Here is a 57391-nt window from a genome sequence, read left to right as displayed (position 1 = left end):
CCGCAAAAGCAGCAACAGGCGATCCTCGCGGTATCGCTCGATCAGGCAAAGCTCGAAGCGATGCCGGTCAATGAATATGTCGATCTGTACGTGATCTAGTCGTAACCAGCAAAGGGCGCACGGCGTGCGCCCTTTTCAAACGCTCAACGCCGCACCCAGTCCGTCCACAGGACGACCAGAATCGTCATCAGCGCGGGCCCGATGAAAAGCCCGAGTAGCCCGAACGTCTCCGCCCCGCCGAGGATCCCGAACAGCACGAGCAAAAACGGCAACCGCGCCGATCCGCCGATCAGCACCGGCCGCACGAAGTGCTCGGCGACGAACACCACGACCAGCCCGAACGCCGCGACGCAGATCGCCGCCACCATCGAGCCTTGCGCCAGCAGCCACAACGCCGAGCCGAGGAACACGATCGGCGCGCAGAACGGCAACATCGCGGCGATCGCGGTCAGCATGCCGAGCAGGGTCGCATGCGGCACGCCAGCGATCGCGTACGCGACGCCGAGCAGCGCGCCTTCGCCCAGCCCCACCACGACGAGTCCCACCACCGTGCTGCGAACCGAATCGGCCATGCGCCGCGCGACCATCGCGCCCTCGCCGCCGAACGCGCGCCGCGACGCCGCGAACAACTGCTCGCCCAGCCGCGAGCCCGCCTGGAAGATGAAGAACAGCGCGACGAGCATAAAGCCGAAGATGATCAGGGCATGCGCGACGCGCCCGCCGAAGTGACGCGTCATCGCGACCAGGTTGGCGCCGTGCAGCTTCTGCACCGCCGGCGACGACCGGAGCGGCATCGCGAGATTGTCCGTCCACCACTTCGCGATCTGCCGCGCACCGGCGGGCAACTGGTTGACCCAGTCGGGCATCGGAATGCCGGTGCGCAGCACTTCCTGGAACCAGTGCAGCACGTCGCCGGCTTCGCGACCGGCCTCCGTCGCAACGGCCACGAAGGGCAACACGAACAGAAGGCCGATCGCGGCCGTCAGTACGAACGCGAGCACCGTGTGGTGCTTGCCGAGCCACGGACGCCGCTCGAGCCAGCCGAACGCGGGCCACAGCGCGATGGCGATCACCGCGGCCCAGACGACGGCCGGGATGAACGTGCGCACCGTCCACAAGGCGACGGCAACCAGCACCGCATAAAGCACCGCCGTTGACGCCCGTTGCAGCCGCTTTTTGCGGGCGTCTTCTTCGTCTTCGGAGGGAATCGATTCGTGCTGGATCATTGGAATAGGGTAAGGGATGGCTCGTGCATTGTATGTCGGGGCCGTTTCGACAGCCTTTCGCCCGGAATATCGTTCTTTACAATTCGATCGGTCGCGTTCCTTATAATCGAACGACCTTCTCTCTGGCATCCGCTCTACGAATTGCAGTGAAAGTCATCCAATCGATTTACAGCGTCTGCGCCATCGCCCTTCTCGTCACCGGCTGCTCGTCGGGGCTCGATCGATCGCGGGAAGAAGCGGACAACGCCCGGGCCGGCGTCGTCGTGAGCGTGGCCAAAAGCGGCGTCGAGATGCGCATGCTCGAAGCAACGCTCTTCGATAGCGACGAAACCGCCGTGCGCCCCGACAGCGTCGCCATCCTCGATCGCACCGCGGTGCTGCTCAAGCGCAGCACACGGCCGATCCTGATCGAAGGCCACACCGACAACGAAGGAACGCGCGTCTACAACGACGCGCTCTCGCTGATGCGCGCCGAGGCGATCGCCAATGCGCTTATCGCACGCGGCGTGCCTGCCGCGCGCATCCGGACGAAGGGAATGGCGTATCTGCAGCCCATCGCGAGCAACAATACGCCTGAGGGACGCGCGCAGAACCGGCGCGTGGAGATTTTCGTGAGGTCCGAGAGCGCCGATACGCTGCTCGGACCGAAACCGCTCAGGCTCGACTGGCTTCCATGGTGAGCAACTGCGCACCGTCGGCGACCTGATCGCCGACGCTGAACAGGATTTCGCCGACCGTGCCGGTCGTCGGAGCCACGATCGTGTGCTCCATTTTCATCGCCTCCATTACGAGCAGAGGTGCGCCCTTCTCCACCGATGCCCCCGTTTCCACCAGCACCGCGATGATCTTGCCGGGCATCGGCGCGGTGAGGCGCCCTTCGTGCTCGGCGTCGGCTGCGTGCGCCATCAGGTTCTGCCACTCGAACGCAAGCGATGCGCCCTGGTAGAACACGTGGAAAACGTCGCCGTCGATAAAGACGCGGCCCTTGATGAGCGTCTCGTCGAGCAGCACCGAGAACGTATGCGGTTCGTCCGCATGCGACCAGTCAAAGCGCACCGTTTCTCCGAGCAACTCGAGGCGTTTGCCGTGCGCGTTGCCCTGTGTCGAATCGCGCGTGAAGACGGCCTGCAGGGTTTCGTCCGTATCGATTGCGTGCCAGTTCAGGTCCTGCGCGTAACCGCCCGCCATGCGCCAGTGCGAGAGCGCATCCCACGGCGAATTGCCGTGCGCCTCGCCGCCTTCGCGCGTGAGGAGCGCGGCGCAAGCGAGAGCCAGCGCCTGCTTTTGCGGCACGGACGAGGGGGCGAAAAGCGTGTCGTGATGACGCTCGATCAGGCCGGTGTCGAGATCGCCCTGCGAAAACGGCTCGCTCGCAACTATCCGCTGCAAAAACTCGACGTTCGTATGCGGCCCGACCACTTCGCATTCGCGCAAAGCACGCGCCATGCGCGAAAGCGCATCGGCGCGATCGCGGCCATGGACGATCAGCTTCGCGATCATCGGATCGTAGAACGGCGTGATGGTATCGCCTTCGCGCACGCCGCTGTCGATGCGCACGTTACCTTCGATCGTGAACTCCACCGCCTGCGGCATGCGCAGATGCTTGAGCGTGCCGGTCGAAGGCAAAAACCCGCGCGACGGATTTTCCGCGTAGATGCGCGCTTCGATCGCGTGGCCTTCGACCTTGAGCTCCTGCTGAGTCAGAGGCAGCGGTTCGCCCGCTGCAACCTTGAGCTGCCATTCGACCAGATCGAGGCGCGTGACCATCTCCGTCACCGGGTGCTCGACTTGCAGGCGTGTGTTCATCTCCATGAAGTAGAACTGGCCGTCGTGCGTCATGATGAACTCGACGGTGCCCGCGCCCACGTAATTCACCGCGCGCGCGGCCGCGACCGCCGCTTCGCCCATCGCGCGACGCACTTCAGCGGTCAAGCCCGGCGCGGGCGCTTCTTCGAGCACCTTCTGATGCCGACGCTGTACCGAGCAATCGCGATCGAAGAGATAGACAGCGCCGCCGTGCTTGTCGGCGAAGACTTGCACTTCGACGTGGCGCGGACGGAGTAGATACTTTTCGATCAACACGCGATCGTTGCCGAAACTCGACGCCGCTTCACGTTTGCACGAGACGAGCGCAGCCGCGAAGTCCGCGCTCTTCTCGACGACGCGCATTCCCTTGCCGCCGCCGCCCGCGCTTGCTTTCAGCAGCACCGGATAGCCGATGCGGTCCGCTTCCTTCTGCAACAGCGCGGGGTCTTGATCGTCGCCGTGATAGCCGGGGACCAATGGCACCGAGGCCGATTGCATCAACGCCTTGGCGGCCGCCTTCGAACCCATCGCGGAGATCGCCTCGACGGGCGGTCCGATGAACGCGAGCCCCGCTCTATCGCAAGCGCGCGCGAAGTCTTCGTTTTCCGACAGGAAGCCGTAGCCCGGGTGAATCGCCTGCGCGCCCGTTTTCAGCGCGGCATCGATGATGCGTTCGATGCGTAGATAGCTCTCCCCCGCCGCCGACCCGCCGACGTGCACCGCTTCATCGCATACGGCGACGTGCTTCGCCTTCGCATCGGCATCGGAGTAGACGGCGACGCTGCCGACGCCCAGGCGCCTTGCCGTCGCGGCCACACGACACGCGATCTCGCCGCGGTTCGCAATTAGTATTTTGTTGAACATGGCAATTACATCCTGAACACGCCGAAGCGCGTGTCTTCAATGGGCGCGTTCATCGACGCGGCGAGTCCAAGGCCAAGCACGTCGCGCGTCTGCGCGGGGTCGATCACGCCGTCGTCCCAGAGGCGCGCGCTTGCGTAGTACGGATGGCCCTGGACCTCGTACTGCTCGCGGATCGGCGCCTTGAACGCCTCCTCGTCCTCCTTCGACCAGCTTCCGCCCTTGCCTTCGATGCCGTCACGCCGCACCGTCGCCAAGACCGAGGCCGCCTGCTCGCCGCCCATCACCGAGATGCGCGCGTTCGGCCACATCCACAGGAAGCGCGGCGAGTACGCGCGGCCGCACATGCCATAGTTGCCCGCGCCGAACGAGCCGCCGATGATCACCGTGAACTTCGGCACTTTCGCCGTCGCGACTGCCGTGACCATCTTCGCGCCGTTCCTCGCGATGCCTTCGTTCTCGTACTTGCGCCCGACCATGAAGCCCGTGATGTTCTGCAGGAACACGAGCGGAATCTTGCGCTGGCAGCACAGTTCGATGAAATGCGCGCCCTTCAGCGCCGATTCGGAAAACAGGATGCCGTTGTTCGCGATGATCCCGACCGGATGCCCCCAGATATGCGCAAATCCGCAGACGAGCGTCGTGCCGTAGCGGGCCTTGAACTCGTCGAAGGCGGAATCGTCGACGATGCGCGCGATTACTTCGCGCACGTCGAAGGGCTTCCTCGTATCGACGGGAATCACGCCGTAGACGCTCTGCGGGTCGTAACGCGGCGGCAACGGTTCTTTCAGCGCGAGCGGCGTTTCCTTCACGCGATTCAGATTGCCGACGATACTGCGCGCAATACCCAGCGCATGCGCATCGTTCTGCGCCAGATGATCGACGACGCCCGACAGACGCGTATGCACGTCGCCACCACCCAGGTCTTCGGCGCTGACTTCCTCGCCCGTCGCGGCTTTCACCAGCGGCGGGCCGCCGAGAAAAATCGTGCCCTGATTCTTCACGATGATCGACTCGTCGCTCATCGCCGGGACATAGGCGCCGCCTGCCGTACACGATCCCATCACGACCGCGATCTGCGCGATGCCCTGCGCGGACATGTTCGCCTGGTTGTAGAAAATGCGCCCGAAGTGATCGCGATCGGGGAACACGTCGTCCTGATTCGGCAGGTTCGCACCGCCCGAGTCGACGAGATACACGCACGGCAGCCGGTTCTGTTCGGCGATTTCCTGCGCGCGAAGATGCTTCTTGACCGTGATCGGATAGTACGTGCCGCCCTTGACCGTCGCATCGTTGCAGACGATCACGCATTCCTGCCCCGCGATCCGCCCGATGCCCGTGATGACGCCCGAGCCAGGCGCGTCGTCGTTGTACATGCCGTAGGCCGCGAGTTGCGACAGTTCGAGAAACGGCGTGCCCGGATCGAGCAGTTGCGCGATGCGGTCGCGCGGGAGCAGCTTGTTGCGCGAGACGTGCTTGTCACGCGCGGCCTGTCCGCCGCCGAGTGCGAGCTTCGCGACCTTCTCTTTCAAATCCGCGACGACCGCTTCCAGCGCCGCCGCATTCGTGCGGAATTCTTCGCCGCGCGGGTTCAGTTTCGTTTCGATGATCGGCATGGCGCGCCCTTTATGCCGTTTCAGCGAACAGTTCGCGACCAATCAGCATGCGGCGGATTTCGCTCGTGCCCGCGCCGATTTCGTAGAGCTTCGCGTCACGCCAAAGACGCCCGACCGGGTACTCGTTGATATAACCGTTGCCGCCGAGGATCTGGATGGCTTCGCCGGCCATCCAGGTCGCTTTTTCGGCGGTGTAGAGGATCACGCCCGCGCAGTCCTTGCGCACCTGGCGCACGTGGCCGGAGCCGATCGTGTCGAGCTGGCGCCCGACCGCGTACAGATACGCGCGGCACGCCTGCAGCGTCGTATAAAGATCGGCGACCTTGCCCTGAATCAACTGAAACTCGCCGATCGCCTGCCCGAACTGCTTGCGATCGTGGATATACGGCACGACCGCGTCCATGCACGCGAGCATGATGCCGGTCGGCCCGCCCGCGAGCACTGCGCGTTCATAATCGAGGCCGCTCATGAGCACCTTAGCGCCGCCGTTCAATTGTCCGAGGATGTTCTCCTTCGGTACCTCGACGTTCTCGAATACGAGTTCGCCCGTATGCGAACCGCGCATGCCGAGCTTGTCGAGCTTCTGCGCGACCGAGAAGCCCTTCATCCCCTTCTCGACGATGAACGCCGTGATGCCGCGCGCGCCCGCTTCGATATCGGTTTTCGCGTAGACGACGAGCGTGTCGCAATCGGGGCCGTTGGTGATCCACATCTTCGTGCCGTTGAGCACGTAGTGGTCGCCCTTTTCATCGGCGCGCAGCTTCATGCTGACCACGTCCGATCCCGCGTTCGGCTCGCTCATCGCCAGCGCGCCCACGTGCTCGCCCGATACCAGCTTCGGCAGATACGTGCGCTTCTGCGCCTCGGTGCCGTTGCGATGGATCTGGTTCACGCACAGGTTCGAATGCGCGCCATACGACAATCCCACCGACGCTGACGCCCGCGAAATCTCCTCCATCGCGACCATGTGCGCGGTGTAGCCCATGTTCGCGCCGCCGTATTCCTCGGAGACCGTCATGCCGAGCACGCCCAGATCGCCGAATTTCTTCCACAGGTCCATCGGGAACTGATCGGTGCGATCGATTTCGGCCGCACGCGGGGCGATTTCCTTCGCGCAGAAATTCGCGAGCGAATCGCGCAGCATGTCGATGTCTTCGCCCAGCGCGAAGTTCAGGCCCGGAACGTCAGTCATGGTGTCTCCTCCAGATTCCAATGTTTTCGGCGCACCCTGAAAATGAGTTCGACTCACACAAGGCGCAGCTCGATCGAATGGGGCAATTTCACGCTCAAATTGTCTGGCCGTCAATACATTTTTGAGCTACGCTCACATTATTCCCGAGCATCCTCGCGCCATGTCCGCCACCACTTCCGTTTCGAGCCGCCGTACGCCGGCGGGTGTCAAATCGCAGCAGCGCGTGAAGGACATTCTTCAGGCGGGCCGCGACGTGTTCGCCGAAAAAGGCTATGACGCCGCCACCAGCGCCGAGATCGCGCAGCGCGCGGGCATCTCGGAGGCCACTGTCTTCAGCTATTTCAGCGGCAAACGAGAACTGTGCGCGCGCGTGATCGCGGATTGGTACGACGAAATCATCGATGCGTTCGAGAGCGGCCTGCCGCGAGACGGCTCGGTGCGCCAGCAGTTCGCGTTCATCGTAAGGACGCATTTGCGGCTGATGCTGGTGAACGGCACGGGGCTGTGCTCGCTGGTGCTGTCGGAAGGACGTACGAAGCGGCACGATCTCAGCGACACACTCACCGAACTGCAACGCCGCTACACCGCGCCGTTGATGAACGTGCTCGCGCGCGGGCAGGAACTCGGCCACGTGCGCGCGGATATCCCGTTGCGGCTGATGCGCTCGCTCGTCTTCGGGCCGATGGAACACGTGCTGTGGGACGCGACGCTCGCGAAGCGCCGCCTGAGTCAGGCTCAGATCGACACGACGGCGAACGAACTCGTCGATGTCTTATGGGCCGCGCTTCAGCCGCCGGACGCGAACGCGGCGGCGCTCGCGCAGTTCCGGCAGGACGTGGAAGAGGCGTCGCGCCGGTTCCAGGAAAAGCGCGCTGGAGCGGCGTAAGCGCCGCCGCACGGTTCTTTGGTGCAGCGCGCCACCGCGACAACTTGTTTCAGACATGCCAATCGAAGCCCGGTAAAGTCGCTCCGCGACGCGGTGGCCCCTCTCGCGGCCGTCGTATTTACCCTGATTCACCGGCCGATCCGCATGATCATCCTCCGCGAAGGCAGAGTTGCCTTCCTCGAATTCCTGCGCAATCTTTCATCCCAGGTGATGATCCTGACCGTCGCGCTGTTCATCGGCACGAGCATCGAAGCGCGGCTCGGCGGCTGGTCGACGGCGTGGCGCGCCGCGCTGTGTGCAAGCGTGCTCTTGTTGTTCTTCGCGGCAGCGCTTGCGAACGTGACGGTCTTCGTCGAAACCTGCCTGGACGCGCTCGGCCGCGACGGCGAAGCGCCCGCGCGACGCGGCAAGCGCGAGCGTATCGTGTTCCGCTGGACGGCCGAGTCGCTGCGGGCCGCCTGGAAGCGTCATGCGTGGTCGATCGTCGCGCTAGCCGTGCTGCTGGAGTGCGGCTTTATCGCAGTCTTCGTGACCGCTTCGTTTGCGGCGGCGAAGCTCATGCGCTGAAGCCGGACAAACCCGTCTATTTGACAAGTTGCCGCGGGCGGTGCGAACCACCGGCGACATCTCCGCACATCTCACCGCGCGCGGTACCCGTTACGCCCTCTGCAACTGCTCGAACGTCACGATCTTCCCCGCCAGCGCGCTCGCCGCAACCGTATACGGGCTCGCGAGCCACACGCTGCCCGGCCCCGAGCGCCCCGGAAAATTGCGGTTGATCGCGCTGATCGTGACATCGGCGGACGAGGTCGACTGGCCCGGCCCGCAGTTCGCGCACGACCCGCAGCCCGGCATCACGAGCGTGGCGCCCGCTTGGTCGAACGTCGGCAGATAGCCCTTTTCCTCGCAATAGCGGCGCACTTCCATCGTGCCGAATTGCAGGAAGAGCCGCGTGCCGCTCGCCACGCTCATGCCGTGCTCGACGCCCCAGCGCAGCACCTCGTGGTAGTAGTCGAAGTCCTCGCGCTTGCCCGCCGTGCACGAACCGCCATAGGCGATGGTCACCGCGACGTCTCCGCCCAGTGCCGACGCCGCCACGCCGTTGCCCGGATCGCCGGGGCGCGCGAGCATCGGCTCGATCGCGTTCGCGTCGATGTGGATCACGTCGGCGTAGCTTGCGCCCGCGTCGCTCCGCATCCAGCTTTCGAGCGTGAAATCGACGCCGCGCCGCTCCTTCAGGAACGCGACCGTCTTTTCGTCCGGCGCGACGATACCCGTGAAGCCGCCCAGCTCGGCGACCATGTTGGTGAGCGTCGCGCGCTCGTCGATCGACATCGCGCGCACCGCCGACCCCGCGTACTCGAACACGAGCCCGATCGCGCCACCCGCGCGGATCGACTCGCTCGCGAGCAGCACGAGCACGACGTCCTTCGCCGTGACGCCTGGCCGGAGCGTCCCCTCGACCTCGACGCGCAGCGTCTGCGGCACCTTGCAGCGCACGTAGCCGGTGACCCAGCTATTGGCGACCTCCGTTGCACCCGCGCCGAACGCGAGGCAGCCGAGCGCGCCGGAATGCGGTGTGTGCGAATCCGTCCCCGCGACGATCTGGCCGGGCAGCGCGTAGCGCTCGGCCATCACGGCGTGGCAGATGCCGTCGGAGCCGGGCACGCCGTCCGGCAGCGCGCCGTGCGAGCGCACGGGGTAACTGCGCGAAAACGTCGTGTGCCCTTCCATCAGGTTCGCGACGCCCGGCAGCAGGCCGCCCGTCACGTGCGGCACGCTTTGCGGCGCGAGAATCAGATGATCCTGAAACGCGATGATGTGATCCGGCGCGTGCAGCACCGCCGGCTTGCCGAACGCGCGATGCATCAGATGCGCGCACATGCCGGTGAAGTAGTCGTGCGAGAAGCGCCAGTCGGCGGCGACGAACACGCCGTCGCCGCGCTCGGCGCGCGCGGTGCCCGGATGCAGATGACGCTCGATGATCTTCTCCACGAGCGTCTGCGCCCGACCGTCGCTCGGGGCGGCATCGCGCGCTCGTGGCGCGGGCCAGTCGGCGAGCTTGCTGTACGCGAGCAGGCCGCCGCTGCGGATGATCTGCTGCGTGAGCGCGTCGCGGTCTTTCAGGAATTCGTCGATCGGCACGGCCTCGCCCGCGAGAATGCGCTCGAGCACGGAGAAATCGGTCGTCGTGAGAATGCCGATGTTGTCGCAATTCTGCTGATAGATGCGCTCGAAACTCTCCGCGACGATCAGCCGGATCCCAGCCGACAACTCCGCCAGCGGACTCGACTCGCGCGACGATCCCTTGCCGTAGCGCTTGCCCGCGGCCGTGATCTGGAAGCCGCCGTTCTTCACGTCGAAGTCGCCGATCGGCTTCTCGCCGCCCGCTTCGAAGCCGACGTACGGATACTGGCCGAGGCGCTCGTCGTACGTCAGCATGACGGTGACGGGCGTGATTTCGTCGGTCGAGACGTTGTCGCGCAGCGGGCCGGCCTGCTGGCGCGTCGTCGGCTCGCCAGCGAGCTGCGCGCGGACGATGCCGGGATCGTTCGACAGATAAAGCGCACGGCCGCTCAGACGAATCAGGTCATCCATGAGACTTCTCCTAGTGACGCGCCACTATAGCGACGGCCCGACGCCGTGCGTCAGCAGCGCGACCGCGTGCCGTGCGATCTGCTCGCTCGTCACCTTGCGCTCGTCTTCGCGCCATTTCGAGGTAGCGAGCGGCAACACCGTCAGCCCGAACAGCGACATGAACACGAGCGACGGCTCCAGTTCCGGATTCAGCTTGCCCTCCTGCTGCCACGTCCGGATGCGCTCGATCGTCGCCATCTTTTGCGCGTCGCCGAAACGCTCGGCGATGCGCTGCCGCAGCAGCCCGCCCTCGCTGATCACCTCGCGCACCCAGAGCGCCGCGAACCACGGATGTTTGTCGACCGTCGCGACGAGCGCTTCGGCGAACGCGCGCAGGGCGTCGGCGGGCTCGGCGCCGGGACGCGTGAAGACCTCGCCGAGCTCGGTACGAAGCGGCAGGAAACGCTCGTCGATCAGCACGTCGAGCAACTGGTCGCGGGTCTTGAAGTAGTAGTGGACCATCGCCGGCGTGACGCCCGCCTCGCGCGCGATCGCACCGAGCGTCGTTTCGACGATTCCCTGCCGCGCGAACATCCCGAGCGCGACGTCGAGCATCTGCTCGCGCGCCTCGGCGCCATGCGCGCCCGTCGGACGGCCGGGACGGCGGCCCGGTCGCTTCGCCGGGACTGCATCGATAGTTTCGGTAACAACTTTTGTCATGGATGCGATTGACCGGTTCGGACACATGTCCTATATTAACTTCCGTGTTAATTAATTTCAACCGAGTTCCTGCATGTCATCTTTGCACCAAACCGTTACGGACGCGCACCCTGCCGAGCGGCCGCCGATCGCTCTGCTCTTTACGGCGCTCCTGCTCGTCATGCTGCTGGGCGCGCTCGACCAGACGATCGTCTCGACGGCGTTGCCGACGATCGTCGGCGAACTTGGCGGGCTGGAAAATTTGTCGTGGGTGGTGACTTCGTACTTGCTGACGTCGACGATTGTCGTGCCGCTTTACGGCAAGTTCGGCGACCTGTTCGGGCGCAAGGTCGTGCTGCAGGCGTCGATCCTGATCTTTCTCGTCGGCTCAATCCTGTGCGGCGTCGCACAGGACATGACGCAGTTGATCGTGCTGCGCGCGCTGCAGGGCCTGGGCGGCGGCGGACTGATGGTCATCACGATGGCCGCCATCGCCGACGTCATCCCGCCCGCCGAGCGTGGCCGGTTCCAGGGCTTGTTCGGCGGCGTGTATGGCCTGGCGACGGTGGTCGGGCCACTGCTCGGCGGATTTATCGTCGAGCATCTGTCGTGGCGCTGGATTTTTTACATCAACGTGCCGCTGGGCATCATCGCGCTGGTGGTGATCGGGCTCGTGTTCAAACCGCACACGGCGCACGTGAAACACAAGATCGACTACATGGGCGCCGCGTTTCTCGCGTCCGCTCTCACCTGCATCATCCTGTTCACGAGCGAAGGCGGCACGCTGCTTCCGTGGAGTTCGCCGCAGTTGTGGTTCACGCTGGCGCTCGGGCTGATTTCGATCGGCGGTTTTGTCTACGAGGAGCGCCTCGCCGTCGAGCCGATCATGCCGCTTTCGCTTTTCAAGGACCGCACCTTCGTGCTGAGCGGGCTGATCGGCTTTATCGTCGGCTTCTCGCTGTTCGGCGCGGTGACGTTTCTGCCGCTCTACCTGCAGGTGGTGAAGGGCTCGACGCCATCGCAGGCCGGCCTTCAGATCACGCCGATGATGGCGGGCGTGCTGCTGTCCTCGATCATCAGCGGCCGGTTGATCAGCCGGATCGGCAAGTACCGGATGTTCCCGATCGCCGGGACCGGTCTCGTCGCCTGCGCGATGCTGCTGCTCTCGACGCTGCGGCTCGGCACGCCGTTGCACGTCATGTACGGCTACATGGCGCTGCTGGGCTTAGGCCTCGGCATGGTGATGCAGGTGCTCGTGCTCGCAGTGCAGAACGCGGTGGACTTTCGCTTCATTGGCGTGGCGACGTCCGGCGCGACGCTGTTTCGTTCGATCGGCGGCTCGGTGGGCGTCGCGGCATTCGGCGCGATCTTTTCGAACGGACTGCGCTCGCGCCTCGAAGCGGCGATTCCGGCGGGTGTCGAATTGCCGCGCTCGCTCGGGCCGCAAGCCATTCAGCATCTGCCCGCTGCGCTTCACGACGACTATCTGAACGCCTTCGCCGGCTCGATGCATACGGTGTATCTGGTGGCGGCCGGCGTGGTCACGATTGCGTTCGTGCTCGCGTGGTTCATGAAGGATAAGCCGTTGCGCGGGCGATGAATCCGCGATCCGGTGCACCATCGGTTAATCTTGCGGCCCCGAACTTAGGATAATTCTCATGCAATTGGCAAAAAGGCTGATCGTCCCGGCGTGCTGTGTGTTCGCGATGCTTTCCACCGCGGCTCGCGCCGAAACGTATCACTTCGGGGAAGGCGAATCGTCGATGCCCGCGCACACTAAACACCCGCAGCCCAAACATAAGAGCCACGCGCGGCACCGCGCCTCATCGCAAAGCAGCGAGACGCCCTACAGCCATCCGTGACCGAAACGGCCGCTGGCGTCAGCCCACGGCCAGCACGAGGTGGCCGGTTTCGGCTTCGGCACGTTTCACCGTGATTTCGATGTCGTAACCGAGGCGCGTGAGGCAATCCATCAGCTTGCGCTCGGAGAAATTGGCGAAGTCGCCGCGCATGAGGCCCGACACCTTCGGCTGCGGGATGCCCATTCGCCGGGCCGCCTGCTCCTGAGTCAGTCCGAGGCGGCGAATGGCTTCGTCGATCTCGAAGACGAGTCCGGACTTGATCTTGAGCTTTTCGGCATCGGGCAGGCCGAGGTCGGCGAAAACGTTGCCTGAGCCGATCTCGAATCCGACGCCATCAATGATACGTTTTTTCATTTTGTAGCTCCTTCGCTAGGTTTTCCGCCACTTTCAGCCGTGCCCGGACGATGTCCATCTCCTCGCCCGGTGTAGCGATGCCGCACTTGCTCTTCTTCTGGAAGCAGTGAAGCACGAACACCGCTTCGCGGCAGCGCACCGTGTAGACCGCGCGATACGTGCCGCCTGCCACGTCCTCCACGATTTCCAGCACGCCCGCGCCGTTGAAGCCGCGCAGTGCCTTCGCCGCCCGATGATGACTGCCCCGCTGCGCGACATCGAGCGCATGGCCGAAGAACCGGCGCAGGTCCTCCGGAAGCGCGCACAGATCCTTTTTGCTGCTGCCGACCCAGATGAGCGGCTTTGCGTCTGGTTCCATCAATTTATACTCGAACAGGTATATGAACGCAAGTCGCTTTTTGTAGCACCTTGTGGAAAGCACCGTGGACGCATTGCGATTGCAAGTGGTCACAGCGCCTGTTCGAGCATCTCCTGGCGGCGTTCGCCGGACAATTCAGCCTGATGGCATAGGCTCAAATAGCAAAAAGGGCCTTGAGGCGCGAGCCGCAAGGCCTTTCGGCAAAACTGAAGAGGTTGAGAAACTCAGGTCGCGAGCGGCACGCGCTCCGGTTCATCGGCTTCGAACCAGTCGGGATTGCGCTCGGCGATCGGATGCAGCGAGATCAGGATCTCGCGCAAATGGGCGCGCATCGCCTCCTCCGCGAGCGCCGGATCGTGCGCCTTCAACGCGCTGACGATCCGCGCATGCTGCCGGATCAGCAAATCGAGCGGCGACACTTCGGGCAAGCTCAAATACCGCACGCGATCCATCTGCGCCTTGATGTCCTGGATCGTGTTCCACGCGGCGACGCAATCGATCGATTGCGCGATCAGGAAGTGAAACTGCTCGTCGAGTGCGAGGAACGCGGCGGTATCGTTCAGTTTCGATGCCGCCTTCTGCTCGCGCAGGTTCGCGGCGAGTTCGTCCAGTTGCGCATCGGTGATCGCGACGGCCGCCTTGCGCGCCACCGCTGTTTCGATCGCCTCGCGGATGAAGCGCCCTTCGCGTACCTGCCGCGGCGAGATCTTCTTCACGAACGTGCCCCGTTGCGGCAACACCTGCAGCACGCCCGCCTCGACGAGCTTGATGAACGCCTCGCGCACCGGCTGCCGCGACACGTGGAACATGTCCGACACTTCCTTCTCCGACAACGGCGTGCCCGGCGCCATCTCGCCCGCAAAAATCGCCTGGCGCAGCGCGCGGAAAATCTGCTTGCCGATCGGCTCGTGCGAATCGAGCGACACCTTCTCGGTCAGGTCGGGCAGCGGCGTCTTCGGCGACGTCACGCCCACCGGCCGGCCGCGGCCGCGCACGACCGCCCCGCCGGAAGCGCCGGATTCGATACCGTCGGACGGCTTGGAGGAGAGTGCGCTTTTCATGACCGGACGTGCAGGGATCGCTGCGTTTTCAAGATACGTCACGATACTATCACGCGCCCCTGAGCCGATTTCTGCGTGCGCGGCTCGCGGATGAACACGAGCGCACAGAGCGCGCCGAGCACCGCGATCGCCCCGGCGAGCACGAACGCGCTGCCGTAGTGGCCGTGCGTCGCCTGGACGATGAAGCCTGTCACCGCCGGTCCGATCACGCCCGCAAGGTTGGCGAGCAGGTGGACGAAGCCGCCCACGCCGCCAACGTTCTCGCGCCGCACCGTGTCCTGGATCACTGCCCAGTAGACCGAGCCGGTGACGTACAGGAAGAAGATCGACACCGACATCAGCGCGACCGCGCCCTGCATGCTCGCAACGCGCCCCGCAAACCCGACGCACACCGCCGCGATGCCGAGGCACACGGACAGCACGATGCGTCGCGACATCAAAGGCTTGCCGGTCAGGCGCAGGATGAAATCGGTGATGAAGCCGCCCGCCGCGAGACCGATGCTGCCGAGCACCCAGGGAATGACCGTCGCGATGCTCATGTCGCGCAGGGAAAGGTGGTGCGCTTCGGTGAGATAGGTCGGGAACCACGAGAGGAAGAAGAACAGCACATAGTTGTAGGCGAAGAACGCGAACGCAGTGGCAAGGATGATCGGCTGCTTCAGGTAGAACCCGAGACCGGCTTTCTGTCCGCCCGACGCATGTTCCATCGACGACGCCTGCTGCTGGCCCGCGACGATCAGATCGAGCTCATCGGCTTTCACGCGCTTGTTCTGCTGCGGGTGTTCGGTGGTGGTGAGCGTCCACAGCACGAGCCACGCGAGCCCGAACAGCATGATCACGACGAACGCCCAGCGCCAGCCGAACTGGATCGCCATATAGCCGACAACCGGTCCCGCCAGCGCCCCGCCGAGCGGCGTGCCCGAGCTGATGACGCCGATCGCGCTCGCCACCTCGCGGCGCGGGAACCAGTTGTTCACCATCTTGCTGTTCGACGAACTGAACGGCCCTTCGCCCATGCCGAACAGGACGCGCAGCACGATCAGCGAGGCCAGGCCACCCGCGAGCGCCGTCGCGCCGCAAAAGAGCGACCAGATGCCCATCGCCGCGCCGAATACTTTCTTCGCGCCGAATTTGTCAGACGCCACCCCGCCAATAAAGTTGAACAGCGCATAGCCGACGAAAAAGCTGCTGAACACGATGCCCATCTGCGCATGCGAGAAGTTCAGGTCCTTCTGGATCAGCGGCGCGGCGATCGAAAGCGCCGCGCGGTCGAGATAATTGATGACGCCCGCGAGGAAAAGCAGGCCGACGACGAACCATCGCTGGCTCTTGATCATGGTGAGTCTCCGGTTGCGCCGCCTCTTTCCGGGCGGTTCGTGCAGGATGGTTAGTCGAAATGCAGATGGACTTTCATCGACTGGCTGCGGTCTTGCGCCACTTCGAACGCGCGGTTCGCTTCCTCGAGCGGGAACGCGTGCGTCATGAGCGGCCGCAGGTCGATCTTGTGCGCGCCGAGTTCTTCTGCGGCGACGGCGTATTCGTCGGTGAAACGGAACGAGCCGCGATAACACAGCTCCTTCGACATCACGAGATTCGCCGCCACCGGCGACTGCCCCGCTGGCAAGTTGCCGACCTGGATCACCGTGCCGCCCGCCCGCACCGCGCGCAATGCGGTGTCGAGGCCGGCCGGGCTGCCCGACACTTCGAGCACGACGTCGAACGTGCCGCGCTGCTGCGCCCATCGGTCGATGCGCGCCTGATCGTTGGCGAGCGCGGTTTCGTCGGCGCCGAGTGTCGCCGCCATCTGGAGGGCTTTCTCCGCGAGATCGAGCGCGACGATCCGGTGTGCGCCCGCGCGCTTCGCCACCGCCAGCAAAATGCAACCGATCGGCCCGCAACCCACCAGCAGCACCTTCGCGCCGACGAGCGATCCGGCCTGGCGCAGCGCATGCAACGCGACGGCGAGCGGCTCGGCCATCGACGCCTGCGCGAAGTCGAGGCCATCGGGCACCGGCACGCATTGATGCGCGCTCACCGCGATGAACTGGCGGAACATGCCCTGCATGTGCGGAAACGTCGATGCGCTGCCCATGAAGCGCATGTTCAGGCAATGGTTCGGCATGCCCTTCACGCAATATCGGCAGATGCCGCAGTTCAGGCCTGGATTGACCGCGACGCGTTGTCCGACGGCGAGACCCGTCACGCCCTCGCCGAGCGCCGCGACTTCGCCCGCGACTTCGTGACCGAGCACGAACGGTTCGCGCACGGCGAAGTCACCGCTCTTGCCCTTGAAGTAATACGACAGATCCGATCCGCAGATGCCGCCCGCGCGCACGCGAATCTGCACTTGGCCGGGTTGCGGTTGCGGGGCATCGAGTTCATCGATGAGGAGTTTTTTGGGTTCGTGAAGTACGGCTGCAAACATCGTGATGCTCCTAGACTTATATGCGTTGGGCGAGGGGCTTACCAGTTCCAGAGCGTGCCGTCTTCGAGACGCGCGACCGGCAGATACGCCGGGTCGTACGGATAGCGCGCGGCCGCTTCCTCATCGATATCGACGCCATGTCCCGGCGCCTCGCCCGGATGCATCATCCCGCGATCGAACGACCACGCATGCGGGAACACGTCGAGCGCTTCCTTCGGGAAGCCCATGTATTCCTGCACGCCGAAGTTCGGCACCCACAAGTCGAAATGCAGCGCCGCGCCCATGCACACCGGCGACAGGTCCGACGGCCCGTGACAGCCCGTGCGCACCTGATAGAGCGAAGCGAAATCGGCGATGCGCTTCAGATGCGTGATGCCGCCCGCGTGCGTAAGCGTCGCGCGGATGTAATCGATCAACTGCTCTTCGATCAGCTGCTTGCAGTCCCAGATGCTGTTGAACACTTCGCCGACCGCGATCGGCGTCACCGTGTGTTCGCGGATCAGGCGGAAGCCGGCCTGGTTTTCGGCGGGCGTCGGGTCTTCCATCCAGAAGAGGCGATACGGCTCGATCGATTTGCCGAGGCGCGCGGCTTCGATCGGCGTCAGGCGGTGATGCACGTCGTGCAGCATGTGCGAGTCGAAACCGAACTTGTCGCGCACGGCTTCGAAGAGCTTCGGCACGAAGTCGAGATACTTTTCCGACGACCAGCTTTGCTCTTCCACCGCGCCTTTCGTCGCGGGCTCGTACATGCCGCTGCCCTTCGAGACGCCGTACACCGAGCGCATGTTCGGCACGCCGCACTGGATGCGGATTGCCTTGTAACCTTGTTCGAGGTGCTCTTCGTAGCGGTCGAGCGCCTCGGGAATATCGCGGCCGGTCGCGTGGCCGTAGACCATCACGCCTTCGCGCGATGCCCCACCCAGCAGCCGGTACAGCGGCAGATTCGCCACCTTGCCGAGAATGTCCCAGAGGGCCATGTCGACGGCGGCGATCGCGCTCATCGTCACCGGGCCGCGGCGCCAGTACGCGCCCTTGTAGAGGAACTGCCATATGTCCTCGATGCGTCCCGGATCGCGCCCGATCAACAGCGGACACACGTGATCCTTCAGGTACGAAGCGACCGCGAGTTCGCGGCCGTTGAGCGTGGCATCGCCGATTCCGTAGACGCCCTCGTCCGTCACCACTTTCAGCGTGACGAAGTTGCGGCCCGGACAGGTGACGATCACATCGGCGCGGACGATTTTCATGGGGATTTCCTTGAGTGGCATTCGTTGGATCGGATGCTACCATACAAGTATATTCAATCGTCAACAGCGGGTTTTCCCGCCCCCCCCCGGACAAACAAATGAACGCTAAATCAACGCTTTGCCGTGAGACGCTCGGTTCCATCGAGTCGCATCTGCTAATGCCCGAATGGCGCGAACCGCGCATCGGGATCGTGCATTTGGGGATCGGCAACTTTCATCGTGCGCACGAAGCGGTCTATACCGAGGAGGCGATGCTGGCGGCGGGCGGCGACTGGGGCATTTGCGGCGTGACGCTGCAGGGGGACGTGACGAAACGCGACGCGCTGATGGCGCAGGATGGCTTGTACAGCGTGGTCGAACGCGGACCGGACGGCGTGCGCGTGACGGTGATCCGCGCGCTGAAGGAAGTCCTCGCGATGCCGCACGACCGCGCGCGCCTTTTCGCGCTGCTCGCCGATGAAAACGTGCGCATCGTCTCGCTGACGGTGACCGAAAAGGGCTATTGCCGCGATACGAAGACCGGCGACGTCGACCTTCGGCACGAAGGCATCGCTCGGGATCTGGCGAATCCGGATGCACCCTCGACCGTACCCGGCATCCTGACTGCCGCGCTTCGGCAGCGACGCGACGCCGGCACGCCGCCCTTCACCGTGCTCTCCTGCGACAACCTTTCGCACAACGGCGCGGCGCTGAAGCAAGCGGTCGTATCGTTCGCGCGTGCGGTCGATGGCGTGCTCGCCGGCTGGATCGATACCCACGTCGCGTTTCCGTCGACGATGGTGGATCGCATCGTTCCCTCCACCACCGATGCCGACCGCGAAGCCGCACTCGACGCCTTGCGCATGAAAGACGCCGCGCCGGTCCCATGCGAGCCGTTCCGCCAATGGGTGATCGAAGACCGCTTCCCGACAGGCCGCCCCGCGTGGGAAAAAGTCGGCGCGCAACTCGTCGACGACGTGATGCCGTTTGAGCTCGCCAAGCTGCGCATGCTGAACGGCACGCATTCGACGCTCGCCTATCTCTCGATGCTCGCGGGCTTCGCGACGATCGACGAAGCCATCTCCCACGCGCCGCTCAAAAAGCTGATCCACGCGATGATGACGCACGAAATCGCGCCGACACTCAACGTGCCGCCCTCGTTCGACGTCCTCGCCTACCGCGACGCCCTGCTCGCCCGCTACGCGAACGCGGCGCTGAAACATCGCACGGCGCAGATCGCGATGGACGGCAGCCAGAAGATCCCGCCGCGCCTCCTCGCGACGATCGAAGCGCGCCTGAACGCGGGTCAATCGATCGAACGGCTTGCGCTGGCCGTCGCGGCGTGGCTCTTGTTCCTGCGCGGCCGCGCCGACGACGGCACGCGCTACGACATCAGCGATCCTATTGCCGCGCGCCTGACCGCGAACGTGCCCGCCGACCCGCAGCAACTCATCGAAACGATGCTCGCGATCAAGGAAGTCTTCCCGCCGGAGCTCGCCCGGCGCGACGATTTCCGCACTCCGTTGAAAGCCGCCGTAACCTGTCTGCAAGCTGGCGCGCGCGCAGCAGTCGACCACTACGCCGCTCTGGAGTGAATCCCCGCGAGGATTGACTCTAAACACGCACCATCCGGGCTTTCACTAACTCCGCAACTATTTTGGGATGTTAATCTGCTGCGGATTCTGACAGGACACGATCCTCGGAATACAAAGCCGCGTGGCGCGACTCGCGCTGCCGCCCCGGAAACGAGACCTGTCCGGGATGTACTGACCACCCTCTGGAGTTAAAACAGTGAAAAAACTGCTCGCCGCCCTGTCGATGTCCCTTATCGCAGTCACGTCGCTCACCGCCGTCACCGCCGCGCAGGCCAAGGACTATTCGACGATCCGCTTCGGTGTCGACGCAAGCTATCCCCCGTTCGAGTCGAAGGGTCCGGACGGCAAGCTGGTCGGCTTCGACGTCGATCTCGGCAACGAAATCTGCGCGCGCCTGAAGGCGAAGTGCGTGTGGGTCGAGAACGATTTCGACGGCATGATCCCGGCGCTCAAGGCGAAGAAATTCGACGGCGTGCTCTCGTCGATGTCGATGACCCCGCAACGCGCCGAACAGATCGCGTTCTCGAGCAAGCTGTTCAACACGCCGACGCGCCTCGTCACGAAGAAGGGCAGCGGTCTCCTGCCGACGCCTGAAAGCCTCGCCGGCAAGAACATCGGCGTGGAGCAAGGCACCATCCAGGAAACCTACGCCAAGACCCTTTGGGCCCCGAAGGGCGCGAAGGTCACGCCGTACCAGAACCAGGACCAGGTCTACGCCGACCTGATCTCGGGCCGTCTCGACGGCGCGCTGCAAGACGCCGTTCAAGCCGAAATCGGCTTCCTGAAGACGCCGCGCGGCGCGGGCTTCGACTTCGCCGGCAAGGATATCGTCGATCCGAAGATCCTCGGCAACGGCGCCGGCATTGGCCTGCGCAAGGAAGACACCGACCTGAAGACGAAGATCGACAAGGCGATCGCCGACATCATCAAGGACGGCACGTACAAGAAGATCGAGAAGAAGTATTTCGACTTCGACGTGTACGGCGGCTGAAGCACGCCGTAACTGAACCGTGCCGCTCTCCGCGGCGCGCACGACGGGCTCCGCGTTTCCTCGCGGAGCCCGTTTTTATTTGGGCAGTGGCCCGTTCGCGGGCTCGTTCGGGCGGTTTTCGGCTAAGATCGAACGTCTGAAGCACGCGCGAGCGGCCCTAAAAAACCGTCATTCGCGCGCTCAATCCTCTTTGCAACCATCCCAAGCGCGACCAGACGCAATCGTCGTGCGCTCGAAGACCATGCAGACCAAAAGCCAGAACCTGATTTCGCCGACGCTCGGCACCGCCCGCACCATCACGAGTTTTCACTATGGCCCCGGCGACGGGCAGAAGATCTACATCCAGTCGTCGTTGCATGCGGACGAACTGCCCGGCATGCTCGTCGCGTGGCGCCTGCGCCGTCATCTTGCCGAATTCGAGGCGGCGGGCAAGCTGCGCGGCGAAGTCGTGATCGTGCCGGTGCCGAATCCGATCGGCCTGAACCAGTTGCTGCACGGTCAGCTCCTCGGCCGTTTCGAGGCGAACAGCGGCCACAACTTCAACCGCAATTTCCACGATCTCGCCGCGCTCGTCGCGCCGCGCATCGAAGCGCGTCTCACCGGCGACGTCGACGCGAACAAGCGCGCCGTGCGCACCGCGATGCGCGAAGCGCTCGACGAACAGACGCCGCATACGGAGCTCGAATCGCAACGCCTCGCGCTGCAAAAGCTCTCCCACGACGCCGACGTCGTGCTCGACCTGCATTGCGACCTCGACGCCGCGCTGCATCTCTACACGAATCCGGACATCTGGGAAGAAGTCGAGCCGCTCGCGCGCTATCTCGACTCGAAGGCGTCGCTGCTCGCGCTGAATTCGGTCGGCAATCCGTTCGACGAAATCCACAGCTTCTGCTGGTCCGATCTGCGCTCGCGCTTCGGCGAACGCTTCCCGATTCCGAACGGCGGCATCTCGGTGACGGTCGAATTGCGCAGCCAGCACGACGTGTCGTACGAATTTGCCGAAGCGGATGCGCAAGGCATCGTCAATTACCTGATCCATCGCGGCGTGATCGATGCACCCGCCGCGCCCCTGCCGCCGCTGCCGTTCCCCGCGACGCCGCTCGCGGGCGCCGAGCCGATCGTCGCGCCGGTATCGGGCGTGCTGGTGTTTCGCGCAAAGGTCGGCGCGTTCATCGAGGCGGGCGAAGCGATCGCCGATGTCGTCGATCCGCTCACCGATACCGTCACCACGCTCAAGTGCACGACCTCCGGTGTGATGTACGCGCGGCACATCACGCGCTTTGCCACTGCGGGGCTCGAAGTGGCGCGCATCGCGGGCGCGAAGGCGTTCCGCACGGGGTCGCTGCTGTCGGCGTAAATGAAGCGCCCTACGCGTTAATTGCATAGCGAAGACGCTCCGGCATAGCATGGGCCGATCGAGGCCCGCCGCGTGTGAGGAGCGTCCAATTGACACCGTCCGACTATGACGTCGCCATCGTCGGCGGAGGGCTTGCAGGTGCGACGCTCGCGCGCTCACTTGCAGGAAGCGGCCTGCGCGCGCTCGTGATAGAGCGCGTGATCGCCTTCAAGGATCGCGTGCGCGGTGAAGGCATGCTGCCGTGGGGCCGCGCGGAAGCGACGGCGCTCGGCATCGATGATCTTCTCGATACCGCCGGCGCGATCGAAATCCGCTATTGGAAGCGCTATATCGGCGGTGCGCCGCGCGATTGCCGCGATCTCATCGAAACAACGCCCGGCCGTCAAGGCTGTCTCGACTTCTACCACCCCGCGATGCAGCGCCAGATTCTCGATGCCGCCGAAGCCGCGGGCGCGCACGTGCGGCGCGGCGTCGAATTCACGGCGGTGGAATGCGGTAGTCCGGCGACGTTACGCATGCGCGGCGCCCATGGCGAGGAACGCGTGACGGCGAGGCTCGTCGTCGGCGCCGACGGGCGGTGCTCGAAAGTGCGCACGTCAGCGGGTTTCACGGTGAAGCGCGACGAGCACTCGCTAATGATTGCGGGCGTTCTGCACGAAGGGCTGAAACTCCCCGGCGACACCGTTCAATACGTCCAGAATCCCGCCGAAGGACGCGCGGCGCTCGTCTTTCCGCTCGGCAAGGAGCGCTTTCGCTCGTACTTCGTGTATTCGTCGAAGAATGCGCCGCGCACGATGAGCGGCAACGGCCATGCCGGCGATTTCGTGACCTCGTGCATCGAAACCGGCGCGCCCGCCGAGTGGTATGAAAACGCCGAAGCGGCGGGGCCGCTTGCTGCGTACCCGGGCGCTGATACGTGGGTCGCACATCCGTACCGCGACGGCGTGGTCTTGATCGGCGATGCGGCCGCGGCCAGCAATCCCGCGTGGGGCTGCGGCCTGGCGCTGACGCTGCGCGACGTGCGCGTGCTGCGTGACCACTTGCTCGCCCACGATCAATGGGATCAAGCCGCCCGCGCCTACGCGAGAGAACACGACGCGTACTACGCCGCGCTGCATCGCGTGCATAGCTGGTTCACGCTGCTGATGTACGAGACAGGCCCTGCCGCCGACGCGCGCCGCGCACACGTCTTTCCGAATCTCGCGAAGGACCCGGCCCGCGCGCCCGACATGCTCGCGCTGGGCCCCGAAACGCCCAGCGACGAAGCGGCACGGCGCCGCTTCTTTGCCGAGGATCTGGTTTAAAACGGCACGAGACTGCACTGCGCGGCGACGATCCGCCAGCCGCTCGCCGTCTCGCACCACGTACGCGTGTAGCGAAGGCTGCCCGCGAACGGCGCGCCGCCGAACGTGCCGCGCAACGCGACCTTTGTCACAGTGATCGCGCACTTCTCATACACGCGGATCGTCTGCTCCTGCACGTCGAGCTGCTCGATCCGCTGCACGCCGTAGCGATGCCCGTTCAGATCGTCCGCCTTGTTCCAGACCTTGCCCGTCGCATCGACGAAGGTGAGATCCTCGGCGAGGAGCGCGTCCAGCGCGTTCACGTCGGATGCCTGCATCGCCTTCGCCAGGCGCGTTTCAAGATCGCGGATACCGTTCTCATCCATGGGACTAAGCTCGCAGTGGTAGAACCGCGAGCATAACCTGATCAGAACGCCGGGATGATCGCACCCTTGAACTGTGTGTCGATGTACTGCTTCACTTCCGGCGATTCGTACGCCGCCACGAGCTTCTTCACCCACGGCTTGCTGCGATCCTGCTCGCGCACGGCGATCAGGTTCGCATACGGCCCCTTCAGGTCTTCAATGGCAATCGCGTCCTTCACCGGCGACAAACCCGCCTTCACCGCGTAGTCAGTATTGATGGAAGCGGCATCGAGATCGGAGAGCGTGCGCGGCAATTGCGCGGCATCGAGTTCGACGAGCTTGATCTTCTTCGGATTCTCCGCGATGTCGAGCGGCGTGGCGTTGCTGCCGTTCGTGCCGGCGCCCGCCTTGAGCTTGATCACGCCGTACTTCTGCAGCAGCAGCAACGCGCGGTTACCGTTCGACGGATCGTTCTGGATGCCGACCTTAGCGCCCTGCGGCAAGTCCTTGAGCGACTTCAGCTTCTTCGAATAGAAGCCCATCGGCGAGACGTAGGTCAGGCCGACGTTGACGATCTTGTAGCCGCGTTGCTTGATCTGGCTGTCGAGAAACGGCTGGTGCTGAAAGCCGTTCGCATCGAGATCACCGGCGTCGAGCGCAGCGTTCGGCTGCACGTAATCGTTGAATTCGATGACCTTGAGCTTGAGGCCGTCGCGTGCAGCGACCTTCGTCACTTCGGTCCAGATCTGCGCATCGGGGCCGCTCATCGTGCCGATCTTGAGAACGGCGTCGTCCGCGTGAGCGTTGATGACGAGCGCGCCGAAAGCGACAGCGGCGATACGGGCAAGGAGTGTTCTTCTGAGCATGAAAGTCAAATCAAGTTGAGCGTGGACGCGCATCGTAGCGCGCGCGCTGGCTCGCGCTAACCAATCAATTTTCATGTGCTTATGGGCGACCGCGATGTATGGAATAGCGAACTTTGAAAGCGCTGTCACATTTGTTTCTTGAGCGTCCGCTACATTCCGCCCGTCGCCGCCGCTACGGGCCGAAGAGCCTCGGGTCGCCGGCGACATCAACCACATCGCTCATCGGAGAACGTTTTGAACAAGAATTTGCTGGCAACCGCTGCGCTCGCCGCCTTTGCCGCTTTCGCATCGACCACGGCGCAGGCGCAAAGCAGCGTCACGCTGTACGGCATCATCGATGCGGGTATCAGCTACGTGAACAACAGCGCGACGCGCACGGGCAGCGACCATCTCTTCAAGTACGACGACGGCGTCGCGCAAGGCAGCCGCTGGGGCCTGCGCGGCTCGGAAGACCTGGGCCAGGGGTTGAAGGCGATCTTCGTGCTGGAGAACGGTTTTAACAGCGGCAACGGCACGCTCGGCCAGGGCGGCGCTATGTTCGGACGTCAGGCGTACGTAGGCTTGGCGAAGAACGACGTCGGCTCGCTGACGTTCGGCCGCCAGTACTCGTTCTCGACCGACTACCTCGGCAGCAACTACTCGATCGGTGGCCAGACCGTCGCGGGCAACTACGCGTACCACATCAACGACGTCGATCAACTGACGTCGAGCCGCATCAACAACGCGGTGAAGTTCAGCAGCGCGACGTTCTACGGCGTGACGTTCGGCGGCCTGTACGGCTTCTCGAACCAGGCGGGCGCGTTCGCCGGCACCCCGACGACGACCACCGCCGGCGTCACGACGCAAGGCTCTTCGCGTGCGTACAGCTTCGGCCTGAACTACAAGCTCGGCACGTTCGGCATCGGCGCGGCGTACACCGACATCCGCTTCCCCGGCGCTGCGACGCCCGCGTTCAGCACGACTATTGCGAACGTCTCGAGCGGTGGCACGAAGGACCTGCGCACGTTCGGTGTCGGCGCGAACTACGCGTTCGGCGGCGCGACGGTGTTCGGCCTGTGGACCAACACGCGCTTCGAATCGCTCACCGGCGCGACCTCGAAGTTCAACGCGTACGAACTGGGCGGCAAGTACGCGTTCACGCAGGCGCTGACCGGCGGCCTCGGCTACACCTACATGAAGCTGACGGACGCGGCACAAGGCAAGTGGCAACAGGTCGATGCAAGCGTCGACTACGCGCTCAGCAAGCGTACCGACGTGTACCTGCTCGGCATCTATCAGCACGCGTCGGGTTCGAACAACGGCGTCGATACGCAGGCGCAGATCGGTTCGAGCACGAGCTACTTCGGTACGTCGGGTACGGGGTCGAACAATCAGGTGGCTGTGCGCATCGGCATGCGTCACAAGTTCTGATCGCGTTGGCATGATCGCGGGCGGGTCGCTTCGGCGGCCCGCTTTGCTTTTGCGGCTAGCGCGCGCTCGCGATCGGGATCAGGAATTCGGAGAAGCCGGTCAGCATGATCTGCACGCCCACGCACAGCAGTAGAAACGACGAGATCCGCATCGCGACCTTCGTGCCTTCGATACCCAGATAGCGCGCGAATCGTGCGGAATGGCTCAGCGTAAAAAAGACCGCGATCGCGATCAGCATCGATATCGCAATCGATGCCACCGCAGACGTCACGAACTCGGATAGCTTGTGCGTGCGGTTCGCGTTGAGCGCGACGGCGGTCGCGATCGAACCAGGGCCGGTGGTGAGCGGAATCGTCAGCGGAAAGAACGCCTTCGACATCGCGTTATCGGCGTCGACGTTGCGCGCGGTCGCTTCCTTCGTGCGCACGTCGGGCGCGTTGAGCATCTGCCAGCCGCTCACCGCGACAGCCAGCCCGCCGCCGATGCGCAGCGCCTCAATCGAGATGCCGAAGAGATGCAGGATCGGCGTGCCGGCAAAGAACGCGACGAGCAGCACGCACATCGAGTTGATCGACACCTTTTTCGCGAGCGCGTCGCGCTCGGCGTTCGTCATGCCCTCGGTGCGGTCGAGAAACACGAACGCGACGGCGAGCGGATTGATGATGCTGATCAATCCGGTGAAGCCGAACAGGATGTCCGAGATGAGACTGCCGATCATGAGTGTCCTTGCGTTCTTCCGAGTGCACCACGCATATCAATACACCAAAGGCGGCCGGTTTGGCACGCGGCAGGCCGCGCATGGAGCAAGTATCATTTGTTCCTCAGCCCGAGCGGGTGTCATTGGAGCGATGTCATGGTCAAGACCGCGTTGTTCGTCCGGCTGGAAGCTGCGCCGGGCAAGGAGCAGGAAGTCGAAGCCTTCCTGATGGGCGGATTGCCGCTCGTCGAAGCGGAGCCGGCCACGATCGCGTGGTTCGGCTTGCGTCTCGGGCCGTCCAGGTTCGGCATCTTCGATGCATTCCCCGATGAAGCCGGCCGTCAAGCGCATCTCGCGGGCAAAGTCGCCGAGGCGCTGATGGCGAAAGCCGCCGATCTATTCGCGAACCCGCCGGAAATCGTCAACGTCGAGGTGCTCGCGGCGAAGCTGCCGGGATAGCGCTGGCCTGCGAATTGCTGCGTGCGCAGCGCATGAACTCCCGTCCGAAACCTTCCCCCGAAGCCGCACGCGATGGCTTGGTGCGCGTGCGCGGCGCACGCGAGCACAACCTGAAGAACATCGACGTCGATATTCCCCGCGATGCGCTCGTCGTGTTCACGGGCGTATCCGGCTCCGGCAAGTCGTCGCTTGCGTTCGGCACGCTCTATGCCGAGGCGCAGCGGCGTTATTTCGAGTCGGTCGCGCCTTATGCGCGTCGGCTGATCGAACAGGTCGGCGTGCCCGAATTCGATTCGATCGAAGGACTGCCGCCCGCCGTCGCGCTTCAGCAGCAGCGCGGCACGCCGAGCGCGCGATCGTCGGTGGGCAGCGTCACGACCCTTTCCAGCCTCGTGCGCATGCTGTATTCACGCACCGGCAGCTATCCGCCGAAGCAGCCGATGCTCTACGCCGAGGACTTCTCGCCGAACACGGTCCAGGGCGCGTGCCCGACCTGCCACGGACTCGGACGCGTGTACGAAGTCACCGAAAAGTCGATGGTTCCCGACGATACGCTCACGATCCGCGAACGCGCGATCGCCGCGTGGCCGCCCGCGTGGCACGGGCAGAATCTGCGCGACATCCTGGTCACGCTCGGCTACGACGTCGATACCCCATGGCGCGATCTGCCGAAGAAGGACCGCGACTGGATCCTCTTCACCGACGAGACGCCGACCGTGCCCGTCTACGCCGGCTTGACGCCCGAGGAAACGCGCGTCGCGCTCAAGCGCAAGATGGAGCCGAGCTATCAGGGCACGTTCACCGGCGCGCGCCGCTATGTGCTGCACACGTTCGCGAATACGCAAAGCGCGCTGATGAAGAAACGCGTGTCGCGCTACATGATCGGCAGCGAATGTGCGACGTGTCATGGCAAGCGGTTGAAGCGCGAGGCGTTGTCGGTGACGTTCGCCGGGCTCGACATCGCCGCGTTCTCTCAAATGCCGCTCGCGCGCCTCGCCGAGCTGCTCGGCCCGATCGCGCGCGGCGAGCTGCCCGCGCACACACACGGCATCGACGACGACAGCGCGATCCTCGGCAAGCAGGCGATGCGCGAGGCGACCGAGCGGCGCGTTGCGGCCGGCGGCTCGGCGCACAAGGCGGCGCCCAACGTGCGGCGCACGCCGAACATGTCGGACGAGAAACGCGTCGCGGCGCAGCGCATCGCGGAGGAATTGCTCGAGCGCCTCACGACACTCATCGATCTCGGGCTCGGCTACCTTGCGCTCGATCGCGCGACGCCCACGCTTTCATCGGGTGAACTGCAGCGCCTGCGGCTCGCGACGCAGCTTGCATCGCAGTTGTTCGGCGTCGTATACGTGCTCGACGAGCCGTCAGCAGGGCTGCATCCCGCCGATGGCGAAGCGCTCTTCACGGCGCTCGAACGCCTCAAGGCGGCGGGCAATTCGCTCTTCGTCGTCGAGCACGATCTCAACATGATGCGTCGCGCGGACTGGCTAGTCGATGTCGGCCCGGCTGCGGGCGAAGCGGGCGGTCATGTGGTGTACAGCGGGCAGCCGTCGGGGCTCGCGAAGGTCGAAGAGTCGCAGACGCGCAAGCACCTCTTCGGCACGCACAAGCGCGCCGCGCACACGCCACGCACGCCTTCCGGCTGGCTGCGGCTCGCGAAGATCACGCGCAATAATCTGCATGAACTCGATGCCGCGTTTCCGCTCGGCTGCTTCACGACCGTGACCGGCGTGTCGGGCTCGGGCAAATCGAGCCTCGTGAGCCAGGCGTTGCCGGAACTCGTCGCGGGGCGGCTCGGACGCACGATCACACCCGACTCCGACGAAGAACTCGACCCGCTGCTCGCCGCCGACACGCAGCCGACGGGCGGCGATATCGTCGAAGGGATGGACGCGATCCGGCGGCTCGTGCGCGTCGACCAGAAGCCGATTGGACGCACGCCGCGCTCGAATCTCGCGACCTACACCGGCCTCTTCGATCACGTGCGCAAGCTCTTTGCCGACACGCCCGCCGCGCGCAAGCGCCGCTACGACGCGGGCCGCTTCTCGTTCAACGTCGCGAAGGGCCGCTGCCCGACGTGCGAAGGCGAAGGGTTCGTCAGCGTCGAACTGCTATTCCTGCCGAGCGTCTATGCGCCCTGCTCCACCTGCCACGGCACGCGCTACAACGCGCCGACGCTCGAAATCGAATGGCGCGGGAAGAACATCGCGCAAGTGTTGGGCTTAACGGTCGATGCCGCCTGCAACTTCTTCGCCGACGAAGCGCAAGTCATGCGCGCGCTGCAAGTGCTGCAGGACATCGGCCTCGGTTATTTGCGGCTCGGCCAGCCGGCGACCGAGCTATCCGGCGGCGAGGCGCAGCGCATCAAGCTCGCGACCGAACTGCAGCGCGCGCAACGCGGCGACTCGCTCTACATACTCGACGAGCCGACGACAGGCCTCCATCCCGCCGACGTCGACCGGCTGATGACGCAGTTGCAGGGACTCGTCGATGCGGGCAACACGGTGATCGTCGTCGAGCATGACATGCGGGTCGCGGCGCATAGCGACTGGCTGATCGACATCGGTCCGGGCGCAGGCGACGATGGCGGAAGGACGGTTGCGTGCGGGCCGCCGCGGGACGTCGCGAAGGTGGCGGAGAGCCGTACGGCCGCGTACTTGCGCGATCGCTTGTCGTAAACCGAAAACAGCGGCCGAAGCCGCTGTTTCGCGCTTGAAGCGAGCGATAACTCAATCCGCTGTTTCCAGCATCGGATAGTCGGTATAGCCTTCGGCGCCCGGCGCGTAGAACGTCGACGCGTCCGGCGCGTTGAGCGCGGCATCGACTTCGAAGCGGCGCACGAGATCCGCGTTCGCGATGAACGGCTGGCCCCAGGCGACGGCGTCGGCGTCGCCGCGATCGAGCGCGGCCTGCGCACTTTCCTTCGTGAACTTCTCGTTCGCGATATAGACGCCGCCGAAAGCCTTCTTCAGTTGCGGTCCCAGGCTGTCCTCCCCGACGTACTCGCGCGCCGCGATGAACGCGATCTTGCGCGCGCCGAGTTCGCGCGCCACGTAGCCAAAGGTGGCGGCGCGGTCGCTGTCGCCCATCGTATGCGAGTCGGCGCGCGGCGCGAGGTGAACGCCGACGCGGTCCGCGCCCCACACTTCGATACAGGCGTCCGTCACTTCGAGCAGCAAGCGCGCGCGGTTTTCGATCGGACCGCCGTAGATGTCGGTGCGCTTGTTGGTGCTGTCCTGCAGGAACTGGTCGAGCAGATAGCCGTTCGCGCCGTGCACTTCGACGCCGTCGAAACCCGCGCGCTTCGCGTTTTCCGCGCCCTTGCGATAAGCTGCGACGATGCCCGGGATCTCGTCGATTTCAAGCGCGCGCGGCGTCACGAATTCACGCTTCGGACGCACGAGGCTGACATGCCCCGACGGCGCGATGGCGCTCGGCGCGACCGGCAGTTCGCCGTTCAGGAACACCGGGTCCGAGACGCGGCCGACGTGCCACAGTTGCAGGAAGATCTTGCCGCCAGCGTCGTGTACGGCCTTCGTGACGAGCTTCCAGCCTTCGACCTGTTCATCCGACCAGATGCCGGGAGTATCGGCATAACCGACGCCTTGCGGCGTGACGGACGTTGCTTCGCTGAGGATGAGCCCGGCGGCTGCACGGTCGCCGTAGTACTTGGCCATCAGCGCGTTCGGCACGCGCTCGACGCCCGCGCGCTGACGCGTGAGCGGAGCCATGACGATGCGGTTGCGAAGCGTAAGCGCGCCTACTTTGAGCGGGTCGAAAAGAGTTGTCATGGCTAGTGATCCTAAGTGATTTACAAGCTATCTGGAAGTGTTTCGAAAGCTACTGCAAGCTGAACGATCGGCGCGAGCCTGAGCGTCTAGAGGCCCTTGTTGATGTGGTCCAGGAACGCCTGGATCACGGCCTCGTCGCGCTTGAAAAAGACCCACTGGCCGATCCGCTTCGACGTGACGAGTCCCGCCTTGTGCAGCGTGGCGAGATGCGCCGAAACGGTGGACTGGGACATCGCACAGCGCTCGTCGATCTGACCCGCGCAGACGCCATTCGCCAGCGGCATATGCTGCTGGCTGAAATGCACCTCCGGGTCCTTCAGCCACGCGAGAATCTCGCGGCGGACCGGATTGGCGAGGGCCTTGTGAATTGCGTCGATGTCCATTTGGGTGCTGACGGGGTCTTCTAAATCGTCTTGGACCGAAATATATATCGAAGAAATCCGATATGCAAGTTTTGGCATTGTTCTGAGTAAGGGTATATGGGTATGCGCTGCGCTGATAACGGGCCTCCGCCGGATGGCTAATGACGGTTTTCGACGCCTCATTCCTCGTACACTGACGCCGTTGCACTGCGCTTCAGGTCTTGACGAACGTCAGGATGACTACATTGATGTTTGAACTGACTCGATCCCAGGGATATGAGGTTTTGCGACTTTTTTGAGATAGTGGATCGAGATAGGATCGAGGCTGGACATGGGAACGCTCCAAAGGATTTACCCTCACGCAGGCGGCCCTTCAACGAATGGAACAGGAAAGGAGCCACCGACCATGCAACGCGTTAAACGAGTATCGAGTCTTGAACGAGCTTTGCCGTCGGTGACGAGCGATATCGCTGTGATGAAGAAGGATATCGGACTCTTGAAGGCTGACGGCTCTGTATTGAAGACCGACGTGAACGTTCTCAAGACAGACGTCTCGGTTCTGAAAGCCGATGTCATCGTGCTGAGGACGGACGTTTCGATCTTGAAGACCGATGTCTCCGTGCTTAAAGCAGATGTCGCGGTCTTGAAAACCGATGTCACCGTACTGAAGTCCGACGTCGCGGTCCTGAAAACCGATGTCTCCGTGATGAAGACGGATGTGGCCGTCTTGAAAACCGATGTCGCTGTGCTCAAGACAGACGTTGCTGTGTTGAAGACAGATGTCGCTGAACTGAAGACAGATGTGTCCGTGCTGAAGAAGGACGTCGCCGTACTGAAGTCGGACGTCGTCGTACTGAAAACGGACGTCATTACACTCAAGAGCGACGTGGCCGTCTTGAAGACCGACGTAGCCGTCTTGCAGTCGGACATGGTAATCGTGAAGACCGACGTCGCTGTCATCAAGTCGAACTACGCGACGAATACTGACGTGTCGGACGCCAAGAATGCCATCATTGTGTGGGTGATGTCCGCCGTATTCATCGCGCAGTTGCTTCCGGTGTTTCTCAAGCGATTCGGCCTGTAGCGCGTGCGGCCCGGCTGCAGGCGGCGCCAATCCCCGCCGCCCGCTGCGCCGTCAGCCAGCCTCCAGCACCGAGATCACGTTCCCTGCGGGGTCCCTGAACCATGCGATCACCGGGCCGCCGCTCGCCCGGCAGATGCCCTTCGCGCCCGTCTTCAGATTGGGCTCGTCGTAGTGCTCGAAGCGCACGCCTCGCTGCGAAAGCGTATCGACGGCGTCGTCGACGTTTTCCACCGGGAAGTTGAGCACCGTGAACGTAGCGGGTGTGTGATTCGGCTTGGGGTAGATCAGCACGTCCCTGCCACCCGCGAAATGCAGCGTCAGCATTCCGTTGGACTCGGACACGTCGAGGCCGAGCGTCTCGCCATAGAACGACTTAGCTTTCGGAATATCGTTCGCGGAATAGCCGCTGAACGCGCGACTCGTCTTGAGAAAGTCAGGTTGCATCGTCTCGCTCCTTTGATTTTCGCGGTCAATCGATGGCGCCCCAAGCGCTCAGGTCCCGGACGGGTCTCAGTTCGACGCCGCCGAGCCGCCCGGGCGGGATCCGCGATGCCACGCGAATCGCGTCGTTCAGATCCTGCGCCTCGATCAGGATGAACCCGCCAAGCTGCTCCTTGGTCTCGGCAAAGGGCCCGTCCGTCACTGAAACATGCCCGTCCTGCATCCGCAGCGAAGTTGCCGCCTGCGTCGATTGCAATGCATTCGACGTCACGTAATGGCCGCTTTCGCGCATGCGTTCGTCGTTGTCGAGGGATTCTTTGACGAGCGCGTCGAATTCGGACGACGAAAACGCGTCGAGCTTACGTTCGTCGAGATAGATCAGGCAGAGATATTTCATCGACGTCTCCAGTAGTGGGCTCACTGGAACGTCGTTTGACGAGCGGCCAAATCGACACATCGCGGGAAAATTTTTAGCGAACGTGCGATTTATGCGCGCAGCTTCGGGCAACGCGTCGCCGAACAGCCACTTCGCGCGATGCGAAAAACCACCCAACTCTGGTAACCTGCGCGCTTGATTCGGACGCTACCTTCGGAACCCAATGCAAACGGAACCTCCATTCAACGAACGCGGCGTCACGCTGTCGCGCGTGGGCCTGAGCGCTGCTGGCCAGATGTTTCCGCTGCGTGATTTGCGCTCGGCGCGCGTCGTGCGGATCGACCGCAAGAAGCCGCTGCCGATCATCATGGGCGTAGTTGGCCTGGCAGCGGTTGTCGGCGGCGTATTTATCGGATCGGGAGCGGCGCTCGTGCTCGGCGTGATGATCGCCGTGGTCGGCTATCTCTCGTGGATCACGCAGGACGTCATTTACCAACTGCTCGTGACGACGCCCGACGGCGAGCGCGAAGTGATCATCACCAAGGAGCGGGAATTCGCCGACCGCCTCGCCAGACTTGTGCACGAGGCGATCGAAAAACACGCGCGTAACACGTCAGCGCCGGCCGCCTGACATAGGCCGAAACGCCGCAAAACACCCCGCTCACCCCAGATTGAGCGGCTCGACGTGCCAGATTTCCTTCGCATACTCCGCGATCGTCCGGTCCGACGAGAAGATCCCCATCCCAGCGACGTTCTCGATCGCGCTTCTCGTCCACGCGTCCTTGTCGAGGAATTTCCGGTCGACTTCGGCCTGCGCCTGATCAAAGCTCTCGAAGTCGGCGAGCACCATGTAATGGTCGCCCCAATCCACGAGCGTATGGAAGATGTCGTAAAAGCGATGCGGCTCGTCCGGTGAGAAGTGTCCCAGACGAATCTGATCAAGCGCGATTTTCAGCTCGGGATTCTGCTCGTAGATCTGCCTCGGCCGATACCCGGCCGCCCGCAACGATTCGATCTCGTCCGTCGAGTGGCCGAACACGAACATGTTCTCGCGCCCCACCGCGTCGCAAATCTCGATGTTCGCGCCGTCCAGCGTGCCGATCGTCAGCGCGCCGTTCAGCGCGAGCTTCATGTTTCCCGTGCCCGACGCCTCCGTGCCCGCCATCGAAATCTGCTGCGACAGGTCGGCGGCCGGAATGATCAGCTCGGCGACGCTCACGCCGTAGTTCGGAATGAAACCCACCTTCAGCCGGTCGCCGACGAGCGGATCGGCGTTGATTTTTTTCGCGACGTCGTTGATCAGCTTGATGATGTTCTTCGCCATCTTGTAGGCCGACGCCGCCTTGCCCGCGAACATCACGACGCGCGGCGTCCAGTCGCGCTCCGGCTCCTCGCGGATGCGGTTGTAGCGCACGATCACGTGGAGGATATTCAGCAATTGCCGCTTGTACTCGTGGATGCGCTTGACCTGCAGGTCGAACAGCGCATTCGGATCGATGATCGCGCCGGTCTCGCGCTTCGCCCGCTCGACGAGCCGCAATTTGTTCGCGAGCTTCGCGTCGTGAAAATGCTTGCGGAACTCGGGATCGTCGCGCCATTCGCGCAGCCGGGCGAGCTCGAACAGATCGCTGCGCCAGGCCGGCCCGAGCCGCGCGTCGATCAGCGACGACAGCGACGGACTCGCCTGCGCGAGCCAGCGCCGCGGCGTGATGCCGTTCGTCACGTTCGTGAAGCGCTCGGGATACATGCGCGCGAAATCGGAAAAAATGTTCTGCGTCATCAACTGCGAATGCAGTTTCGAGACACCATTGACCTTATGACTAGCGACGATCGCCAGATGCGCCATGCGCACGCGCCGCTGACCGTATTCGTCGACGAGCGAGATGCGGCGGATCAAATCGACGTCGCGGCCGAACTTCTCCGTCACCTGCTTGAGGAACTGCGCGTTGATGTCGAAGATGATTTCGAGATGGCGCGGCAGCAAGCGCGAGAGCATCTCGACGTCCCACGTTTCGAGCGCTTCGGGCATCAGCGTGTGATTCGTGTACGAGAACATCTGCTGCACGAGCTTCCACGCCTTGTCCCACGGCACGTGGTGGGTATCGACCAAGAGCCGCATCAATTCGGGGATCGCGAGCACCGGGTGCGTGTCGTTCAGATGAACCGCCACCTTCTCCGCCAGCCGCCCGAAATGCGAATGCGTGCGCTGATAGCGGCGGATCAGATCCTGCATCGTCGCGGAGACGAAGAAATATTCCTGGCGCAGCCGCAGTTCGCGGCCGGCTTGCGTCGAGTCGTCGGGATAGAGCAGGCGCGACACGTGTTCCGACGTGTTCTTCGCCTCCACCGAGCGCCGGTAATCGCCCTGGTTGAACGCGGAGAGATCGAATTCGTCGGTGGCGCGCGCGGACCAGAGGCGCAACGTGTTGGTCGCCGTGGTCGAGTAGCCGGGAATCACGGTGTCGTAGGCCATCGCGTTGACGTGCTCGGTCTCGATCCACTCGGTGCGGTCGTCGTACTGCACGGTGCGGCCGCCAAAATGCACCAGATAGACCACTTCCGGCCGCGGAAACTCCCACGGATTGCCGGCGCGCAGCCAGTAATCGGGCGTTTCGACCTGATTGCCGTCCACGATCGTCTGCCGGAACATGCCGTACTCGTAGCGAATACCGTAGCCGAAGCCCGGAATGCCGACGGTCGCCATCGAATCGAGGAAGCACGCAGCCAAACGGCCCAGGCCGCCGTTACCGAGCGCTGCATCGGGTTCGAGATCCTCTAGCGTGTTGATGTCGACGCCCAGGCCCGAGAGCGCGTCGCGCACCTCTTCGTGGATGCCGAGGGCGAGGAGCGCGTTCGTGAAAGTTCTGCCGATCAGAAACTCCATCGACAGGTAATAGACGCGTTTCACATCCTGTTCGTACTGCTGGCGCGTGGTGCGCATCCAGCGCGCGACGAGCCGGTCGCGCACCGCGAGCTCTACCGCGTGCAGCCAGTCGCGCGGCTGCGCAGTCACGGCATCCTTGCCGACGCCGTACATCAGGCGGTTCGAGATGGAGCGCCGCAGCGCATCGACAGTGCTGTTGAGCTGGTCGAATTCCAGGTCGACGGATGTCATCGAAGCCTCCGGTTTTTTACAACTTGTGCAACTCTGCAACGAGGCAGTCCGCGTGCCGCCATTCGCCCGCATGCACGAATGTAAGGCGGCGAGCCGCGCCAGCCGGTCGTCGCGAGGACGAAGGTGCAGGTTACGCTAGTTTTATTTTTTTTGGTATGCGCGGCGAATCGATGATTTTTTCGCCAGTCGCGCGGCCGCCCGACACGCTGCTGCAACAATTAGCCACAAAGCGCCGAACGGTCATCGCTATGATTCGCGATCCTCACGTTCACATCGACGGGCGCCGTGTCTACTAAACAAAACCGTCCGCGTGCGCTGCTCGCAGGCGTCCTTACCTGCTTGTGCCTCGTCTCCGCGGCGCGCGCTCAAGAGGCCACGCGGCCGCAGTTTCATGTCGTCGGCGGCAACATTCAGAAGCGCTCCGATACCGTGCTCGCGTTGATGGGTTACTCGGCGGTGCCGGATCTCTCGGCGAGTTCGCTCAGCATTCGCGACGGCACGACCGGCAACCCTTCCCTCGCGCTCACGCAAGTCGGCGGCGGCTTCACGCTCAGCAAGCGCTTTCCGCTCTATCTGGAAGGCGCGATCGGCGGCAGCCGCTACGACCCGACCTTCGTCGTCACCGACGGCGAAGAGCGCCGCAAGCTGCCGACGCGCTGGACCAACGTATCCGCGACGGGCGGCATCGGCTGGGACTTTCCGCTGAACGCCGACAAGACGCTCGTCTTCCGGCCGATCTTCAATTTCTCGCTCGGTGAGGCGGTGAGCGACGCGCAGGCCGCGCAGTTCTACATCAATCAACATGTGGACCAGGACATCGACTTCCTGACGAACGGTTCGCTGAGCGTGTACGGACTGGGCGGCGCCGTGATGCTGGACTACGAACTCGTGCGCGAAGCCTATGAAATCGACGTCGAGTGGCGTTACAGCTATATCCATTTGCAGAGCTTCGCGGGATCGTCGGCGGCGAGCGGCAGTTCGGACGCGCAGACCGTCAATCTCTACGCGCGCTGGCGCGCGCCGACCGGCGCCATCGTGCTGCACAAGCCGTTGCGCTACGTGCTCGAACTGTCGCATTCGACATATCTCGGCAGCCAGGCCGGCGTGCTCGGCTTCAATCACCTGACATCGCTCGGTGCCGGGCTCGAACTCGATACCAGCGCCGTCACGAAGATGTTCTCGCGCGTGCGGCTGGTCGGGCGCTATGCGTTCGGGCAGAACATTTCGGGCGCATCGGTCGGGCTCGCGTTGAGTTTTTGAGACGCACGGAGCCGATGCGTCAACCCGTCCGCGCTTGATGCTGTCTTTCCTGCGGGTGCGTAATCGCGGGCCTGTCGGTTGCTAGACTCGGAGTTTTCCTGAAAGGGCCTCCCCATGTACAAGAAGGGAATCGTCATCGAGATCCAGTTCCCGCCTGAGCGCCTGAACGACGCCGCCGGCGACCCATACTGGATCGATCTCACGCTCGACGAAGCCCGTCGCCTTTACGAGCAACTCGCCGCGCGCTTCGCGGGCGATGCCCGCGCGAACCAGCCGCTCGATACTTTTTCGATCGAATAGACGTCATTGCAGCGCTGAACAAGACGGCGCACCCCGCCCCGCCGATACTGCGGCTTTCCCCCGGATGCCTCGCCGTCATGGTCACGTTCCTCGTCGCCGCCGTCTTCGTCTTCCTGTGGTCGACGGGTTTCATCGTCGCCCGGGCGATCACGCCTTACGTCGATCCCAATCTCTATCTGCTCGCGCGCTTTTGCGGCACGGCGCTGCTGTTCGTCGCGATTGCGCTGATCGCGCGCGTGCGCTGGCCACGCGGACGCGACGCCGCGCGGCATCTTTTTGCCGGCGCGCTGTTGCAGGGCGTCTATCTGGGCGCGGGATACTGGGCCGTCGCGCAGGGGGTCGGCGCCGGCGTGATGGCGCTGCTCGGGGCGCTGCAGCCGCTTCTGACCGCGGCGATCGCGGCGCGGCTCTTCGGCGAGCGCCTGTCGAGGCGCGCGTGGGCCGGTCTCGCGCTGGGACTCGCGGGCGTCGCGCTCGTACTTTCGCCGAAGATCGCTTCTGGCGGCTCGCAGGCGGCGCACGCGTCGGGCGGCGTGCCGCAGTGGTTCGTCGTGACGGTGGCGGTGCTGTCGGTCGTCGCGATCACGGCGGGCACGCTGTATCAGAAGACGTCGCTCGCCAGCGCCGACATCCGCAGCGCGAGCGCGCTGCAGAACATCGGCGCGGCGCTCGTCGCGGGGGTTCTCGTGTGGGCGCTCGGCGAGCATCGCTTCGTGGCGTCGACGGTGACGTGGCTTTCGCTCGCGTGGGGGATCGTGATGCTGTCGGGCGTCGCGACGACACTTCTCGTCTGGATGGTCCGGCGCGGCGACGCATCGCGCGCGACGGCGCTGCTGTTTCTCGCGCCGCCGCTGGCTGCGGTTGAAAGTTATCTTGCGTTCGGGGAGACGCTGGGCGCGGTGCAGGTGGCGGGGTTCGCCGTCGCGCTGATCGGGGTGATGCTGGCGCGCGCGGGATAGGGGTGTTCCGTTCTATCGCGCTTCAATGCAATCGAGTCGATGCATCCCCGGCGACGGACGCGCGCGCCTTCAGCGGCACGTCCCGCAGACGCTGATGGCACAGGCGCTGCGCAATCGCCTCGCCGATGTACGGCACGTCGGTGGTCAGCCTGGCTTGCGCGTAGGCGTCGGAGGTGCCCGCGCCGTAGACCGCGATTTCCGCTACGTATCCGCCCAGTTCGGTTTCGAGAAAGCGCCGGACCTCGGACGCGGCGCAGCGGCGCGGCAGGTTCCAGACGAGCAGATGCATGGCGCTCACCGATCGCGATAAACACGCCGCGCGATTCGCGCCGGCTGGAGCGCTTTGCGACGGCTCAGGGACGCATACGCGAGGCTGACGCCGGCGAGCAAAACGGCGAGGGTCAAAAAGGTCATCGCGGCTCCGGAAAATTATTTTAAGACAACTACATGTTAGCTATCTCGACGGCCCTTGGTATGCGACATTTTGACTTTTTGTGCCGGGCGGCGGGAGAGGCTTGTGGGGCGGGGATGTGTTTTGATCGGCCGGGTCGGAGACTATTTTTTCGGCACACTGTCCCGATTATTTCGAGACAAAGACGCAGCGCCGTTCAAGACCCCGAGCAAGTCAAACTCGACAGATTCGGATAGCGATTCGGCCAATCGCCGGCGATCGCAGCCTGCGCCTGGGCAAGCGTCATATCGCCTGTGCAGACGCAGCGTTTCAGGAATACCGTCAGCCGCTCCTTGCGCCGTTGGCCGGAACGCCCTTCCCACGGACGCAGGTCGAGATTGGCGGCCGCGCTCGGCAGGCCGCCGAGCAGCACGGGCATCCGGTGATCGAGCGCGAATTCCGACGCCACCGCGGCATCGACGCCCCGCTGCTTGAGCAGCCGCTCCTTCTGTCGCATCTGGACGTCGAACGACGGCGACACCCGATCCACGTAACCCGGGACGCAAATCGTATCGACGATCGTCGTCTGCGAGATGCGCGGGTCCAGCCACTCGGCGCGCTGCGCGTAGAGCGGCGCGGCGGCGAGCGTCGCGGCAAGGGCTGCGGCGAGCGCGCGATATCGGGCGGCTGTGCGGCGCGATGGAGCCGCCGCGCCGGGCGCGCGGTCCGGGCGCGGCGGATGAGCCTCGGTGTGCCTTCGATTCATGCGTCGGATGTAAGCGCGCGGGTTGCACGCGGGGTCATTGGATCGTGGGGTCGGATTTTGAGACGGGTGCGGGCTCAATTAAAACACACGCGGGCTTTCGCCCGCCTCACATCACGCGTTGCGACAGCGCGGCGTCGAGCGCGGCACCTCTTTCGATGAACTCGCGGAACGCCGCCGCGATTTGCTCGTCGTCCTCGCCGTTGCGATCGCCGTCAAGTGCGCGTTGGCAGGCGTGTTGAAGCGCGACGCACGCGTGCGCAAACGGCGTCGCGCCGACCACGAACGCCGCGCCCTTCATCCGGTGCGCAGTCTCGCGCAGACGATCGTAGTCGCAGAGGGCAAAGGCGTCGCGGGCATCGTCGAAGTCTTGGGCGTTGGCGGTTTGGAGTGCATCGACGAGAGTGGCAGCCTGGGGGCCGTAGCCGTCGATCAGGGTGTGGTCGAAGGGGGTCTCGTGTTCTGCTTGCGGGCTTTCGTGGGGTTGCCTTTCTGTCGAAGGTTGCGACTGCGCCTGGTTTCGCGCCTCCGGTCGTCGCAGCCCACGCTGAATTCCTCCCACCGCCATCACCAACGCCCGCCGAAGTTCCTCCATCCCCACCGGCTTGACGAGACAGGCAGTCATCCCCGCGATGACCGCCTGCGCCGCCATCTCGGGCTGCGCGTCCGCCGTCACGCCGATGATCGGCACCGGCCCATCTGCTCCCGCCGCCTCCGCCACCCGGATCGCGCGAGTCATCTCGACGCCGTCCATCACGGGCATCTGGCAATCGGTGAGGATCAGATCGATGTCCGCTTGTTCCGCGCGCCAGCGGGCGAGGCCTTCTGCACCATCGTTCGCCGTCCGCACGGCGCACCCCAGTTCCGTGAGCTGGCTGCCGAGCACGAGCCGGTTGGCCGGATGATCGTCGACGACGAGCGCGCACAGGCCCGCGAGCCCCGCCCCGTCCGGCTGCAGCGCCGGTTCCGGTGCGGTGGGAGCCACCGCCGGTGCCACCGGCAGTACCACGCGCACAGTGAAACAACTCCCGCGCCCCGCCTCGCTCGATACCTCGATCGTGCCGCCCATCATCGTCACGAGCCGGCGGCAGATCGTGAGGCCAAGGCCCGTGCCGCCATACCGGCCGACAGGGTCCGCGTGCGCCTGCACGAACGGCGCGAAGATCGCCGCCTGCTGCGCGGCCGTCATGCCGATGCCCGTATCCGACACCGCGATCAGCACCTCGCGCGCACCGTCCACGACATCGCCGGCGCTGTATTGAAGCGTTACGCCGCCCTCGGCCGTGAACTTGATCGCATTCGACAGCAGGTTGCCGGCCACCTGGCGCAGGCGCTGTGCATCGGCTTCGACCCAGACGGGGCCCGGCTCCCCGCTTTTTTCGACGACGAGCGCAACGCCCTTCCCGCGCGCTGCTGGCCCGTAGATCGCTACGACGCCCGCCGCCCACGCATCGAGTTCGACCGGCGCGGGCGCGAGGACGAGCCGCTCGGCCTCGAGTTTCGCGACGTCGAGAATGTCGTCGATCAGGCCGAGCAGGTCGCGCGCGGCCTGATGCGCGATCGCGAGCGAGCGTTCGGTGGCGGCGCGCTCGCCCGGACTGCGCAATTCGAGTTCCAGCAGGCCGAGGACGGCGTTCATCGGCGTGCGGATTTCGTGGCTCATCGTCGCGAGGAAGGTCGATTTTGCGCGGTTCGCGGTCTCGGCCTCCTCCTTGGCCGCGCGCATCGCCGCCTCCGCCGCGACCCGCCGTGCGATCTGCGCGCGCAGCGACACCGCCCAGCCGGTCAGGAGCAGCAGCACGCCAAACGCGAGCGCGGCGCCGAGCGCGATCTGCGGGCGGCGCCGCTCCCAGAGCGTCTCGGGATGACCGCCGAGCGCCCAGTGGCGACGGATTGCATCGAGTTCAGCGGGCTGCAGGTGATCGAGCGCGCGGTTCATGATGCTGGCGAGCATCGGCTCGCGCGCCGAGACGAGGAAGCTGTAGGGGACGGGTTCGTTGGAGAAGGCGCCGGTGATCGCGAGCCGTCCGCGATACGCGTTCGCGACGGCGTATCCGGCGAAGGCCATGTCGGCGACGGCGGCATCCGCGCGGCCCTTCGCGACGGCGGCGAACTGGGCGTCGAAGGTGGGTGTCTCGATGATCTTCGCCTGCGGCAGTCGATTGTGCACCATCGAGGCGACGAAGAGGCCGGCGGGGACAGCGACGCGAGCGTGGGTGAGTGCTTCGGCATCGCGCAGCGGCGCGGCGCCCGCGCGCGTGACGACTACGAAAAAACCTTCGCCGTAGGGGCGGGTGTAGAAGCCAGATGGGCCGGGGGCGGTGTTTGCGTTTGTGGCGTTTGTGGCGTTTGTGGCGTTTGTGGCGTTCGTGGCGTTCGTCCCTGCCGCTTCATTCGCGGCTGAAGCGACATTCGTCATGTGCGCACCTGGCGCGACGCTCGCGTCGGGCGCAAGAGGCACCACAGCCCCCCGAGCCAGCGGCGTCAACGCCGCTAACCCATCACGCAGATCCCGGTCGACCTCCTCCGTCGAGGCGTGCATGCGCGCCTCGAACCGCAAGCCCGTCAAGCGTGCGACGGCATCGAGCACATCCGCCGCCGATCCCGCCGCGCGCCCGTTCGCGTCACGAAATGCGAGCGGCGCGGCGCGCGCAAGCGTCGAATAGCGGACCACAGGATGCGTGGCGATCCACGCGCGTTCTTCGCCGGTGAAGACGAGCGGCTCGTCGAAACTGACGGCGGTCCCCGTCGCACCCCAGCGCGCATGAATTTCGAGCAGGAAACGCGGCGGCAGCCCAGCCATCGCGTTATCGACGCGTTCCCGCAGCGCCGCCGCTTCCGGCCGCCCAGACGCGAACGCAAAGCTATAGCCGCCTTCATCGAAGGGCGCGAAGCCCGTGATCGCGAGGCTGGTCAGCGCGAAGTGATCGATCGCGTAGGCCGTCGTGACGTAATCGCCGACGAACGCATCGGCATCGCCGATCGATGCCGCCAGCAGCGCCTCCGCGACGTTGCGATAGCCCGTCGGCCGCAGGGCGGGATAGGCCGAGCGCACCCGTTCAGGTGACGTCTGTCCTTCGACGTAAGCGATACGGCCGGTCGTTGCGTGCTTCTGGCGCGACTCGACGTGGACCTGCTTCGTCGGAACGTAGGGACGCGAAAGGATGACCGGCGGGCCGGCGTCATTGCCGGTGGCGGTCGTCGCAGCGTCGATCTCGCCGCGCGCGAGGGCGGCCAGCATCGACCGGCGATCGGGATAGACGCGCCATTCGAGCGCCAGGCCGAGCGACTTCGCGATTTCGGCGGCGAAATCGGCTGAGATGCCGCGCACGGTGGACTGCATTTTGGCTGCGGTTTGGGTGCTGGCTGCGGTCTGCGCGGTGGATAGCGGCGACGTGCTGGCTTCGGCCTGCGTGCTGAACACCGGCGGCGTGCCGGCTGCGGCCTGCGTGCCAAATCCCGGCGGCGTGCTGGCTGCGCTCGGCGCGCCAACAACAGCCGGCTGACCGCTCAAATCGAGCGGCGGGACCGCGCCGGGCACCGCGCCCACGACCCACCCGCCCTGCGCCGCCGGCGCAAGGCCGCAACAAGCGGCGAAGAGCAGCGCGCAAAAAACGAAACGCGCGCCGCGCATGGAGAGAAAGGCGAAACGAGACAAGCCGGATGCCTGGAGTATCGGTCCGGCCAGTGTCTCAAATTATTTTGTGGAACGGCAAACGGCGATGCGACTGCCCATCGGCCGCTAGATATAAGACGTCGTGAAAATGGCGAGCGCCTTAACCGGGCCCGCTGCGAGCGTCCCCGTCGTGCGCACGTATCGCGCCGTAAGCGGAATGTTCAGCGCGCCATCGGGCGCTACGCCTACAAGCCATTGATCGTCATGCCGGGCGCGGCGGAATCGTGGCCGAAGAAGACTTCGCCTTGTTCGAATCCCCCAACCGAGGCCGGGGGATTCTCCACTCTTACGCCCAAGCCACGCCCGCAATCAAGCCGGCACGCTCTCCGCCTTCTGCGCCCGCGACCAAACGCGATGCTTGCCCAGCGCCTCGATGAACTTCGTCATCACGGTTTTCGCATCGCCGCCGACGCTCACACCGTCATCTCCCGTCGGAAGGTGCGCGGCCGCCAGCACGTCCTCGCCATCGCCGATCGCGCCGATGGACTTCAGGTGCTTGAACGCCTCCAGCACGAAGTGCCGCGCGTCGCCCGACTCCGACAGCGTCTTCGCACTGCCCTTCCCGCCCGCGATCACCACGCCGTCGAACATGATCGACGGCATTGCGAGAATCGTCGCGTCGACTTCGATGCCGCCCTCGAGCGTCCCGAGCACCGGCGCGATCACCTTCGCGTGCGCGCCCTCCGCCTTGAGCGCGTCCTTTACGGCCTTGATGCTGGCGGCATCGGCGCCCTTCGCGGCGAGGATCGCGACCTTGCGCGTTTTCACCGAAGGCGGCGTCTTCGCGACGATCGACAGCGCAGGCGACTCCGCCACCGACGCCGTGCCCAGTTCATCGGCACCCGCGCTTTTCTTCGGCACCGGCAAGCCGAGATTCTCGGCGACGCGCGCCACCAGAACGTCGTCGATATTGGCGAGGATGCCGAGCTGCCGCTCGCGGATCGGCTTCCGCTCGACCTTGCTCAACTCGAACGAATACGCGCCGACGATGTGATCCTTCTCCGGCTGCGTCATGCTGTTCCAGAAAAGCGTCGCCTGCGAGTAATGGTCGATGAACGACGGGCTGCGCACGCGGATCTTCGAGCCTTCGACGCGCTCCGTGTAAGTCTCGAAACCGCCGCCCGCGGCTGCCGGCGCGGTTTCCTTAGGCCAGCCGCCGTCGATCGAATTCGGTTCGTACGAAGCCTGTCCCTTGTCGATCGTCATGCGATGCATCGCGTCGCGCTGGCCGTTGTGCAGCGGCGCGATCGGGCGATTGATCGGAATCTCGTGGAAGTTCGGGCCGCCGAGACGGCTGATCTGCGTATCGGTGTAGGAAAAAAGACGTCCTTGCAGCAGCGGATCGTTTGAGAAATCGAGTCCCGGCACGATGTGTCCAGGACAAAACGCGACCTGCTCGGTCTCGGCGAAGAAATTGTCCGGATTACGGTTGAGCGTCATCTTGCCGATCATCTGCAGCGGCACGAGTTCCTCGGGGATGATCTTGGTCGGATCGAGCAAATCGAACGGGAACTTGTGCTCGTCCTCTTCCTCGACGATCTGCACGCCCAGTTCCCACTCCGGAAAGTCGCCCATGTCGATCGCGTCCCACAGATCGCGGCGATGGAAGTCGCAATCCTTGCCGGCGAGCTTCTGCGCTTCGTCCCACAGAAGCGACGCCGAGCCGATGGTCGGCCGCCAATGGAACTTGACGAAGCGACCTTTGCCCTCGGCGTTGACAAAGCGGAACGTGTGAATGCCGAAGCCTTCCATCGTGCGCAGGCTTTTCGGGATGGCGCGGTCGGACATCGTCCAGAGCACCATGTGCGCCGATTCGGGCACGAGCGAGACGAAGTCCCAGAAGGTGTCGTGGGCGGAGCCGCCCTGCGGCATTTCGTTGTGCGGCTCCGGCTTCACGGCGTGGACAAAGTCGGGAAACTTGATCGCGTCCTGGATGAAGAACACCGGCATGTTGTTGCCGACCAGGTCGAAATTGCCCTCCTCGGTGTAGAACTTGACCGCGAAGCCGCGCACGTCGCGCACGGTGTCGGCCGAGCCGCGCGAGCCCTGCACGGTCGAGAAGCGCACGTAGACGGGTGTTTCCTTCGACGGGTCCTGCAGGAACGCAGCTTTCGTCAGCGCGGCCTGCGATTCGTAGACTTTGAATACGCCGTGGGCGGCGGAGCCGCGCGCGTGGACGATCCGCTCGGGAATGCGCTCGTGGTCGAAGTGCGTGATTTTTTCACGCATGATGAAATCTTCGAGCAGCGATGGGCCGCGCGGGCCGGCTTTGAGCGTGTTCTGGTTGTCGGAAACCTTGACGCCCTGATTGGTCGTCAGGGCCTGATTAGTCGCATCGGAGCGAAATTGTTCGAGGCTCTCGAGCTTTTGATTGGTATTGCCTTGCGACGGGGTGCTGGCGACGGCGCTTGCCGTCTTTTTCTGGGTCGGCATCGGGGAACTCCAAGGTGACAAATGGCCTGGCGCTTTGGATAGCGTCACGCCATGAGGCGCAACTTGTGTTCCTGCGGCGAGCGCGTCAGGCGCGGACCAGCCAGTTTTCCAGACTCAGTTCCGGGATGCGCGAGAACTCGGCGGTGTTGTCGGTGACGAGGATCGCGTCGATCGCAAGCGCGTGCGCGGCGATCAGCATGTCGTTCGCTCCGATCACCTTGCCGTCGCGTTCGAGATCGGCGCGGAGTTTTCCGTACGCGCTATCGGCATCGACGGAAAGCGGCACGACTTCGATGCTCGCGAGCGCCCGGTCGACGCGATCCGCCAGTTCCGCCGAGCCCTTCTTCTCCACGCCGAAGCGCAATTCCGCCGCCACGATGATCGACGTGCAGATGTCGTCGGGCTGCGTATCGCCGATGCGCTCGGCGCACGAGCCGCGCGTGTTCCGGATGGCGTCCGAGATGATGTTGGTGTCGAGCAGATAACGCGGCATCACAGGTCCACCGGCTCGGCTGGCAAGTTGTCGATGTCGGGAAAATCTTCGTCGAGCGGGGACCACTGCGTCAGCAGATCGCGCAGCGGCACGGCTTTCAGCGGCTCGATGATGAGATTCACGCCCTCGCGCCGGATGACGGCTTCGTCGCCCGGCAGCTCGAATTCCCGAGGGATGCGGATGGCCTGATTGCGGCCGTTGCGAAACAGCCGAACGTGTCGGCTAGCGGTTGTAGGCATGATGATGACTCCTGGCCTATGCTATGGCATAGGCCAGTTTAACGCCGAACGTGTTTACGCGCTACTCGGCCGCTCGGCTAACGCTTGACCGCCTCATTCATCTTTGCCGCCGTCATATCCTGCAGCGCGATGATGCGGTTCATCGCGACGGCGTTCGTCGTCGCCGCTTCGTACATCGTCGCGAGGTCTTTTTTCAACTGCGTGCGCGATCCACCATCGAGATAGACCATGTGCCCTGACGGATAGAACGTCGCCGACAGATTCTGCCGCACGGTTTTATCGATCAGCGGCATCTGCTGCAGATCGAGTACCGTCTGGTAGAACGGTGTCACGAAGTCATACATCCCATTCGCCGCGAGCACCTTCAAATCCACGTTCAGCGCCATAACCGCCGCCAGATCGCCCGCCGTATACAGAATGATATTGCCCTTCGAATCGACGCCCTTTTGCGCGCCGGTCGGGTCCGTGTGCTTGAAATCCCAATTGAGGAACGCCTGATCGTTGAGATCGGTGAACGAGGATGTCGAGGTAAATTTCAACTGCTCGTTCAGGTAGGAATTCCACATCGACGTGTAGACGCCGCTCACCGCCGTCATCGTCGGGTCGTTGCCGCCGGAGTTAGGGTCGATCTTGCCCGCGATCCCGCTCGACACGCCGATCACGCGTCCGTCGTACGAGCCGAGCGCCTGCCCCTTCGATTTCAGCAGCGTCGTCAGGAAAAGCGAGTTGCCGCGGCTGTCGTAGGCGGCGATGTCGAGACTCCACGCGAGCAGCGTCGCCTTGTCGATGCCGGTGTATTCCGAGAGTTTCTGCACGACGTCATCGTCGGTCTGCGGAAACTTGCGCAGCGCGTTCAGATAATCCGTGCGCGCGAACTCCGCGACTTCCTCCGCGAACGCTTCCAGATTCGTCGGGCGCGGGTGGACGTCGAGTCTCTTGTGGTACCACGCGTCGGCGGCGGCGGTCGGCAGCGCGCCGACCGGATTGCCCGCCTGCCGGTAATCCAGAATCGACGATTGCAGCGTGATGCCGTTCAGATCGACGCCATCCTCGTGCAGCCGGTAAGCGAGCACGCAACTGCGCGCTGTGCCGTACGACTCGCCGAACAGGAATTTCGGTGAGTTCCAGCGATTGTTCTTCGTCAGATAGCGCTTGATGAACTGCTTGATGGAATCGGCGTCCTGATCGACGCCCCAGAAATCGCGGTTCTTGTTCGGCGCGATCGCCGCCGAATAGCCCGTCCCGACCGGATTAATGAACACGAGATCGCTCTTGTCGATCAGGCTGTCGGAGTTGTCCTCCATCTGGTAGGGCGCGGGCGGCGTGAAACTCGGCATCGACGTCTTGATGCGGCGCGGCGCGAACGATCCGAGCAGCACGAACACCGACGACGAACCCGGCCCGCCGTTGTAGAAAAACGTGACGGCGCGCTGTTCGGCCTTCTGGTTGTCCTTCGTGAACGCGACGTAGAACATTTTCGCGTCGGGCTTCGAACTGCTCGGATCGACCGTGACGAGATGCCCGACCGTCGCGGCATAGGCGATCTTCGCCCCGCCGACCGTCACCGAGTGATGCGTGACGGCGGCGTTCTCGTCGGCTTCGGTGGCTTCGACGGAATCGTCGGGGCCGTTGCCGTAGGCGACTGGATCGAAGTACGGCTGGTCTCGCCTGGCTGTCTTTTTCTTCGGCGCTTTCTTGGCCGCTTTCGCCGCCAGTTCCGGCGTCTCTTCGGCGGGGCTTGCTGCAACTGAATCGGAGTTCATCGTCGTCGCTCCTGGTCGTCGTTGGTTTCGTCGTTGTTGTTGCTTCGAGGGTTATGTCTTCAGGGCCGCCGCCACCTTCGCGCCGTCCGGGCTGCCGAGTCCCGTGCAGGCATCCCAGCCAGGCGCGGCCGCGAAACTGCCGTTGTCGCCTTGCGTGATATCACGGCAGGCCGTCTTCGCGCGATACAGCTTCGGGTTGATGAGGCCGGCGGGCTTTCCGTCGATCGCGTTGATGCGCGCGATCAAGGCCGCCCACAGCGGCGCAACGGCGCTCGTGCCGCCGACCACCGTCTCGTTGCCGTCGATCAGCACTTCGTAGCCCGTCATCGGCGAGGCGTCGCCGGCGACGTCGGGCACGCCGCGCTTCGTGAGCGGCGTCGTCCCGCCGCCCACGCGCGCCACGGACAAACCCTTCCGCCACACCGGCAACGCGAACGTCGCGCTTACACCGCCGCCACCCGCCCCGCCCTGCGCGCCGTCGTTCCATACGGTTTCCCGCTGAATGCCGCCCGCCGCCGATGCCGCGAGGTTCGTGCCGCCGCACGCGAGCGCGTACGGACTCGACGCCGGGAAATCGACGTGATCGCGCCCGTCGCCGACGCCGTCGCCCGAGCCGCTGTCGCCCGAGGCGACGCACACGGTCACGCCGAGCGCGGCGGCCGTCTGCAGGACGTCGTTGAACGCGCTGACCGATTGCGCCGACCACGACGATTCCGGCCCGCCCCAACTGATCGACACGACCGACGGCCGGTTGACCGAATCGTGGATCGCGCGGTTGACGGCATCGACGAAACCGGCGTCGCTGTTCGGCGCGAAATACACGGCGATCACCGCGCCCGGCGCGATCGCCCCGGCTATCTCGATATCGAGCGTGACTTCGCTGTCCGGGCCGTTGGGGTTGCCGGTCGGCGCGTTCTTCGCCTCGTCGACGCCGATCGCGACGACCTTCGGCGCCGTCACGTCGAGCTCCGAGAAATACGCGCTGAGATCGCTCGCGCGATAGCCGCCGCCCAGCTCGACGATGCCGATGCACTGGCCGGCGCCGTCGCCTTCGGGGAAACCGTAGAGGCGCGCGAGATCGACCGGCGTGAACGACGCGCCCGCCACGTCGCGCGCCGGCCTGAACGGCGGCCGGAAGCGGAAGTGCGGGCGCGCCTGCGGACGGCTGTCGAGGCCGAGGACAGCGGTGACCGCGTCGTGCATGTCGTCGGGCACGTTGACGGGGCCGGTGCGCCCGCGATACTCGCCGATGTTGTGATGCTCGAAGCGTTCGAGTTTCACGTCGAAGGCCTTCTGGAACTGCTCGATCGCGCCCTTGAGCACGACGCTGCGCGAACCCGGGTCCGCGCGCACCACCTGAAGGCCGTACTGATGGGCGAATTTCGTGACCTTATCGACGTCCTCCTGCGACGCGCCGAAGCGCTTTTCGAACGCGTCGCGCGCGACGGGCGCGGGCGATTCCCCCGCGTCGATCTTCGCCATCAGCTCGCGAAAGCCTTGCTCATCTTGCCGCCGCAGCATCACGATCACTTCGATCTGTTCCGCCGGATCGCAGGCGCCCACGCACTTCGCGCCTTCCGGATCAACCTTGTCGCTGCCGCTTATCGGTTGCTTCGTCATGTGTCGATGGTCCTCGGAGTGGAGCTTCGTGTCGCTTCGTTCAATTCATCGGACCTGTCTTATGCCGACGCGGTTCCTGCGCATTCGTTACAGCGCATGACGCCGGCGCGCGATGTGCAAGCCCTTGCCGACCGGCACGGTGAGCGTGTCGAACTGACCGGTTTTATCGACGGCGGCGAGGTAGCCCGCGTTCTCATCGGGATGCGAGAGCACGTTGTCGGCGAGCAGGAGCGCGTCGTCCGTGAGCTTCGGCAGGAGCGCCGCGAGTTGCGCGGGGGCGCTGACGCGATCGGCGTCGAAGAACACGCAGTCGAAGAAGCCCGCGAGCGATTCGCAGAGCGCGGTCGCGTCGCCTTCGAGCACCGTGACGCGCGTGTCCAGCGATGCCGCCCGCAGGTTCTCGCGCGCAAGCTCCGCCTTGACCGGATCGCGTTCGATGCTGACGAGAGTGTCCTCGCGGCTCACGCGTAATGCGTTTGCAAGCCAGATCGCGCTATAGCCGTTCGACGTGCCGATCTCCAGCACGCGCCGCCGGCTGGCCGACGCGACCAGCAGGAACACGAGTTCAGCGGTCGGGCGCTCGAGGTTCAGCATCTTCTGGCTGCGATCGGCGGCGCTGGCGTCGTGGTCGGCGGCGAAGCGTTCGAGCCGCGCGAGAAGCGCGGACGTAGGCGGGTCGAGGTGGATCAAGCGGCGCCTCCTGGTGAGAATAACGCGCGCGTCAACATTGTCTCGCCGCCGTATCGAAGAACTCGATCCAGCGCGTGAGCACTCCGTCCTTCATTGTCACGATGTGCACCCATTCCGTTTCGTACGGCTTGCCGGTCGCGCGCACGTTCGCCTTCACGTGGCCGAGCACGACGAACTTGTCTCCCGCGTCGATGACTTCGCGCACCTCGTGCCCCGTGATTTCATCGGCTTCGGCGAGCTGCCGGAAGTACTCCGCCACCTCCTGCCGTCCACGGCGCGTCCCGCCGAACGGCACGCTCGCCGGGCCGACCACGCGCCATTCGACGTCCTCGGCGATGCACTTCATGATCCCGTCGATGTCGCCTCTCTCGAAACACTTGTACGCGTCTTGCAGAATGGCTAGCTGCTGGCTCATGGCTGTCTCCTCCGCTGCGTGCGTCGTCGAACCAGCAGAATACGTCGCGGCTCGCGCGGCGGCGAGCGTTTCATTCCGGCCGATCCTCTTCATATTCCGTGCGAATGCCGCGCGGCAGCCAAGGCTCGCGGCGCCGGCACCAGAGCTCGTAAGCCGGCTCGTGGAGACCGGTTTCATCGAACGCGCCGAGGGGCACGTCGATCTCCGGTGTCTCCGGATACGCCATGAACGCCACCGATCCGCACACCGGGCAAAAGTGGCGCTCCGCCTCAGCGGAACTGCGCCACGCTTCGGTGCGGCCCGAAAACTCAACATCGGAGCGTCCGAAAACCGCATAGACTCCAAACGCCGAGCCGTGAATCCGCCGGCAGGTCATGCAGTGGCACATGCCGACGCGCAGAGGCGCCGCCATGACCCGAAAACGTACGGCACCGCACGCGCAGCCGCCCTCATGGAGCGTATTCATATTTCGTCCTCCTGACCCGAACCACGAAAGCGGTAGCAACCGGCGCGCCGCGATCTCGCCCCGCCATCCGTGCAACGGTTTGTTACGATGGAGCCCCACGTCTCGGAGATGGCTACCATGAGCAACCTGTCCTTGCTGAAGCTGCTTCCCGGCGATGGGTCCGATTTCGGCCCCACGGCGTCCGATCTCGTCGCGCACGTGCTGTCGCACGATCGTTTCGATTCGGACGCCAACGCGATCTCGCCGCGCGAAACCTTCCGCTCGGTGACTGTCGACGAGGCGCTGTCCGACGCGTTCGTCTTCCCGCTCGGGACCACCGGCCAGTCCATCGTGCTGCCGGGTTACCGCATCGCGGCGGGCTATCTCGCCGAGTGCGCCGCCGACGAATGGCTCGACCTGACGCACAAGGCGCGTCTCGCCGAAGGCCTGCCAGCGAGCCCGGCGTCCGGCGAGCCGCACCTCGCGCCCGACCCGGCCGAAGCCGACCAGTTGCTCGACCGCGCACTCGATTGCGTGCAGAAGATCATCGATCCGGTCGCAACGCATCAATTGATCACGCTTTTCGAGACGCACTACCGCGGCGCGCGCGAGTTCCTGCGCCTCGCGTGGGAAGGCTTGCCCGAGGATCTAGTGCCTGAATCACGCCGTCCGCTCGTCGCGCTGAATACGGGTGAAAACCGCGAAAAGCGCGACTACGACCCCTACGGCCTCGAAGGCACGAGTGACTACGACGTCGACCGCCCGCTCGCCTATCGCGAAAAGATCGGACCGTTTCATTTCACGATGACGTACCGCCACGAATATCCGCAAGTCGATGACGAACGGCTTGGCACCGCCTTCGCCGTGTTCCACGAGGTGGGAACGGACATCGTCGCGGCGGCGGTCGAGCTGAAGCTCGTGAAGGTGGCCCCGATCCACAGCAGCGCCGACCTCGTCTACGTGCTCGATACTTACTCGGGCGAGATGCTGTCGCTCGCGCTCGCCGCGACCGAGGCGCTCGACACGGACCTGTGCCGCGTGTTTAACGCGCATCGCGTGGTCTATATCAGCATGTGGGAAGTGCGCAAGCCGTGGCGCGGCGAGGGACTCGGCGTCGCGCTGCTGCATCAGGCGCTGGAGCGCCTTCCCGTCGATGTCGATGGCCGGCCGAACGCGCTCTGCGTCGCGCCCGAGCCGTATCAGACGGCGATGAAGCATTTCGAGAAGCTGCCGCCCGTGCTGCGCGAGGAGTTGAAGGCGCCCGCGCATCGGCTGAACGCGCATCTGATGAGCTGGCTCGAACGCTCGAAATTGCCCGTCGCGATGCATTTTTTCGTGCCGATGGCGAAGCACGCGGGTATCGGCTCGGCGGGCGAGAACGCGCGGCTCATCGACCGGATCATGGAAAGTGAAGCCTGAAACGGTTCTGCTGATCGTCGACGTGCAGCAAAAGCTCATGCCGCACATTGACGATCACGCCACGCTCATGCGCCATTGCAGTGCGCTCGTGCGGGCCGCGGATTTGATCGGCGTACCCGTCGTGGCGACCGAGCAAAATCCGCGCGGGCTGGGCGCGACGGTCGACGAACTGCTTGCGCCGGCGCATCGCGTGATCGAAAAACATACCTTCGATGCCACGCTTGACGATGCCTTTATCGCCGCGTTGCCTGCACCGGAGGACAGCGTGCTGTTCGTCGCGGGCGCCGAGGCGCATGTCTGCGTGCTGCTTACGACGCTCGGATTGCTGCGGCTCGGCTATCGCGTGGAGCTGATAGCTGATGCCATCGGCTCGCGCGATCCCGCGAACAAGTCGATCGCAATCAGCCGCGCGCAGCAGGAAGGCGCCCGCCTGACGACCACCGAAACCACGATCTTCAACTGGCTCGGCACCTGCCAGCGTCCCGAATTCAAGGAAGCGCTTCGCCTGATCAAGTGAGCCATGCACGCCGCTCATGGCTGGCATGCGTACATTTCGATTGTGACGGGATTTTGGCGTACCTAGAGTGCATCGACCTTCCTCGTTCAACTCCTCAGGCCATCATCATGACGACTCGCGTTTCCCGCCTCGCCACGCAGTTCTGCGCGACGCTCGCCCTTGCCGCATCGTTTGCCGCGTTCACGTCGACGGCCCACGCCGACGCCCTCGATACGATCCAGAAGAGCGGCGTCGTGCGCATCGGCGTATTCATGGACTACCCGCCGTTCGGCTCGATCGGCCCCGACATGAAGCCGCAGGGCTACGACATTGAAATGGCGGATTACCTTGGCCGCGCGCTGAAGGCGAAGGTCGAACTCGTGCCGATCACGGGTGAAAACCGCATGGCGTATCTCGCGACGCACAAGGCCGACATGCTGCTGTCCGTCGGACAGACGCCGGAGCGCGAGAAGATCCTCGACTTTTCGCGTCCTTATGCGCCGTATTACCTCGCGGTTTTTGGGCCGAAGTCGCTGCCGGTCAAGGGCACGGCCGATCTCGCCGGCAAGACGATTTCAGTCGCGCGCGGCACGCTGGAAGATTTGAGCGTGAGCAAGGTCGCGCCGCCGAGCGCGACGATCAAGCGCTTTGACGATCCGAACGGCGCGATTTCGGCGTTTCTGTCGGGACAGGCGCAGTTGATGGTGGTCGGCAACGACGTCGGCGCGACGATCATCGCGCGCAATCCGCCGATCCAGCCGGAACAGAAGTTCGAACTGTTCAGTTCGCCGGATCACGTGGGGTTGAACAAGAACGAGCCGCGTCTGTTGAAGGAAGTCGATGCGGCGATCGTGCAGGCGAAGAAGGATGGCACGCTGAACGCGCTTTCGACGAAATGGCTGAAGGCGCCTTATCCGGCGGATCTTTGATTGTCTGAACGGCGGGGCTACGTTTTCAAGCCCCGCTTTCTTTTGCCAGCCGGGTAACTCCCTGGCCTTCGAATCACCCTTAGTTCGCTGAAGTCCAAAAAATCGACCGTTAGTTGCACTTTTAATCCACATCCGATTCTCCATCGAGCGCGTATAACAGACAGAGCGACGACAACCCGTCGCCGGTTGATGGAGAAACGACGATGAAGATGACGACATTCCTCGCGGCTTGCGCGCTCGGCGCGGCATCGCTCGCCGCGAGCGCGCAGACGAACTACGCGCAGATGAACACCTACGAACAGTTGGTCGGAACCGCGACCGCCGGACCCGTGAACACGAGCAGCGGCCCGCTCACACGTCAGCAAGTGCAAGCCGATCTCGCCCGCGCCCGTTCCGACGGCACGATCCCGCGCTTCGGCAATCCCGACCCGTACGGTCCGGGCCGCATGTCACGCGGTGCGCCGAGTAACAACGGTCGAATGAACTGACGCTGAATCTGGCGCGAAAGTGGCAGTTCACTGGCATCAACTGGTCGCGCGACTTTCGCCGCCGTCATGCGAATTTTTCGACTGAAGTGCGAAATTACCGCCAATTGCAGCATTTACCTGCGAACAAATAGCGGACGCCTTGATAAACCCGCATTCGAACGCATGGCACCTTCCTTGCTCCCTGCCGTTAGTCGCGGCTCGTCGTTCTAAACGGACCGCATTAGCTGCGCCAAGCCAGCGCGCCCGGCGAGCCAGCCAGCGCAGCGTCCACTCGACCGAGCGAGGAGCGTCGAATCCCCATGTCCCAGATCAAAGATCCCGCTGACCCCATAGAATCCGAGCACGCCGAAAAACCCTCCCGCCGACGCTTTCTGCAATCGGCCGCAGCGACCGTCGCGATCAGTGCCGCGCCGCTCGCCCGCGCGCAGCAGCAACCGGCGGTCGCGCCACCGCTCGTGGCCGCCCCGCTACTCCCGGTTCATCTCACAATCAACGGCCGTCCTTACGAGCTGCAACTCGAAGCCCGCACGACACTCCTCGACGCCCTGCGCGAATACGCCGGTCTCACCGGCACGAAAAAAGGCTGCGACCGCGGTCAGTGCGGCGCATGCACGGTGATCGCGGGCGGCAAGCGCATCAACTCGTGCCTGACGCTTGCCGTGATGCACACAGGGGAATCGATCACGACGGTCGAAGGCCTCGCCTCTAACGACACACTCAGCCCGATCCAGCGCGCGTTCATCGAACACGATGCCTTTCAGTGCGGCTTCTGCACGCCGGGCCAGTTGTGCTCGGCGACCGCGCTCCTTAACGAATTCCGCGCCGGCGACGCCAGCGCCGTCACCGCCGACGTGCGCGCCCGTCCGCCGCAGCTCTCCGCCGACGAAATCCGCGAGCGCATGAGCGGCAACATCTGCCGCTGCGGCGCGTACACGAACATCGTCGCGGCGGTTTCGGCCGTCGCGACGAACAAGGCGTAGGGGACACGACATGGATGCGATTTCCTACGAACGCGCCCCCGATGCCGCCGCCGCGATCCGCTCGGCGAGCCAGCCGGGCGCGGTGTTCATCGGCGGCGGGACGAATCTGCTGGACCTGATGAAAGGTGGCATCGCGCGGCCGCTGAAACTCGTCGACATCACGCACATCGACGGGATGGAACGGATCACGCCGCTCCCCGACGGCGGCCTGCGCATCGGCGCGCTCGCCCGCAATAGCGACGCCGCGAACCACGCGTGGGTGCGCGAGCGCTATCCGCTGCTCTCGCAAGCGTTTCTGGCGGGGGCGTCGGCGCAACTGCGCAACATGGCGACCGTCGGCGGGAACCTGATGCAGCGCACGCGCTGCTATTACTTCTACGACGCCGCATTCGCCCAGTGCAACAAGCGCACACCGGGCAGCGGCTGCGCGGCGCTGGAAGGCAACAACCGCATCCACGCGATCCTCGGCGCGAGCACGCAATGCATCGCGACGAATCCGTCCGACATGAGCGTCGCGCTCGCGGCGCTCGACGCCGTCGTGCGCGTCTCCGGCCCGCGCGGCGAGCGGGCGATTCCGTTCGCAGAATTCCATCGCCTGCCGGGCGAACGTCCCGACCTCGACACGACACTGCAGGCGGGCGAGCTGATCACGTCCGTCGATCTGCCGCCGCCGCTTTTCGCGGAACACTCGAAGTACCTGAAAGTGCGCGACCGCGCGAGCTATGCGTTCGCGCTGGTCTCGGTCGCGGCGGCGCTACAGATAGAGGGCGGCACCGTCAAGACGGCGCGCATCGCGCTGGGTGGCGTCGCACACAAGCCGTGGCGCGCGACCGAAACCGAACGGATGCTGACCGGCCAGCCGCTTTCGCGCGCGACGCTGCAAAGCGCGGCGGCGCTCGCCGTGCGCGAGGCGAAGCCGTATCGCGAGAACGGTTTCAAGGTCGAACTGGCGCAGCGGGCGATCGTCCGGGCCGTCGAACAGGCTGGAGGTGTCGCATGACTTATATCGGACAACCGCTCGATCGCACCGACGGCGTGCTCAAAGTGACCGGCCAGGCGCGCTATTCCGCCGATAATCCCGAGTCCAAGCTGGCGCACGCGGTGCTCGTGACGAGCACGATCGCGCGCGGAAAAATCGCGTCGATCGACAGGACTCAAGCGCAGTCGATGCCCGGCGTGCTGCTCGTGATGACCTACCAGACGGCGATGCGCCTGCCGAACGGCGGCGTCGCCGATGCAGAGCCGCCCGCCGTGCGCCGGCTCACACTCTTGCAGACCAACGAGG

At 64.5% G+C, this 57391-nt stretch carries 55 protein-coding genes (1 of these 55 running past the window's edge); 24 read left to right on the top strand and 31 right to left on the bottom strand.

Going from position 1 to position 57391, the window contains the following annotated elements; translation table 11 throughout:
* Positions 1-143: 143 nt before the first annotated feature.
* Positions 144-1226, bottom strand: coding sequence for an AI-2E family transporter (locus AWB67_RS12515; RefSeq protein WP_087656551.1), 1083 nt, complete (start codon positions 1224-1226; stop codon positions 144-146).
* Between the two features lie 146 nt (positions 1227-1372).
* Here AWB67_RS12515 and AWB67_RS12510 point away from each other — a divergent pair, with 146 nt between their 5' ends.
* A complete protein-coding gene (locus AWB67_RS12510; RefSeq protein ID WP_235025126.1) occupies positions 1373-1906 on the top strand; it encodes an OmpA family protein in 534 nt (177 codons plus the stop codon).
* Here AWB67_RS12510 and AWB67_RS12505 read toward each other — a convergent pair.
* Genes AWB67_RS12505 through AWB67_RS12495 form a run of 3 tightly spaced genes read right to left on the bottom strand, consistent with a single transcriptional unit; the run spans position 1881 to position 6701 of the window.
* Complete coding sequence (locus AWB67_RS12505) at positions 1881-3896, bottom strand: acetyl/propionyl/methylcrotonyl-CoA carboxylase subunit alpha (protein WP_087656549.1); 2016 nt, start codon at positions 3894-3896, stop codon at positions 1881-1883. The genes AWB67_RS12510 and AWB67_RS12505 overlap by 26 nt on opposite strands.
* Positions 3897-3901: 5 nt before the next feature.
* The gene (locus tag AWB67_RS12500) at positions 3902-5509 is read right to left on the bottom strand and encodes a carboxyl transferase domain-containing protein (RefSeq protein ID WP_087656548.1); all 1608 of its coding nucleotides are present in this window, start codon (positions 5507-5509) and stop codon (positions 3902-3904) included.
* A 10-nt stretch (positions 5510-5519) separates the two neighbouring features.
* Positions 5520-6701 (bottom strand): isovaleryl-CoA dehydrogenase, encoded by a 1182-nt coding sequence (locus tag AWB67_RS12495; RefSeq protein ID WP_087656547.1) that lies wholly within the window; start codon positions 6699-6701, stop codon positions 5520-5522.
* A gap of 160 nt (positions 6702-6861) precedes the next feature.
* Between AWB67_RS12495 and AWB67_RS12490 the strand changes: the two genes are divergently transcribed.
* Entirely contained in the window at positions 6862-7587 is a 726-nt protein-coding gene (locus tag AWB67_RS12490) for a TetR/AcrR family transcriptional regulator (RefSeq protein ID WP_087656546.1), read from the top strand.
* 144 nt (positions 7588-7731) lie between these two features.
* Complete coding sequence (locus AWB67_RS12485) at positions 7732-8154, top strand: hypothetical protein (protein ID WP_125477589.1); 423 nt, start codon at positions 7732-7734, stop codon at positions 8152-8154.
* A gap of 90 nt (positions 8155-8244) precedes the next feature.
* On the opposite strand, the gene AWB67_RS12480 is transcribed toward AWB67_RS12485, so the two are convergent.
* Both AWB67_RS12480 and AWB67_RS12475 read right to left on the bottom strand, forming a co-directional pair.
* A complete protein-coding gene (locus AWB67_RS12480; RefSeq protein ID WP_087656544.1) occupies positions 8245-10185 on the bottom strand; it encodes an aconitase family protein in 1941 nt (646 codons plus the stop codon).
* Positions 10186-10209: 24 nt separating this feature from the next.
* Positions 10210-10884 carry a TetR/AcrR family transcriptional regulator gene (locus AWB67_RS12475; RefSeq protein WP_235025125.1) on the bottom strand — a complete coding sequence of 225 codons (675 nt, stop codon included), beginning with the start codon at positions 10882-10884 and terminating at the stop codon, positions 10210-10212.
* Between the two features lie 73 nt (positions 10885-10957).
* On the opposite strand from AWB67_RS12475, the gene AWB67_RS12470 reads away from it, so the two are divergent.
* Positions 10958-12463, top strand: a complete 1506-nt coding sequence (locus AWB67_RS12470; protein WP_087656542.1) for an MDR family MFS transporter — start codon at positions 10958-10960, stop codon at positions 12461-12463.
* A 58-nt stretch (positions 12464-12521) separates the two neighbouring features.
* Positions 12522-12725, top strand: coding sequence for a hypothetical protein (locus AWB67_RS12465; RefSeq protein WP_087656541.1), 204 nt, complete (start codon positions 12522-12524; stop codon positions 12723-12725).
* Positions 12726-12743: 18 nt separating this feature from the next.
* On the opposite strand, the gene AWB67_RS12460 is transcribed toward AWB67_RS12465, so the two are convergent.
* From AWB67_RS12460 to manD, 6 genes are all read right to left on the bottom strand, one after another.
* Complete coding sequence (locus tag AWB67_RS12460) at positions 12744-13079, bottom strand: helix-turn-helix domain-containing protein (protein WP_087656540.1); 336 nt, start codon at positions 13077-13079, stop codon at positions 12744-12746.
* Positions 13060-13437 (bottom strand): type II toxin-antitoxin system RelE/ParE family toxin, encoded by a 378-nt coding sequence (locus AWB67_RS12455; RefSeq protein ID WP_087656539.1) that lies wholly within the window; start codon positions 13435-13437, stop codon positions 13060-13062. Before AWB67_RS12455 ends, AWB67_RS12460 begins: the two co-directional genes overlap by 20 nt.
* A 224-nt stretch (positions 13438-13661) precedes the next feature.
* A complete protein-coding gene (locus tag AWB67_RS12450) occupies positions 13662-14498 on the bottom strand; it encodes a GntR family transcriptional regulator (RefSeq protein WP_087656538.1) in 837 nt (278 codons plus the stop codon).
* Positions 14499-14536: 38 nt separating this feature from the next.
* The gene (locus AWB67_RS12445) at positions 14537-15835 is read right to left on the bottom strand and encodes an MFS transporter (RefSeq protein WP_087656537.1); all 1299 of its coding nucleotides are present in this window, start codon (positions 15833-15835) and stop codon (positions 14537-14539) included.
* 50 nt (positions 15836-15885) lie between these two features.
* Positions 15886-16923, bottom strand: coding sequence for an L-idonate 5-dehydrogenase (locus AWB67_RS12440; RefSeq protein WP_087656536.1), 1038 nt, complete (start codon positions 16921-16923; stop codon positions 15886-15888).
* Positions 16924-16961: 38 nt separating this feature from the next.
* On the bottom strand, positions 16962-18170 hold the full coding sequence (manD, locus tag AWB67_RS12435; RefSeq protein WP_087656535.1) for a D-mannonate dehydratase ManD: 1209 nt from the start codon (positions 18168-18170) through the stop codon (positions 16962-16964).
* 98 nt (positions 18171-18268) lie between these two features.
* Here manD and AWB67_RS12430 point away from each other — a divergent pair, with 98 nt between their 5' ends.
* The 4 genes from AWB67_RS12430 (at position 18269) to AWB67_RS12415 (ending at position 23396) form a co-directional block, all read left to right on the top strand.
* On the top strand, positions 18269-19744 hold the full coding sequence (locus tag AWB67_RS12430) for a mannitol dehydrogenase family protein (RefSeq protein WP_087656534.1): 1476 nt from the start codon (positions 18269-18271) through the stop codon (positions 19742-19744).
* 196 nt (positions 19745-19940) lie between these two features.
* The gene (locus tag AWB67_RS12425; RefSeq protein WP_087656533.1) at positions 19941-20735 is read left to right on the top strand and encodes an ABC transporter substrate-binding protein; all 795 of its coding nucleotides are present in this window, start codon (positions 19941-19943) and stop codon (positions 20733-20735) included.
* Positions 20736-20976: 241 nt separating this feature from the next.
* Positions 20977-22092, top strand: coding sequence for a succinylglutamate desuccinylase/aspartoacylase family protein (locus AWB67_RS12420; RefSeq protein ID WP_087656532.1), 1116 nt, complete (start codon positions 20977-20979; stop codon positions 22090-22092).
* A gap of 89 nt (positions 22093-22181) precedes the next feature.
* A complete protein-coding gene (locus AWB67_RS12415; RefSeq protein WP_087656531.1) occupies positions 22182-23396 on the top strand; it encodes an FAD-dependent oxidoreductase in 1215 nt (404 codons plus the stop codon).
* Here AWB67_RS12415 and AWB67_RS12410 read toward each other — a convergent pair.
* Positions 23393-23761, bottom strand: coding sequence for a nuclear transport factor 2 family protein (locus tag AWB67_RS12410; RefSeq protein WP_087656530.1), 369 nt, complete (start codon positions 23759-23761; stop codon positions 23393-23395). The genes AWB67_RS12415 and AWB67_RS12410 overlap by 4 nt on opposite strands.
* A gap of 41 nt (positions 23762-23802) precedes the next feature.
* Entirely contained in the window at positions 23803-24606 is an 804-nt protein-coding gene (locus tag AWB67_RS12405) for a MetQ/NlpA family ABC transporter substrate-binding protein (RefSeq protein ID WP_125477588.1), read from the bottom strand.
* 234 nt (positions 24607-24840) lie between these two features.
* Between AWB67_RS12405 and AWB67_RS12400 the strand changes: the two genes are divergently transcribed.
* Complete coding sequence (locus AWB67_RS12400; RefSeq protein WP_087656529.1) at positions 24841-26016, top strand: porin; 1176 nt, start codon at positions 24841-24843, stop codon at positions 26014-26016.
* 55 nt (positions 26017-26071) lie between these two features.
* Here the strand turns inward: AWB67_RS12400 and AWB67_RS12395 are convergent, their stop codons facing one another.
* A complete protein-coding gene (locus tag AWB67_RS12395; protein WP_087656528.1) occupies positions 26072-26734 on the bottom strand; it encodes a MarC family protein in 663 nt (220 codons plus the stop codon).
* Positions 26735-26869: 135 nt separating this feature from the next.
* On the opposite strand from AWB67_RS12395, the gene AWB67_RS12390 reads away from it, so the two are divergent.
* Positions 26870-27172: a putative quinol monooxygenase gene (locus AWB67_RS12390; RefSeq protein ID WP_087656527.1), complete on the top strand. Its 303-nt coding sequence runs from the start codon at positions 26870-26872 to the stop codon at positions 27170-27172.
* A gap of 32 nt (positions 27173-27204) precedes the next feature.
* Positions 27205-29856 carry an excinuclease ABC subunit UvrA gene (locus tag AWB67_RS12385; protein ID WP_087656569.1) on the top strand — a complete coding sequence of 884 codons (2652 nt, stop codon included), beginning with the start codon at positions 27205-27207 and terminating at the stop codon, positions 29854-29856.
* A 51-nt stretch (positions 29857-29907) separates the two neighbouring features.
* On the opposite strand, the gene AWB67_RS12380 is transcribed toward AWB67_RS12385, so the two are convergent.
* The gene (locus AWB67_RS12380) at positions 29908-30969 is read right to left on the bottom strand and encodes an alkene reductase (protein WP_087656526.1); all 1062 of its coding nucleotides are present in this window, start codon (positions 30967-30969) and stop codon (positions 29908-29910) included.
* Between the two features lie 86 nt (positions 30970-31055).
* A complete protein-coding gene (locus AWB67_RS12375; RefSeq protein ID WP_087656525.1) occupies positions 31056-31352 on the bottom strand; it encodes an ArsR/SmtB family transcription factor in 297 nt (98 codons plus the stop codon).
* Between the two features lie 433 nt (positions 31353-31785).
* Between AWB67_RS12375 and AWB67_RS12370 the strand changes: the two genes are divergently transcribed.
* Positions 31786-32415 (top strand): kinetochore Spc7 family protein, encoded by a 630-nt coding sequence (locus AWB67_RS12370; protein ID WP_125477587.1) that lies wholly within the window; start codon positions 31786-31788, stop codon positions 32413-32415.
* A 51-nt stretch (positions 32416-32466) separates the two neighbouring features.
* Here the strand turns inward: AWB67_RS12370 and AWB67_RS12365 are convergent, their stop codons facing one another.
* Both AWB67_RS12365 and AWB67_RS12360 read right to left on the bottom strand, forming a co-directional pair.
* Positions 32467-32859 carry a VOC family protein gene (locus tag AWB67_RS12365; RefSeq protein ID WP_087656523.1) on the bottom strand — a complete coding sequence of 131 codons (393 nt, stop codon included), beginning with the start codon at positions 32857-32859 and terminating at the stop codon, positions 32467-32469.
* A gap of 25 nt (positions 32860-32884) precedes the next feature.
* Positions 32885-33253, bottom strand: a complete 369-nt coding sequence (locus AWB67_RS12360) for a YciI family protein (protein ID WP_087656522.1) — start codon at positions 33251-33253, stop codon at positions 32885-32887.
* A gap of 202 nt (positions 33254-33455) precedes the next feature.
* Between AWB67_RS12360 and AWB67_RS12355 the strand changes: the two genes are divergently transcribed.
* Positions 33456-33863, top strand: a complete 408-nt coding sequence (locus AWB67_RS12355) for a DUF6232 family protein (RefSeq protein ID WP_087656521.1) — start codon at positions 33456-33458, stop codon at positions 33861-33863.
* A 30-nt stretch (positions 33864-33893) separates the two neighbouring features.
* Here the strand turns inward: AWB67_RS12355 and AWB67_RS12350 are convergent, their stop codons facing one another.
* Entirely contained in the window at positions 33894-36347 is a 2454-nt protein-coding gene (locus tag AWB67_RS12350; RefSeq protein ID WP_087656520.1) for a glycogen/starch/alpha-glucan phosphorylase, read from the bottom strand.
* A gap of 285 nt (positions 36348-36632) precedes the next feature.
* Between AWB67_RS12350 and AWB67_RS12345 the strand changes: the two genes are divergently transcribed.
* The 3 genes from AWB67_RS12345 to AWB67_RS12335 all read left to right on the top strand — a co-directional run bounded on the left by AWB67_RS12345 (position 36633) and on the right by AWB67_RS12335 (position 38866).
* A complete protein-coding gene (locus AWB67_RS12345) occupies positions 36633-37607 on the top strand; it encodes a hypothetical protein (protein WP_374729814.1) in 975 nt (324 codons plus the stop codon).
* Between the two features lie 114 nt (positions 37608-37721).
* Positions 37722-37907 (top strand): hypothetical protein, encoded by a 186-nt coding sequence (locus AWB67_RS12340; RefSeq protein WP_087656518.1) that lies wholly within the window; start codon positions 37722-37724, stop codon positions 37905-37907.
* Between the two features lie 77 nt (positions 37908-37984).
* The gene (locus tag AWB67_RS12335) at positions 37985-38866 is read left to right on the top strand and encodes a DMT family transporter (protein ID WP_087656517.1); all 882 of its coding nucleotides are present in this window, start codon (positions 37985-37987) and stop codon (positions 38864-38866) included.
* A gap of 22 nt (positions 38867-38888) precedes the next feature.
* Here the strand turns inward: AWB67_RS12335 and AWB67_RS12330 are convergent, their stop codons facing one another.
* From AWB67_RS12330 to AWB67_RS12280, 11 genes are all read right to left on the bottom strand, one after another.
* Complete coding sequence (locus tag AWB67_RS12330) at positions 38889-39155, bottom strand: hypothetical protein (RefSeq protein WP_087656516.1); 267 nt, start codon at positions 39153-39155, stop codon at positions 38889-38891.
* Positions 39156-39474: 319 nt separating this feature from the next.
* Positions 39475-40023 carry a hypothetical protein gene (locus AWB67_RS12325; protein ID WP_235025124.1) on the bottom strand — a complete coding sequence of 183 codons (549 nt, stop codon included), beginning with the start codon at positions 40021-40023 and terminating at the stop codon, positions 39475-39477.
* Positions 40024-40129: 106 nt separating this feature from the next.
* Positions 40130-43678, bottom strand: a complete 3549-nt coding sequence (locus tag AWB67_RS12320; protein WP_125477586.1) for an ATP-binding protein — start codon at positions 43676-43678, stop codon at positions 40130-40132.
* A gap of 327 nt (positions 43679-44005) precedes the next feature.
* Positions 44006-46177: a catalase HPII gene (katE, locus tag AWB67_RS12315; protein ID WP_268808005.1), complete on the bottom strand. Its 2172-nt coding sequence runs from the start codon at positions 46175-46177 to the stop codon at positions 44006-44008.
* Between the two features lie 37 nt (positions 46178-46214).
* Complete coding sequence (locus AWB67_RS12310) at positions 46215-46622, bottom strand: type II toxin-antitoxin system VapC family toxin (RefSeq protein ID WP_087656513.1); 408 nt, start codon at positions 46620-46622, stop codon at positions 46215-46217.
* The gene (locus AWB67_RS12305; protein WP_087656512.1) at positions 46622-46861 is read right to left on the bottom strand and encodes an antitoxin; all 240 of its coding nucleotides are present in this window, start codon (positions 46859-46861) and stop codon (positions 46622-46624) included. Before AWB67_RS12305 ends, AWB67_RS12310 begins: the two co-directional genes overlap by 1 nt.
* Before the next feature lie 77 nt (positions 46862-46938).
* Entirely contained in the window at positions 46939-48624 is a 1686-nt protein-coding gene (locus AWB67_RS12300; RefSeq protein WP_087656511.1) for a S10 family peptidase, read from the bottom strand.
* A gap of 51 nt (positions 48625-48675) precedes the next feature.
* Positions 48676-50244 carry a S53 family peptidase gene (locus AWB67_RS12295; protein ID WP_087656510.1) on the bottom strand — a complete coding sequence of 523 codons (1569 nt, stop codon included), beginning with the start codon at positions 50242-50244 and terminating at the stop codon, positions 48676-48678.
* An 87-nt stretch (positions 50245-50331) separates the two neighbouring features.
* The gene (locus AWB67_RS12290) at positions 50332-50934 is read right to left on the bottom strand and encodes an O-methyltransferase (protein ID WP_087656509.1); all 603 of its coding nucleotides are present in this window, start codon (positions 50932-50934) and stop codon (positions 50332-50334) included.
* 31 nt (positions 50935-50965) lie between these two features.
* A complete protein-coding gene (locus AWB67_RS12285) occupies positions 50966-51349 on the bottom strand; it encodes a nuclear transport factor 2 family protein (protein WP_087656567.1) in 384 nt (127 codons plus the stop codon).
* Between the two features lie 70 nt (positions 51350-51419).
* Complete coding sequence (locus AWB67_RS12280; RefSeq protein ID WP_087656508.1) at positions 51420-51815, bottom strand: GFA family protein; 396 nt, start codon at positions 51813-51815, stop codon at positions 51420-51422.
* A 117-nt stretch (positions 51816-51932) separates the two neighbouring features.
* On the opposite strand from AWB67_RS12280, the gene AWB67_RS12275 reads away from it, so the two are divergent.
* The 7 genes from AWB67_RS12275 to AWB67_RS12245 all read left to right on the top strand — a co-directional run.
* The gene (locus AWB67_RS12275) at positions 51933-53213 is read left to right on the top strand and encodes an inositol monophosphatase (protein WP_235025123.1); all 1281 of its coding nucleotides are present in this window, start codon (positions 51933-51935) and stop codon (positions 53211-53213) included.
* Complete coding sequence (locus AWB67_RS12270) at positions 53203-53730, top strand: isochorismatase family protein (RefSeq protein WP_235025122.1); 528 nt, start codon at positions 53203-53205, stop codon at positions 53728-53730. The genes AWB67_RS12275 and AWB67_RS12270 overlap by 11 nt, the downstream gene beginning before the upstream one ends.
* A gap of 107 nt (positions 53731-53837) precedes the next feature.
* Positions 53838-54638: a transporter substrate-binding domain-containing protein gene (locus tag AWB67_RS12265; RefSeq protein WP_087656506.1), complete on the top strand. Its 801-nt coding sequence runs from the start codon at positions 53838-53840 to the stop codon at positions 54636-54638.
* A gap of 203 nt (positions 54639-54841) precedes the next feature.
* Positions 54842-55126, top strand: a complete 285-nt coding sequence (locus tag AWB67_RS12260) for a DUF4148 domain-containing protein (protein ID WP_087656505.1) — start codon at positions 54842-54844, stop codon at positions 55124-55126.
* Positions 55127-55425: 299 nt separating this feature from the next.
* Positions 55426-56106: a 2Fe-2S iron-sulfur cluster-binding protein gene (locus AWB67_RS12255; RefSeq protein WP_087656504.1), complete on the top strand. Its 681-nt coding sequence runs from the start codon at positions 55426-55428 to the stop codon at positions 56104-56106.
* Between the two features lie 10 nt (positions 56107-56116).
* A complete protein-coding gene (locus AWB67_RS12250; RefSeq protein ID WP_087656503.1) occupies positions 56117-57106 on the top strand; it encodes an FAD binding domain-containing protein in 990 nt (329 codons plus the stop codon).
* Positions 57103-57391 carry the 5' portion of a xanthine dehydrogenase family protein molybdopterin-binding subunit gene (locus AWB67_RS12245; RefSeq protein WP_087656502.1) on the top strand. 1934 nt of this gene lie beyond the right edge of the window, so only the first 289 of its 2223 coding nucleotides appear in the window; its start codon is at positions 57103-57105; the stop codon falls past the right edge of the window. The genes AWB67_RS12250 and AWB67_RS12245 overlap by 4 nt, the downstream gene beginning before the upstream one ends.

It is taken from the genome of Caballeronia terrestris (assembly GCF_001544515.1).
Classification (GTDB): Bacteria; Pseudomonadota; Gammaproteobacteria; order Burkholderiales; family Burkholderiaceae; genus Caballeronia; species Caballeronia terrestris.
This window is presented reverse-complemented; position numbering and strand designations above follow the sequence as displayed.

Coding starts and splice junctions, on each gene's coding strand:
- AWB67_RS12260 (WP_087656505.1), top strand. CDS start 54,842: ATGAAGATGACGACATTCCTCGCGGCTTGCGCGCTCGGCGCGGCATCG.
- AWB67_RS12440 (WP_087656536.1), bottom strand. CDS start 16,923: ATGTTTGCAGCCGTACTTCACGAACCCAAAAAACTCCTCATCGATGAA.
- AWB67_RS12405 (WP_125477588.1), bottom strand. CDS start 24,606: ATGCTCAGAAGAACACTCCTTGCCCGTATCGCCGCTGTCGCTTTCGGC.
- AWB67_RS12500 (WP_087656548.1), bottom strand. CDS start 5,509: ATGCCGATCATCGAAACGAAACTGAACCCGCGCGGCGAAGAATTCCGC.
- AWB67_RS12300 (WP_087656511.1), bottom strand. CDS start 48,624: ATGAACTCCGATTCAGTTGCAGCAAGCCCCGCCGAAGAGACGCCGGAA.
- AWB67_RS12455 (WP_087656539.1), bottom strand. CDS start 13,437: ATGGAACCAGACGCAAAGCCGCTCATCTGGGTCGGCAGCAGCAAAAAG.
- AWB67_RS12275 (WP_235025123.1), top strand. CDS start 51,933: ATGAGCAACCTGTCCTTGCTGAAGCTGCTTCCCGGCGATGGGTCCGAT.
- AWB67_RS12305 (WP_087656512.1), bottom strand. CDS start 46,861: ATGCCTACAACCGCTAGCCGACACGTTCGGCTGTTTCGCAACGGCCGC.
- AWB67_RS12365 (WP_087656523.1), bottom strand. CDS start 32,859: ATGCAACCTGACTTTCTCAAGACGAGTCGCGCGTTCAGCGGCTATTCC.
- AWB67_RS12460 (WP_087656540.1), bottom strand. CDS start 13,079: ATGAAAAAACGTATCATTGATGGCGTCGGATTCGAGATCGGCTCAGGC.
- AWB67_RS12375 (WP_087656525.1), bottom strand. CDS start 31,352: ATGGACATCGACGCAATTCACAAGGCCCTCGCCAATCCGGTCCGCCGC.
- AWB67_RS12470 (WP_087656542.1), top strand. CDS start 10,958: ATGTCATCTTTGCACCAAACCGTTACGGACGCGCACCCTGCCGAGCGG.
- AWB67_RS12335 (WP_087656517.1), top strand. CDS start 37,985: ATGGTCACGTTCCTCGTCGCCGCCGTCTTCGTCTTCCTGTGGTCGACG.
- AWB67_RS12355 (WP_087656521.1), top strand. CDS start 33,456: ATGCAAACGGAACCTCCATTCAACGAACGCGGCGTCACGCTGTCGCGC.
- AWB67_RS12475 (WP_235025125.1), bottom strand. CDS start 10,884: ATGACAAAAGTTGTTACCGAAACTATCGATGCAGTCCCGGCGAAGCGA.
- AWB67_RS12350 (WP_087656520.1), bottom strand. CDS start 36,347: ATGACATCCGTCGACCTGGAATTCGACCAGCTCAACAGCACTGTCGAT.
- AWB67_RS12380 (WP_087656526.1), bottom strand. CDS start 30,969: ATGACAACTCTTTTCGACCCGCTCAAAGTAGGCGCGCTTACGCTTCGC.
- AWB67_RS12360 (WP_087656522.1), bottom strand. CDS start 33,253: ATGAAATATCTCTGCCTGATCTATCTCGACGAACGTAAGCTCGACGCG.
- AWB67_RS12395 (WP_087656528.1), bottom strand. CDS start 26,734: ATGATCGGCAGTCTCATCTCGGACATCCTGTTCGGCTTCACCGGATTG.
- AWB67_RS12480 (WP_087656544.1), bottom strand. CDS start 10,185: ATGGATGACCTGATTCGTCTGAGCGGCCGTGCGCTTTATCTGTCGAAC.
- AWB67_RS12310 (WP_087656513.1), bottom strand. CDS start 46,622: ATGCCGCGTTATCTGCTCGACACCAACATCATCTCGGACGCCATCCGG.
- AWB67_RS12280 (WP_087656508.1), bottom strand. CDS start 51,815: ATGAATACGCTCCATGAGGGCGGCTGCGCGTGCGGTGCCGTACGTTTT.
- AWB67_RS12385 (WP_087656569.1), top strand. CDS start 27,205: ATGAACTCCCGTCCGAAACCTTCCCCCGAAGCCGCACGCGATGGCTTG.
- manD (WP_087656535.1), bottom strand. CDS start 18,170: ATGAAAATCGTCCGCGCCGATGTGATCGTCACCTGTCCGGGCCGCAAC.
- AWB67_RS12390 (WP_087656527.1), top strand. CDS start 26,870: ATGGTCAAGACCGCGTTGTTCGTCCGGCTGGAAGCTGCGCCGGGCAAG.
- AWB67_RS12340 (WP_087656518.1), top strand. CDS start 37,722: ATGTACAAGAAGGGAATCGTCATCGAGATCCAGTTCCCGCCTGAGCGC.
- AWB67_RS12490 (WP_087656546.1), top strand. CDS start 6,862: ATGTCCGCCACCACTTCCGTTTCGAGCCGCCGTACGCCGGCGGGTGTC.
- AWB67_RS12430 (WP_087656534.1), top strand. CDS start 18,269: ATGAACGCTAAATCAACGCTTTGCCGTGAGACGCTCGGTTCCATCGAG.
- AWB67_RS12485 (WP_125477589.1), top strand. CDS start 7,732: ATGATCATCCTCCGCGAAGGCAGAGTTGCCTTCCTCGAATTCCTGCGC.
- AWB67_RS12420 (WP_087656532.1), top strand. CDS start 20,977: ATGCAGACCAAAAGCCAGAACCTGATTTCGCCGACGCTCGGCACCGCC.
- AWB67_RS12515 (WP_087656551.1), bottom strand. CDS start 1,226: ATGATCCAGCACGAATCGATTCCCTCCGAAGACGAAGAAGACGCCCGC.
- AWB67_RS12265 (WP_087656506.1), top strand. CDS start 53,838: ATGACGACTCGCGTTTCCCGCCTCGCCACGCAGTTCTGCGCGACGCTC.
- AWB67_RS12465 (WP_087656541.1), top strand. CDS start 12,522: ATGCAATTGGCAAAAAGGCTGATCGTCCCGGCGTGCTGTGTGTTCGCG.
- AWB67_RS12450 (WP_087656538.1), bottom strand. CDS start 14,498: ATGAAAAGCGCACTCTCCTCCAAGCCGTCCGACGGTATCGAATCCGGC.
- AWB67_RS12445 (WP_087656537.1), bottom strand. CDS start 15,835: ATGATCAAGAGCCAGCGATGGTTCGTCGTCGGCCTGCTTTTCCTCGCG.
- AWB67_RS12505 (WP_087656549.1), bottom strand. CDS start 3,896: ATGTTCAACAAAATACTAATTGCGAACCGCGGCGAGATCGCGTGTCGT.
- AWB67_RS12255 (WP_087656504.1), top strand. CDS start 55,426: ATGTCCCAGATCAAAGATCCCGCTGACCCCATAGAATCCGAGCACGCC.
- AWB67_RS12330 (WP_087656516.1), bottom strand. CDS start 39,155: ATGCATCTGCTCGTCTGGAACCTGCCGCGCCGCTGCGCCGCGTCCGAG.
- AWB67_RS12295 (WP_087656510.1), bottom strand. CDS start 50,244: ATGACGAAGCAACCGATAAGCGGCAGCGACAAGGTTGATCCGGAAGGC.
- AWB67_RS12285 (WP_087656567.1), bottom strand. CDS start 51,349: ATGAGCCAGCAGCTAGCCATTCTGCAAGACGCGTACAAGTGTTTCGAG.
- AWB67_RS12325 (WP_235025124.1), bottom strand. CDS start 40,023: ATGAATCGAAGGCACACCGAGGCTCATCCGCCGCGCCCGGACCGCGCG.
- AWB67_RS12410 (WP_087656530.1), bottom strand. CDS start 23,761: ATGGATGAGAACGGTATCCGCGATCTTGAAACGCGCCTGGCGAAGGCG.
- AWB67_RS12495 (WP_087656547.1), bottom strand. CDS start 6,701: ATGACTGACGTTCCGGGCCTGAACTTCGCGCTGGGCGAAGACATCGAC.
- AWB67_RS12250 (WP_087656503.1), top strand. CDS start 56,117: ATGGATGCGATTTCCTACGAACGCGCCCCCGATGCCGCCGCCGCGATC.